General features: G+C 67.2%; 43 protein-coding genes (1 of these 43 running past the window's edge). 20 read left to right on the plus strand and 23 right to left on the minus strand.

What is annotated here, in order from left to right; genetic code table 11:
* Nucleotides 1–136: 136 nt before the first annotated feature.
* Complete coding sequence (locus EGY25_RS01320; RefSeq protein ID WP_135193257.1) at nucleotides 137–1,672, minus strand: acyl-CoA carboxylase subunit beta; 1,536 nt, start codon at nucleotides 1,670–1,672, stop codon at nucleotides 137–139.
* Between EGY25_RS01320 and EGY25_RS16395 the strand changes: the two genes are divergently transcribed.
* The 4 genes from EGY25_RS16395 to EGY25_RS01335 all read left to right on the plus strand — a co-directional run bounded on the left by EGY25_RS16395 (nucleotide 1,671) and on the right by EGY25_RS01335 (nucleotide 4,935).
* Nucleotides 1,671–1,811 (plus strand): hypothetical protein, encoded by a 141-nt coding sequence (locus EGY25_RS16395; RefSeq protein ID WP_156355832.1) that lies wholly within the window; start codon nucleotides 1,671–1,673, stop codon nucleotides 1,809–1,811. The genes EGY25_RS01320 and EGY25_RS16395 overlap by 2 nt on opposite strands.
* Entirely contained in the window at nucleotides 1,804–3,240 is a 1,437-nt protein-coding gene (locus EGY25_RS01325) for a helix-turn-helix domain-containing protein (protein WP_135193258.1), read from the plus strand. The genes EGY25_RS16395 and EGY25_RS01325 overlap by 8 nt, the downstream gene beginning before the upstream one ends.
* A gap of 116 nt (nucleotides 3,241–3,356) precedes the next feature.
* On the plus strand, nucleotides 3,357–3,896 hold the full coding sequence (locus tag EGY25_RS01330) for a PepSY domain-containing protein (RefSeq protein ID WP_135193259.1): 540 nt from the start codon (nucleotides 3,357–3,359) through the stop codon (nucleotides 3,894–3,896).
* A gap of 1 nt (nucleotide 3,897) precedes the next feature.
* Nucleotides 3,898–4,935: an oxidoreductase gene (locus EGY25_RS01335; protein ID WP_135193260.1), complete on the plus strand. Its 1,038-nt coding sequence runs from the start codon at nucleotides 3,898–3,900 to the stop codon at nucleotides 4,933–4,935.
* Here EGY25_RS01335 and pyk read toward each other — a convergent pair.
* The 8 genes from pyk to EGY25_RS01375 form a co-directional block, all read right to left on the minus strand.
* Nucleotides 4,932–6,377 (minus strand): pyruvate kinase, encoded by a 1,446-nt coding sequence (gene pyk, locus EGY25_RS01340; RefSeq protein ID WP_135193261.1) that lies wholly within the window; start codon nucleotides 6,375–6,377, stop codon nucleotides 4,932–4,934. The genes EGY25_RS01335 and pyk overlap by 4 nt on opposite strands.
* A 155-nt stretch (nucleotides 6,378–6,532) precedes the next feature.
* Nucleotides 6,533–6,910, minus strand: a complete 378-nt coding sequence (locus EGY25_RS01345; RefSeq protein WP_135193262.1) for a helix-turn-helix domain-containing protein — start codon at nucleotides 6,908–6,910, stop codon at nucleotides 6,533–6,535.
* Nucleotides 6,911–6,922: 12 nt separating this feature from the next.
* Nucleotides 6,923–7,216 carry a type II toxin-antitoxin system HigB family toxin gene (locus tag EGY25_RS01350; protein ID WP_135193263.1) on the minus strand — a complete coding sequence of 98 codons (294 nt, stop codon included), beginning with the start codon at nucleotides 7,214–7,216 and terminating at the stop codon, nucleotides 6,923–6,925.
* 38 nt (nucleotides 7,217–7,254) lie between these two features.
* On the minus strand, nucleotides 7,255–8,946 hold the full coding sequence (locus tag EGY25_RS01355; RefSeq protein ID WP_135193264.1) for an alkaline phosphatase family protein: 1,692 nt from the start codon (nucleotides 8,944–8,946) through the stop codon (nucleotides 7,255–7,257).
* A 73-nt stretch (nucleotides 8,947–9,019) separates the two neighbouring features.
* The gene (locus EGY25_RS01360; RefSeq protein ID WP_135193265.1) at nucleotides 9,020–9,964 is read right to left on the minus strand and encodes a DUF808 domain-containing protein; all 945 of its coding nucleotides are present in this window, start codon (nucleotides 9,962–9,964) and stop codon (nucleotides 9,020–9,022) included.
* A 3-nt stretch (nucleotides 9,965–9,967) separates the two neighbouring features.
* On the minus strand, nucleotides 9,968–11,176 hold the full coding sequence (locus EGY25_RS01365; protein WP_135193266.1) for an LL-diaminopimelate aminotransferase: 1,209 nt from the start codon (nucleotides 11,174–11,176) through the stop codon (nucleotides 9,968–9,970).
* Nucleotides 11,177–11,339: 163 nt separating this feature from the next.
* On the minus strand, nucleotides 11,340–13,391 hold the full coding sequence (locus EGY25_RS01370) for a TonB-dependent receptor (RefSeq protein WP_135193267.1): 2,052 nt from the start codon (nucleotides 13,389–13,391) through the stop codon (nucleotides 11,340–11,342).
* A gap of 121 nt (nucleotides 13,392–13,512) precedes the next feature.
* Nucleotides 13,513–14,169 carry a response regulator transcription factor gene (locus EGY25_RS01375; RefSeq protein ID WP_135193268.1) on the minus strand — a complete coding sequence of 219 codons (657 nt, stop codon included), beginning with the start codon at nucleotides 14,167–14,169 and terminating at the stop codon, nucleotides 13,513–13,515.
* Between the two features lie 396 nt (nucleotides 14,170–14,565).
* Between EGY25_RS01375 and EGY25_RS01380 the strand changes: the two genes are divergently transcribed.
* The 5 genes from EGY25_RS01380 (at nucleotide 14,566) to EGY25_RS01400 (ending at nucleotide 20,406) form a co-directional block, all read left to right on the plus strand.
* Complete coding sequence (locus EGY25_RS01380) at nucleotides 14,566–15,156, plus strand: hypothetical protein (protein WP_135193269.1); 591 nt, start codon at nucleotides 14,566–14,568, stop codon at nucleotides 15,154–15,156.
* A 79-nt stretch (nucleotides 15,157–15,235) separates the two neighbouring features.
* On the plus strand, nucleotides 15,236–15,985 hold the full coding sequence (locus EGY25_RS01385; protein WP_135193270.1) for a fimbria/pilus periplasmic chaperone: 750 nt from the start codon (nucleotides 15,236–15,238) through the stop codon (nucleotides 15,983–15,985).
* Nucleotides 15,986–15,994: 9 nt separating this feature from the next.
* Nucleotides 15,995–18,616, plus strand: coding sequence for a fimbria/pilus outer membrane usher protein (locus EGY25_RS01390; protein ID WP_135193271.1), 2,622 nt, complete (start codon nucleotides 15,995–15,997; stop codon nucleotides 18,614–18,616).
* Entirely contained in the window at nucleotides 18,579–19,553 is a 975-nt protein-coding gene (locus EGY25_RS01395; RefSeq protein WP_135193272.1) for a hypothetical protein, read from the plus strand. Before EGY25_RS01390 ends, EGY25_RS01395 begins: the two co-directional genes overlap by 38 nt.
* 148 nt (nucleotides 19,554–19,701) lie before the next feature.
* The gene (locus EGY25_RS01400; protein ID WP_135193273.1) at nucleotides 19,702–20,406 is read left to right on the plus strand and encodes a helix-turn-helix transcriptional regulator; all 705 of its coding nucleotides are present in this window, start codon (nucleotides 19,702–19,704) and stop codon (nucleotides 20,404–20,406) included.
* 3 nt (nucleotides 20,407–20,409) lie between these two features.
* Here EGY25_RS01400 and EGY25_RS01405 read toward each other — a convergent pair whose 3' ends face one another.
* From EGY25_RS01405 to EGY25_RS01415, 3 genes are all read right to left on the minus strand, one after another.
* Nucleotides 20,410–21,714: a cation:proton antiporter gene (locus tag EGY25_RS01405; protein WP_135193274.1), complete on the minus strand. Its 1,305-nt coding sequence runs from the start codon at nucleotides 21,712–21,714 to the stop codon at nucleotides 20,410–20,412.
* A 100-nt stretch (nucleotides 21,715–21,814) separates the two neighbouring features.
* Nucleotides 21,815–23,185, minus strand: coding sequence for a glycoside hydrolase 5 family protein (locus EGY25_RS01410; RefSeq protein WP_135193275.1), 1,371 nt, complete (start codon nucleotides 23,183–23,185; stop codon nucleotides 21,815–21,817).
* Between the two features lie 28 nt (nucleotides 23,186–23,213).
* Nucleotides 23,214–25,766 (minus strand): glycoside hydrolase family 3 protein, encoded by a 2,553-nt coding sequence (locus EGY25_RS01415; protein WP_135193276.1) that lies wholly within the window; start codon nucleotides 25,764–25,766, stop codon nucleotides 23,214–23,216.
* Between the two features lie 287 nt (nucleotides 25,767–26,053).
* Here EGY25_RS01415 and EGY25_RS01420 point away from each other — a divergent pair, with 287 nt between their 5' ends.
* Both EGY25_RS01420 and EGY25_RS01425 read left to right on the plus strand, forming a co-directional pair.
* Nucleotides 26,054–28,321: a WD40/YVTN/BNR-like repeat-containing protein gene (locus tag EGY25_RS01420; RefSeq protein WP_135193277.1), complete on the plus strand. Its 2,268-nt coding sequence runs from the start codon at nucleotides 26,054–26,056 to the stop codon at nucleotides 28,319–28,321.
* A complete protein-coding gene (locus tag EGY25_RS01425; protein WP_135193278.1) occupies nucleotides 28,318–29,940 on the plus strand; it encodes an alpha-L-fucosidase in 1,623 nt (540 codons plus the stop codon). The genes EGY25_RS01420 and EGY25_RS01425 overlap by 4 nt, the downstream gene beginning before the upstream one ends.
* Nucleotides 29,941–29,945: 5 nt before the next feature.
* Here EGY25_RS01425 and EGY25_RS01430 read toward each other — a convergent pair whose 3' ends face one another.
* The 4 genes from EGY25_RS01430 to EGY25_RS01445 all read right to left on the minus strand — a co-directional run bounded on the left by EGY25_RS01430 (nucleotide 29,946) and on the right by EGY25_RS01445 (nucleotide 39,780).
* On the minus strand, nucleotides 29,946–31,895 hold the full coding sequence (locus tag EGY25_RS01430) for a sialate O-acetylesterase (protein ID WP_135193279.1): 1,950 nt from the start codon (nucleotides 31,893–31,895) through the stop codon (nucleotides 29,946–29,948).
* Nucleotides 31,896–32,190: 295 nt separating this feature from the next.
* Nucleotides 32,191–35,127: a TIM-barrel domain-containing protein gene (locus tag EGY25_RS01435; RefSeq protein WP_135193280.1), complete on the minus strand. Its 2,937-nt coding sequence runs from the start codon at nucleotides 35,125–35,127 to the stop codon at nucleotides 32,191–32,193.
* Between the two features lie 25 nt (nucleotides 35,128–35,152).
* Nucleotides 35,153–36,802 (minus strand): DUF5597 domain-containing protein, encoded by a 1,650-nt coding sequence (locus EGY25_RS01440; RefSeq protein ID WP_245159287.1) that lies wholly within the window; start codon nucleotides 36,800–36,802, stop codon nucleotides 35,153–35,155.
* 86 nt (nucleotides 36,803–36,888) lie between these two features.
* Nucleotides 36,889–39,780, minus strand: coding sequence for a TonB-dependent receptor (locus EGY25_RS01445; protein WP_135193281.1), 2,892 nt, complete (start codon nucleotides 39,778–39,780; stop codon nucleotides 36,889–36,891).
* A gap of 218 nt (nucleotides 39,781–39,998) precedes the next feature.
* Between EGY25_RS01445 and EGY25_RS01450 the strand changes: the two genes are divergently transcribed.
* Nucleotides 39,999–41,531 carry a tryptophan halogenase family protein gene (locus EGY25_RS01450; RefSeq protein ID WP_135193282.1) on the plus strand — a complete coding sequence of 511 codons (1,533 nt, stop codon included), beginning with the start codon at nucleotides 39,999–40,001 and terminating at the stop codon, nucleotides 41,529–41,531.
* Nucleotides 41,528–43,510 (plus strand): glycoside hydrolase family 97 protein, encoded by a 1,983-nt coding sequence (locus EGY25_RS01455; protein ID WP_135193283.1) that lies wholly within the window; start codon nucleotides 41,528–41,530, stop codon nucleotides 43,508–43,510. Before EGY25_RS01450 ends, EGY25_RS01455 begins: the two co-directional genes overlap by 4 nt.
* Before the next feature lie 51 nt (nucleotides 43,511–43,561).
* On the opposite strand, the gene EGY25_RS01460 is transcribed toward EGY25_RS01455, so the two are convergent.
* From EGY25_RS01460 to EGY25_RS01470, 3 genes are all read right to left on the minus strand, one after another.
* The gene (locus EGY25_RS01460) at nucleotides 43,562–45,364 is read right to left on the minus strand and encodes an IlvD/Edd family dehydratase (RefSeq protein WP_135193284.1); all 1,803 of its coding nucleotides are present in this window, start codon (nucleotides 45,362–45,364) and stop codon (nucleotides 43,562–43,564) included.
* Between the two features lies 1 nt (nucleotide 45,365).
* A complete protein-coding gene (locus EGY25_RS01465; protein ID WP_135193285.1) occupies nucleotides 45,366–46,115 on the minus strand; it encodes an SDR family NAD(P)-dependent oxidoreductase in 750 nt (249 codons plus the stop codon).
* 96 nt (nucleotides 46,116–46,211) lie between these two features.
* Nucleotides 46,212–46,985 (minus strand): IclR family transcriptional regulator, encoded by a 774-nt coding sequence (locus EGY25_RS01470; protein WP_135193286.1) that lies wholly within the window; start codon nucleotides 46,983–46,985, stop codon nucleotides 46,212–46,214.
* A gap of 187 nt (nucleotides 46,986–47,172) precedes the next feature.
* Between EGY25_RS01470 and EGY25_RS01475 the strand changes: the two genes are divergently transcribed.
* Genes EGY25_RS01475 through EGY25_RS01485 form a run of 3 tightly spaced genes read left to right on the plus strand, consistent with a single transcriptional unit; the run spans nucleotide 47,173 to nucleotide 50,274 of the window.
* The gene (locus EGY25_RS01475; protein ID WP_135193287.1) at nucleotides 47,173–48,747 is read left to right on the plus strand and encodes a sodium/sugar symporter; all 1,575 of its coding nucleotides are present in this window, start codon (nucleotides 47,173–47,175) and stop codon (nucleotides 48,745–48,747) included.
* 1 nt (nucleotide 48,748) lies between these two features.
* The gene (locus EGY25_RS01480) at nucleotides 48,749–49,636 is read left to right on the plus strand and encodes a 2-dehydro-3-deoxygalactonokinase (protein WP_135193288.1); all 888 of its coding nucleotides are present in this window, start codon (nucleotides 48,749–48,751) and stop codon (nucleotides 49,634–49,636) included.
* Nucleotides 49,633–50,274 carry a 2-dehydro-3-deoxy-6-phosphogalactonate aldolase gene (locus EGY25_RS01485; protein WP_135193289.1) on the plus strand — a complete coding sequence of 214 codons (642 nt, stop codon included), beginning with the start codon at nucleotides 49,633–49,635 and terminating at the stop codon, nucleotides 50,272–50,274. Before EGY25_RS01480 ends, EGY25_RS01485 begins: the two co-directional genes overlap by 4 nt.
* Here the strand turns inward: EGY25_RS01485 and EGY25_RS01490 are convergent.
* On the minus strand, nucleotides 50,237–51,007 hold the full coding sequence (locus EGY25_RS01490) for a sterol desaturase family protein (RefSeq protein WP_245159288.1): 771 nt from the start codon (nucleotides 51,005–51,007) through the stop codon (nucleotides 50,237–50,239). The genes EGY25_RS01485 and EGY25_RS01490 overlap by 38 nt on opposite strands.
* A gap of 80 nt (nucleotides 51,008–51,087) precedes the next feature.
* Here EGY25_RS01490 and EGY25_RS01495 point away from each other — a divergent pair, with 80 nt between their 5' ends.
* The 4 genes from EGY25_RS01495 to EGY25_RS01510 all read left to right on the plus strand — a co-directional run bounded on the left by EGY25_RS01495 (nucleotide 51,088) and on the right by EGY25_RS01510 (nucleotide 54,583).
* The gene (locus EGY25_RS01495; RefSeq protein WP_135193291.1) at nucleotides 51,088–51,573 is read left to right on the plus strand and encodes a sterol desaturase family protein; all 486 of its coding nucleotides are present in this window, start codon (nucleotides 51,088–51,090) and stop codon (nucleotides 51,571–51,573) included.
* Nucleotides 51,574–51,715: 142 nt separating this feature from the next.
* Entirely contained in the window at nucleotides 51,716–52,612 is an 897-nt protein-coding gene (locus EGY25_RS01500; RefSeq protein WP_167762446.1) for a polyprenyl synthetase family protein, read from the plus strand.
* Complete coding sequence (locus tag EGY25_RS01505) at nucleotides 52,602–53,519, plus strand: ABC transporter ATP-binding protein (protein ID WP_167762447.1); 918 nt, start codon at nucleotides 52,602–52,604, stop codon at nucleotides 53,517–53,519. Before EGY25_RS01500 ends, EGY25_RS01505 begins: the two co-directional genes overlap by 11 nt.
* Nucleotides 53,516–54,583 (plus strand): ABC transporter permease, encoded by a 1,068-nt coding sequence (locus EGY25_RS01510; protein ID WP_167762448.1) that lies wholly within the window; start codon nucleotides 53,516–53,518, stop codon nucleotides 54,581–54,583. Before EGY25_RS01505 ends, EGY25_RS01510 begins: the two co-directional genes overlap by 4 nt.
* Nucleotides 54,584–54,586: 3 nt before the next feature.
* Here EGY25_RS01510 and EGY25_RS01515 read toward each other — a convergent pair whose 3' ends face one another.
* The 3 genes in view from EGY25_RS01515 to crtY are tightly spaced (each overlapping or abutting the next) and all read right to left on the minus strand, a layout consistent with a single transcriptional unit that may run on beyond the window.
* A complete protein-coding gene (locus EGY25_RS01515) occupies nucleotides 54,587–55,519 on the minus strand; it encodes a phytoene/squalene synthase family protein (protein ID WP_135193295.1) in 933 nt (310 codons plus the stop codon).
* The gene (locus EGY25_RS01520) at nucleotides 55,516–56,997 is read right to left on the minus strand and encodes a phytoene desaturase (protein WP_135193296.1); all 1,482 of its coding nucleotides are present in this window, start codon (nucleotides 56,995–56,997) and stop codon (nucleotides 55,516–55,518) included. The genes EGY25_RS01515 and EGY25_RS01520 overlap by 4 nt, the downstream gene beginning before the upstream one ends.
* Nucleotides 56,997–57,671 carry the 3' portion of a lycopene beta-cyclase CrtY gene (crtY, locus tag EGY25_RS01525; protein ID WP_135193297.1) on the minus strand. Its footprint extends 504 nt past the window's final position, so only the last 675 of its 1,179 coding nucleotides appear in the window; the start codon falls outside the window, past its right edge — the gene reads right to left on this strand; its stop codon occupies nucleotides 56,997–56,999. Before crtY ends, EGY25_RS01520 begins: the two co-directional genes overlap by 1 nt.

The raw sequence follows: 57,671 nt of genomic DNA on the forward strand, positions 1-57,671 counted from the left end.
CTCCCGGTGTTCAACGATGCACCCCAGCCGATGACGCGGCGCCGCTGAGGCCGGCGGCCCACGCTCGACACCGGGAGTCTGGATCCTCGCCACAAGGGCGAGGATGACGAAATTTTTTGAAGCGTCACAACCCACATCACAGCGGAATATTATCGTGCTTCTTCCAGGGGTTGTCCTGGACCTTGTTCTTCAGCGTCCGCAGCGCCTTCACCAGCCGCCGCCGCGTCCCGTGCGGCATGATGACGTCGTCGATATAGCCCAGCCCCGCCGCCACGAACGGATTGGCGAACCGGTCCTTATACTCGGCCTCCCGCGCGGCCAGGGCCGCCGGGTCGCCGGCCTCCTTGCGGAAGATGATCTCGACCGCCCCCTTGGCGCCCATGACCGCGATCTCGGCGGTGGGCCAGGCGTAGTTGACGTCGCCGCGCAGGTGTTTCGAACTCATCACATCATAGGCGCCGCCATAGGCCTTGCGCGTGATCAGGGTCAGTTTCGGCACCGTCGCCTCGGCATAGGCGAACAGCAGCTTGGCCCCGTGTTTGATCAGGGCGCCGTATTCCTGCTTGGTCCCCGGCATGAAGCCCGGCACGTCCACCAGGGTCACCAGCGCAATGTCGAAGGCGTCGCAGAAGCGCACGAACCGCGCGGCCTTGCGGCTTGAATCGATGTCCAGAACCCCGGCCAGCACCTGGGGCTGGTTGGCGACGATCCCGACCGTCTGGCCGTCCAGCCGCCCGAAGCCGCAGATGATGTTCTTGGCGAAGTCGGCCCCGATCTCGAAGAAGTCGGCCTCGTCGACCACCTTCAGGATCAGCTCCTTCATGTCATAGGGCTGGTTCGGATTGGCCGGGATCAAGGTGTCCAGCGACGGCTCGTCCCGCTCGGGCTCGTCATAGCTCTCGCGCACCGGCGGCTTTTCGCGGTTCGACAAGGGCAGGAAGCCGATCAGCCGCCGCACCTCCGACAGGGCCTCCAGATCGTTCTCGAACGCCCCGTCCGCCACGCCCGACTTGCCCGCATGCACCCGCGCCCCGCCCAGATCTTCGTGGCTGACGACCTCGTTGGTGACCGTCTTCACCACGTCGGGGCCGGTCACGTACATATAGCTCGTGTCCTTCACCATGAAGATGAAGTCGGTGATGGCCGGCGAATAGACGTCGCCGCCCGCGCACGGCCCCATGATCACGCTGATCTGGGGAATGACGCCGCTGGCCAGGGTGTTCTGCAGGAAGATGTCGGCGTAACCGGCCAGGCTCTCGACCCCCTCCTGGATCCGCGCCCCGCCCGCATCGAACAGGCCGATGATCGGCGCGCCCGTCGTCAGGGCCATCTTCTGCAGCTTGACGATCTTGGCCGCATGGGCGCCCGACAGCGACCCGCCGAAGACGGTGAAATCCTTGGAGAAGACATAGACCAGCCGACCGCCGATGGTGCCGCGCCCCGTCACAACGCCGTCGCCGGGGATGCGCTGGTCCTGCATGCCGAAGTCGTGGCTGCGGTGTTCCACGAACATGTCGGTCTCCTCGAAGGAGCCCTCGTCCAGCAGCACGTCGATGCGTTCGCGCGCCGTCAGCTTGCCCTTGGCGTGCTGTGCGGCGATACGCTTTTCCCCACCGCCCAGTTTGGCGGCGGCGCGACGGCGCTCCAGTTCTTCAAGGATGGCTTGAGTCATGATCGGTTTCGGCCTCTTGTTCGAACGGCAAGGCGTGGCGCCTTCATCGCAAAATGGCAAACGCAACTTTGCAAAAGGTGCGGAACTGCGCGGACTTGCAAAGGCGGCGACGATGAACTGCAAACTTGCGAATGGCTGAGAAGCTTTTCCTGGGCGCCAAGCTGCGCAAGCTGCGCGAGGCGCGCGGCTGGACGCTGGAGGCCTGCGCCGAACGTCTGGGCCTGTCGCCCTCCTATCTGTCGCAGATCGAGACCAATCAGCGCCCGGCCACCGCCCGCGTCCTGATCGCCCTCACCCGCGCCTTCCATATCGACGCCAGCCTGTTCGATCTTGAGGGCGACGCCCGCCTGATCGCCGACCTGCGCGAGGCCACCACCGACATCGCCGGCCCGGTCAGCGGCGGGGCCGAGCCCCCGACGGCGGCCGAGCTGAAACAGGCCATCGCCAACACCCCGCGCCTGGCCCATCAGTTCCTGGCCCTGCACCAGGCCTTCCGCCAGCTGGACGAGCGGGTGAAGGCGCTGGACGACACCCTGGGCCGCGACGAACTGGGCGCCCGCGTCGCCCTGCTGCCCTATGAAGAGGTGCGCGACTTCTTCCACTACCGCGACAACTACGTCGACAGCCTGGACACGGCGGCCGAGGCCCTGGCGGCGGCGGTCCCCCAGGACGGCCCGATCGAACGGGCGCTGGAGACCCTGCTGGCCGACCGGCACGGCGTCCGCACCGTCTATGTCGCCGGCCAGGAGGCGTTGCGCCGCTATGATCCCGCCAGCCGGATCCTGAGCCTGGACGCCTGGCAGCCCGGCGCCACCCGGTCGTTCCAGCTGGCCCACCAGCTGGCCCTGCTGTCTTTCCGCGACCTGATCGAGACCGAACTGGACCAGGCCGCCTTCCGCACCCAGGCGGCGCGCGACGTGGCCCGTGTCGGCCTGGCCAACTACGCCGCCGGCGCGCTGCTGCTGCCTTACCGCGCCTTCCTGGAGGCGGCGCGGGCCGAGAAGCACGACATCGACCGCCTGCGCACCCGGTTCCAGGTCAGTTTCGAACAGGTCTGCCACCGCCTCTCGACCCTGCAACGGCCCGGCTGGCGCGGCGTGCCCTTCTATTTCGCCCGCGTGGACATGGCCGGCAACATCACCAAGCGGCACAGCGCGACCCGCTTCCAGTTCGCCCGCTTCGGCGGCGCCTGCCCCCTGTGGAACGTCCACGAGGCCTTCGCCACGCCCGACCGGATCGGGGTGCAACTGGCCGAGATGCCCGACGGCTCGCGCTACATCTCCGTTGCGCGCTCCGTGTCCAAGCCCAGCGGCTCCTATCTGGCCAACGACCGCCGCTACGCCCTGTCCCTGGGGTGCGAGGTCGAGCACGCCGGGGCGCTGGTCTATGCCGCCGGTCTGGACCTGAACGGCCCCGCCGCCCGGATCGGCGTCAGCTGCCGCATCTGCGAGCGCACCGACTGCACCCAGCGCGCCTTCCCGCCCCTGGACCGCGCCCTGCACGTGCCCGAGAACGAGCGCGGCGTGGTGCCCTATGTGCTGGATGGCCCGCGGTTCGACCGACCATAGACCGGCCTAGCCTCGCGCCGCGACAAGCCGTCGCCACGATCGCGCAAGGCTTGACACCGGTTACCGACCTCCTCTTCCTGATCGGACAAGCGCGCAAGGCGCGGGAGGAACGACCGATGAAGCACGCCCTTTTCGCCATCGCGGCAGCCGCCGTGCTGGGCGCCTGTTCACCCGCGCAGGAAGACAAGGCCGACACCGCACCGACCGCCCTGCCGCCGGGTCCCGAAACGCAGATCTCCGACGTGTCGCCTGCCGATCTGCCGCCTGCGCTTACGGCGCTGATCCAGCAGACCGTGCCGGGCATGACCGTCGCCGAGGTCGAACGAAAGGAACGCGAGGGCCGCGTCTATTATGACGTCGAGGGCGCCCGGCCGGACGGGTCCGAGGTCGAACTGGACATCCAGCAGACCGGCGACCGGTTCGAGGTGGTGGAAATCCAGCGCGACGTCGCCTTCGCCGACATGCCCCAGGCCGTCCAGACCACCGCCCGCGCCGCGACCGGCGCCTTCGCCCCCGAACGAATTATCGAAAGCCGTCAGATGGACGGCAGCGTGATCTACGAACTGTTCGCCGTCGGCCAGCCTGCCGAACCCGCCATGGAAGTCCGCGTCAGAGATGGTAAGGCGGAGGTCCTCACGGAACGCTGGCCGCACTGACATGACCTCACATCCTCCCATCGGCGTCGCCGTCGTCGGCTACGGCCTGGCGGGCCAAACCTTTCACGCGCCGTTGATCCAGGCCACGCTGGGCCTACGCTTGGCGGCTGTGGTCTCATCGCGCCCTGACGCGGTTCACGCCGACCTACCCGATGTCGAGGTCGTGCCCGACCTGAACGCGGCGCTCGCCCGCGACGACATCCGCCTGATCGTCGTCGCCACCCCCGACGCCCTGCACGCCGAACAGTCGATCGCCGCGCTGAAGGCCGGCAAGTCGGTGGTGGTGGACAAGCCCTTTGCGGTGACGCTCGCCGACGCCGAGGCGGTCGCCGCCGTCGCGGCCGCATCGCCCGGCGTGTTCAGCGTCTTCCAGAACCGCCGCTGGGACGCCGACTTCCTGACCCTGCGCCGCCTGATCGCCGAAGGCGAGCTGGGCGAGATCGCCGTGTTCGAAAGCCACTACGACCGCTTCCGCCCGACCGTGACCGACCGCTGGAAGGACAAACGCGACGGGGGCGTCTGGGCCGACCTGGGCCCGCACCTGATCGACCAGGCGGTGCAGCTGTTCGGCGCGCCCCTGGGCGTCTACGCTGACCTCCAGGCCCAGCGTCAGGGCGCCACCGCCATCGACTACGCCCACGTCCTGCTGCGCTACGACCGCCTGCGGGTCATCCTGAACATGAGCCACCTCGCCGCCGAGGCCAGCCTCCGCTACGTCGTCCACGGCACAGGCGGCAGCTTCGTCAAACACGGCCTCGACGCCCAGGAGAACCAGTCCAAGGCGGGCCTGCGTCCCGGCGACGCCGACTGGGGCGTCGATCCCTCGCCCGGCGTCCTGACGCAACAGATCGACGGCGAAACCCGCCGCACCACCCCGACGCCCGAACGCGGCGACTATCCCGCCTTCTACGCCGCCATGCGCGACGCGATCCTGGGCAAGGGCCCGCCGCCGGTGACGGCGGATCAGGCCCTGACGGTCATGCGGATCATCGACGCCGGCCGGCGCAGCGCAGCCGAGCGTCGCGAGATCGCCCTCTAGCTCTTCTTGCGGCCCTTCGACGCCGCCGCCGGCGCATGGGCCAGGCGCAGCAGATTGGCCGCGCCCGGCGCCCCAAACGGCGTGCCGGCCAGGATCAGGATACGCTGACCCGGCTCGGCCAGGCCGTATTTGACCGCGCTATTGACGGCATCGTCGGTGACGGCCTCCAGCGAATCCGGCTGTTCGCCCAGGCGCGGCTCCAGTCCCCACACCAGGGCCAGGCGACGCGCCGTGTTGGGGTTGGGCGTCAAGACCAGGATCGGCTTCAACGGCCGTTCCCGCGCCATCCGCCTCGCCGTGCCGCCCAGAGTCGTGAACACCACCAGACAACCGGTCGAGGGCGCGCTGGCCGCCATGCCCGCCGCCCCGACCAGGGCGTCCACATCATGCTCGTCCATCCCGGCGTGTTCGGCGCCCATCAGACTGGGCCACATCGGATCGCGTTCGACCCGCTCGATGATCCGGCTCATCATGCCGACGGATTCCAGCGGATAGTCGCCCGACGCCGTTTCGGCAGATAACATCAGGGCGTCCGCGCCTTCATAGACGGCGTTGGCCACATCGGTCGCCTCGGCGCGGGTCGGGGCCGGCGCGCTGGTCATCGATTCCAGCATCTGGGTCGCCACGATCACCGGCACGCCGCGATTGCGGGCGGCGCGCACGATCTGCTTTTGCGCCACCGGCACGTCCTCGGGGTCCAGTTCGACGCCCAGGTCGCCTCGCGCCACCATGACCCCGTCGCAATAGTCGAGAATGGCCTCAAGATCGGCAAGGGCCGCCGGCTTCTCGATCTTGGCCAGGCAAGCCGCCTGACCGTTCACGATCCGCTTCAGCTCGGCCATGTCCTCGGGCTTCTGCACGAAGCTGAGCGCCACCCAGTCCACGCCCATCCGCAGGGCGAAGGCCAGGTCCTCGCGGTCCTTGGGGGTCAGGGCCGAGACGGGAATGACCGCTTCCGGCACCGCGACGCCCTTGCGGTCCGACAGTTTGGTGCCGCTCTCGACCGTTACATCGGCCCAGTCGTCAGCCCGTTCATTGACCCGCAGCCGCACCCGGCCGTCATCCAGCAGCAGCAGCATGCCGGTACGCAGGGCCTTGAAGATTTCGGGGTGCGGCATCTGCACCCGGGTCTCGTCGCCCGGCGTCGGGTCCAGATCGAAACGCATGGTGTGGCCCGGCTTGACCGAGATTTCGACATCCTTGAACCGGCCCAGCCGCAGCTTGGGCCCCTGCAGGTCGGCCAGCACGCCCAGCGGGCGCTGCAAGGCCGCCTCGGCGCCACGCACGGCCTTCAGGGCGGCGGCATGATCCTCATGCGACCCGTGGCTGAAGTTCAGGCGGAACACGTCCACCCCGGCCTGGGCCAGGGCCTTGACCATGCCAGGCGCACGGCTTGCGGGCCCCAGGGTCGCGACGATGCGGGCGCGGCGGGCTCTGTTCATGGACGTTTCCTGTTGGCTCTGATCGCCATCCGTTTGGACGGCTTGGGCGCTTTAGCCCCTTCTGCCAACGAAACCTTTTCCACGTAAGGCCGCAGCCCCGCCGGGAAACACGAGTTTACGACCCCGAAACAGGAGTTTATCGCGCCGTCCGCATATCAGGCTGCCTGAGATTGCCCGATCAGCGCCTGAACCGGAATACGCCATTCGCGAGACAACTTGCGGATCTGCGCTACCGACAGGGCGCGTCGGTGATTCAGCACTTCGGACGCGCGAGACCGTGATCCCAGCACTTCCGAAAGATCCGACTGGCTCAGCCCCTGCCGTTCCATCGCGAAACGGATCGCCTCGACCGGGTCGTCGGCAGGCATGGGGAAATGATCTTCCTCGTATTTCGCCAGCAGCAGCCCCAGCAGTTCGAACCGATCACCGGCCTCGGTGCCCGGTTCGGGCTCGTCGTCAAAATAGACTTCATAGGCCGCCTTGGCCGCCTGATAGTCGGCCTCGTCGCGAAGAATATGGATGTGCATGGTCATCTGCTCCTCGGCCTAGACGGTTTCCACGTCGATGCGATCATACTCGACGTGCGTGCCGACGAACTTCACCAGCACCTGTTGGAAAGTGTAGGAAATTCGCACCACCACCCGATACCTGTTACCGCCGACATCGAAGATCACCCGATTGTCGCCGACGAAATCAGCGGAACGAAAATCGTCCCTCACATCCTGCGGAGACCGCCAGTCTGCGGCCTTCACATGGTTGTACCAGCTCGTCAGCGGCCCCTTGGCCGGCGGATGACGGGTCCAGAAGGCCTGGAGTGTCTTCCGGGCGACGACGTTCATATTGCCTTATAGCGAGATCCCGTTTTGGGAACAAGCCATCATTTTGTCGGGCAGGAAGACACCGCGAACCCGTTCAGGTCCATGCAACGTCCCTCGACCACCGGCGTCGGCACCCCGACGACATGAGCCAGGGTCGGGGCGATATCAACCGTGCGGATGGGCAGGAACCGCTCTTCGCCATGGGCGCCGGGCCACCAGAAGATGATCGGCACGCGACGGTCGTATTCCCACGGCGTGCCGTGACCGGCCAGGGTCGCGCCGACACGCCCGCCGGCCGTGGTGTTCTGGGTCCAGGCGAACTGGATGTCGGGCGAGCGCTCGGCCACGGTCGACAGGCGCATACGCTCACGCACCGTCATCATTTCCGGCTGGCGGCTGTCGGGCAAAGGCTCGGTCAGCTGCCGGTCGCGCGTCTCGGCGAAGGCCACGTCCGGCAAGGCCCGCAGCATCTCGACCGCCGCCTCGGCGACCTGGGTCCGCAGAGGATCGGGCAGCGACCTGTGCTCGGCGTCGGCGACCATCCAGCCGCTGCCGCCGGATTGCAACGGATCGGCGTCCAGGTCGAAGCGCGCCTTCAGCGCCGCATTGATGGTCTTGATCGCGTCCATGTCGGCGCGGTGCGCCTGGGGATAGCCGTGTTCATGCAGCCGCTCGACGAAGTCCGAACCGCCGTGGTCCGCCGTCAGCACCACCAGTGCCCCGCCCGGAACCTGGGCCAGCTTGTCTAGGAAGACGCCCATCGCCGCGTCAAGACGATGCATCTGTTCGCACATCTCCGGCCCCTGGGTGCCGTACATATGGCCGATCCGGTCCGTCGCCGACAGGCTGACGCCCAGCATGTCGGTCGTCGCGCCCTGCCCCAGCTTCTGGCTGTCCAGCAGATATTCGGCAGCCTTCAGCGTCTGCTCGTCCAGCAGCGGCGAGGTGTCGAACTTCAGCCCCGCCGGCGGCAGCACCGAATGGAAGGTCTGTCCGCGAATGGTCCAGTCTCCGGCCAGTGCGCGACAGTCTTCGTTCTGATAGTCCCAAGCCACAGGCGTCGCCGCCGCCCAGGCCTTGAACTGGGTATTGAAGGCCGCGACGGGCGCCAGCCTGTCCTGCGCCGTCTGACCCGGCTCGACATAGGTCGTCAGGCCGAAGCCGTCGGTGAACCAGAAGGCCTGGCCCTGATGGCCGGCTAAGTTGATGGCGCCGCGATCCTTGCCCGACACCGCCATGACCTTGCTGTCGGGACTGACGGCCTTCAACCAATCGCCCAGGGTCGTGACCCGCAGCTGATCCGGCCCGACCGGCCCGTTGTCGGTGTCGTCGCGACCGTGCGCCAGATGGTTCTGCGGCGCGGCCAGGCAATAGACCTCCTTGCCGGTCTTGGCGTCGATCCAGTCGTTGGCCGGGATGCCCGTCTCGACAGGATGCATGCCCGTCAGAATGGTCGAGTGGCCGGGGCAGGTCTCGGTCAGGCCATGGGTCTGGTAGCCGTTGATCGACACCAGACCCTGGTCCGCCAGGCGGCGCAGGCCGCCGCTGTAACGGCTGCGATACTGATTGAAGAGGTTGGCGCTGAACTGATCCACCACGATGGTCACGATCAGTTTCGGCGGCGTCAGGGCGGCGACGGCGGCCTGCGGGAGGACCTGCTGAACCGGGGGCTTGGCGACGGAGGCGCAGCCAGCGCCCGCCATCGACAGGGCGGCTAGGAAGGCGGCGGCGGCATGACGCGACAAGGACATGAACAACTCCAACAACAGGCGATCCGCCTCTAGCCGCCGCGGATTGCATCCGCGTGACAGCGCGCCTCCGCTCCTAGTGCGATTCCCGCGAGCGCAACCGCGCGACCTGATGCAGGACCAGAACGACCACACCGCCGACGATCAGGCCGATCACGGCCGAGGCCACAGCGGTCGTCAGCCAGCTCATCACGCCCGCCAGCGGCCCGAACACCGAGCCGACGCCATGCGCCAGATGCTCCAGCGGCACGGCCGGCCAATGCAGACCCAGCGTATGGGTCCCATGGACCAGAATGCCCCCGCCGACCCACAACATGGCGGCGGTGCCGATGACAGACAGGGCGCTCATCACCACCGGCATGCCCTTGACCAGGCCGCGACCCAGGGCGCGCACGCCGCCATTATCCCGTTTCGCCAGGCTCAGGCCGATATCGTCCATCTTCACGATCAAGCCGACCGCGCCATAGACGACGATGGTCATGGCGATCCCGACCACGGCCAGCACGGCCGCCTGGGTCAGGATCGGCTGGGCCGCGACATCCGCCAGGGCGATGGCCATGATCTCGCCCGACAGGATCAGGTCGGTCCGCACCGCCCCCGCCACCGTCGTCTTCTCCAACGCCGCCGCATCACCCATCACCGGCGCCGCGTCCTCATGCCCGCCGTGGCCAAGGGCCTCCAACAGCTTCTCGGCCCCCTCGAAACACAGATATGTCCCGCCGCACATCAATATCGGCGTGATGGCCCAGGGCGCGAAGGCGCTCAGCACCAGGGCCGCCGGCAGGATGAAGATCAGCTTGTTGCGGAACGACCCCAGGGCGATCTTGCCGATGATCGGCAGCTCGCGGCTCGGCGACAGGCCCATGACGTAGCGTGGCGTCACCGCCGCATCGTCCACCACGACCCCGGCCGCCTTGGTCGAGGCCTTGCCCGCCGCCGCGCCCACGTCATCCAGCGAGGCGGCGGCCAGCTTTGCGATGCCCGCGACATCGTCGAGCAGCGCGATCAATCCGGACGGCATGGCTTAGTCTTCCCGGCTGGGCGGCACGTTGACGCCCTGCGATTTAAGGTAGGATTTGATGTTGCGGGCGGCCTGGCGGATGCGCTGCTCGTTCTCGACCATGGCGATGCGGACGAACCCCTCGCCGTTCTCGCCATAACCGACGCCCGCCGCGACCGCGACCTTGGCGTGGGTCAGCAGCTGCTTGGAGAACTCAAGGCTGCCCAGATGCGCCAAGGCCGGCGGCAACGGCGCCCAGGCGAACATGGAGGCGGCGGGTTTGGGGATGTCCCAGCCTGCGCGGCCGAAGCTTTCGACCAGCACGTCGCGGCGGCGGTGATAGAGTTTGCGGTTCTGCTCTACGATGTCCTGCGGTCCGTTCAGCGCCGCGCAGGCCGCCGCCTGGATGGGCGTGAAGGCGCCGTAGTCGAGATAGGATTTCACCCGCGTCATGGCCGCGATCAGCGTCTTGTTGCCGACCGCGAACCCCATCCGCCAGCCGGCCATGCTGTAGGTCTTCGACAGCGAGGTGAACTCGATGGCCACGTCCTTGGCCCCCGGCACCTGCAGGATCGAGACGGTCGGCTTGCCGTCGTAATAGAGCTCCGAATAGGCCAGGTCGCTGATGATCCACAGGTCGTTCGACTTGGCGAAGTCCACGACGCGTTCGTAGAAGGCCAGGTCCACCGTCTCCGCCGTCGGGTTCGACGGATAGTTCATCACCAGGATCTTGGGCCGGGGCACGGTGAAGGCCATGGCCCGCTCCAGCGCCTCGAAATACTTCTCGTCCGGCGTGGTCGGCACGCTGCGGATCGCAGCCCCGGCGATGATGAAGCCGAACGTGTGGATCGGATAGGATGGATTGGGCGCCAGGATCACGTCGCCCGGCTCGGTGATGGCGGTGGCCAGGCTGGCCAGACCCTCCTTGGAGCCCATGGTGACGATCACCTCGGTCTCGGGGTCCAGATCGACGCCGAAGCGGCGACCGTAATAGTTGGCCTGGGCGCGGCGCAGACCGGGAATGCCCCGCGACGCCGAATAGCCGTGGGCGTCGGGCTTGCGCGCCACCTCGATCAGCTTGTCGATCACATGCTGGGGCGGCGGCAGGTCGGGGTTGCCCATCCCCAGGTCGATCACGTCCTCGCCCGCCGCACGGGCCGCCGCGCGCATCGCATTGGTCTCGGCGATGACATAGGGCGGCAACCGCTTCATGCGGTAGAATTCTTCGGACATGACAGGCTCGTCGTTGTGGTCTTCGGCCGGGGGTCGGCCGTCTCTAGCGATTAGCGCGCCTGCGGCCCCACGCAACAGCGTTGAAGGTCATTTTCACCCGCTGGACGGACGAAATCTGCGCCTCGCGCAAAAACGCGGTCGGAAAAGGCGTTTCCGGTTGCGATCAATAGCTCAGGCGCAAACCAACGCTGACCGTACGCGGCGGGCCGTAACCGGCGATGCCCGTCCCCGTTTCCGACACTTCGACATCCGCGTCGAACAGATTGTCCGCCGCCAGCCACAGGGTCGTGGCCGGATTCAGCGTCCACTCTCCCCGGGCGTCCAGCGTGACGGCGGCGTCCAGAACGCGGCTGTTCAGGTCGTCGTCGAACCGGCTGGATTCGTAACGCGCCGCCAGCGCCAAGGTCAGGCGATCCGTCGCGCGCCAGTCCAGCCCGGCGGTCGCGCTCCACTCCGGCGCCTGGGCGGGACGCAGGCCCGTCAGTTGCGCGGCGGCCGATCCGCCGTCGATCTCGGCGTCGGTCCAGGACACGGCCGCGTTCAGCGAAACCGCCGACGACAGGTCCACGGCGCCGTTCAGCTCCACGCCCCAGGCGTCGATGGTCCCCGCGTTCTGGCGCTGGCGCAGCACCCCGCCCGCCGGCACGAAACCGGCGCGCGGGAAGGTGGCAGGCCCGGCCCCGATCGTCACATTGACGATGGCGTCCTCGATCTGGTTCCAGAACACCGTGGCGCCCCAGCGCACCCCGTCGCGGTCGAACGCCAGCCCGGTCTCGATCCCCTTCAGCGTCTCGGGCGTCAGGGCGGCGTTGGCCTCGGTGATGTCGTTGCCGACGCGGAACGGCCGGTGCAGTTCGTTCAGCGTCGCCGGCCTGAACCCGGAATAGGCCGCCGCCCGCGCCGCATAACCGCCGCCCAGATCACGCCGTACGGCCAAGCGCGCACTGACCACCTCGCCCGACCGATCCGGATCGTTCTCGTCCAGCAGAACAGCCCCGGTCGCCAGGGTGTTCTCCTGGCGGAAACCGCCGGTATTCTCCCACCGATCCGCCCGCAGGCCGCCCGCCACCAGCCATTCGGCCGCCGTCCAGGACGCATCGACATAGGCGCCGGCTACCGCCGTCTCGCCGCCCGCGCGACGGCCTCTGGCGAAGCCCGCGCCCGTGGGATTGCTGAACAGTTCGTTGGTCTCGCCGTCGTTGAAGCGCGCATCGGCGCCCAATTCCCACTCAAGGCGACCGCCCGCGAACTCCGCCATCCGACGACGCAGGGCGGCGTTCAGCCCCCATCCGGTCGCAGGGGTCTTGTACTGGTCATTGGCCGGCGTCGTCGTCGCCCGGTCGGCCGACACCGAGGCTGAACTGTTGGCCAGGTTGCTATCGATGCGCCAGGCTTGCAGCCGCCAGCCATAGCCATTCGCCGTCGGCGCCTGGGCGGCCGTGGCGCTGAGGCTGTGGCCGCTGGCGTTGGCGCGGGTTCCGGCCAGGCCAGATCCGCGATCCTCCTCCCAGGTCGCCGCCCGCACCGACAGGTTGGCCTGACCTAAGGCCGTATCGACCCGCAAAGCCGCGCTGCGGCTGTCGAGATCCAAGGGCGTGTCTGCCGCCCCCGCCGCCGATCCTCGCACGGGCACATAGCCGTCGCTGACCTCGCGCAGTCCGCTCAGCGTCACCGCCAGCGGCCCGAGGCGCGTGGAGGCCGACCCCGCCGCGCGCAACCCGCCGCGTTCGGCCGCCGAGACATCCAGCACCCCGCCCACACCGTCGTTGGCTGGGCCTCGCTCTCGCAGGGTGATAGTGCCGGTCAGGGCGCCCGCCCCATACGGTCCCGACCCCGCGCCCCGGATCACATCCAGGCTCTCCAGCGATTCCGGCGTGGCCTGGGACCAGATGACCCAGCCCCCGAACGGATCGTTCAGCGGCACGCCGTCCAGCAGCACCAGCGTCCGCCCCGCCCCCGACGGCGCGATAGCCCTCAACGATATGCCTTGCGTCGTCGGATTGGCGGCCGCGCTGGTCGTGCGTCGAAACAGCGAAACCGCCGGCACCGACCGCAACGCCTCGTCCAGCCGCATGGATCGCGACAGTACCTCCTGATCGATCCGCACCACCGAAAATGCAGCATCGGCCGCCGCAGGCGGCAGGCGGGCGGCGGTCACGACGATCTCGGGCAAGGCGACGGGCGCGACGACGGGGGGATGAGCGTCCTGAATCATGCGCCGTCACTAGGGCGTCGCCGAGTGGCCGCAAAGCTTGGCCGATGAAAAGAGCTCGTAAAAGTGCGGCCCGCCAACCCGACCCAGGCTCGCGCGTCGAAATCCGCCTCCCTCTCGACGCCTAAAGGCCCGCGAAATCCACGGCCTTGGCGAACAGTTCGCCGCGACTGGTGACATCCAGCTTGCGATAGGCGTGCTTAATATGGGTCCGTAGCGTCTCGATGGAGATGTCCTGCTTCTGCGCGATACGCCCTGTTTCCATCCCCGCCAGCATCATCGTCACGATGTGCTTTTCGCTGGGCGTGAGATGATGGATCTGGAGCATCGCCTCATAGGAGACGCGATCCGCCATTCTGTGCGCCGCGAACCCGATGCTGTCGTCGTCGCCCGCAATTAGCTGCTGACACCGCAAAAGCCATTGCCGGTCAGCATCCATGGCGGTTACGGCGTAGATCGCCGCGTCTGGCGCGGCGTCCTGCAGAAGACGCGCGAGCGCCGCCGCCGTTACTCCGCTGTCGGATACAAGGTGATCGTCCACCACCCTGAAGACGCCAGCGTCTCGCAGCATGCGAAAGGCGGCGTCGTTGGCCCAGCCGATGCGTCCTGAGCGCGACAACAGCATCCTTGCGCGGGGATCGATGTTTACCCAGGCCGCGATGGCGCGAGACCAGGGCGGAATGACCTCTTCATCGTCGTAAAAATTGAGGTCGCCCTGGCGGGCGTCGAAATCACCGACGTCGCTTCCCACGGCGAGAAAACCCGTTACGCCCACGATCATCGCAGCCCTCCCTCATGACTGGGCCTCTATGCTCGAACCGTGAACAGCCATTCCGGCGGTCGAGCATTCAACGGGCACAGTTCACCCCCATTGTCGTATCCAACCCCACGGGCAATTGACATACCCGAGTTAGGGGAGAGATCGACGCTTGCGAATACGACGCAATCCGGTTCGGTTTGAAATCCTATCATCATCTACTTTCGCAGAGATCATAGACACCAGCGGCGTGTGCATTCCTTCTCGCAATAACGATACGAAAATTAACTAGACAATAATCGATAGTTTCTTTGACGATGCAGCCCCGCCTCCAGCGGTGAATAGATGAAGACGCCACGACATTGTGGCCCCTTCCGATCCCTTTGGTTGGGCACATCATTGAAAAGCTGGAGGAATATTATGCGGACCTATCTTATTGCGGCGGCGACTGCTGCCGCGGCCTTGCTGGCGATGCCGGCCGTGTCGAGCGCCCAGACCAATGTCACCGTCTCGACCAGCGTGACCAACTTCTGCGGCATCGGCCTGGCCAATGTTGCAGGCGGGAACGTCGCGGTCGCCAACGGCGCACGTCAAAAGGTCACCACATTGCGGATGTCGTGCAATGCGGCGACCGGCGCCAAGCTGACCTCAAGCGCCACCAACGGCGACTTCAAGTCTTCTGCCGGCAAGCTGATCAACTACGACTGGGATCTGTCCGTGCCGGAAATCCCCAGCCTGGGCTTCGCCGCCAATGACACCTATCCTGGCGAGCCGGCGATGGTCACCAACTCGGGCGGTTACAGCCAAAAGCTGGCTGACGGCGTCTACGGCGATCTGTTCCTGAACCTCTGCTACAACGTCCCCGGCGGCAGCGGCTTGGGCGGAACGCAGGGCGATCCGACCAACCCCGGCTCCTCGGGTTGCGCCGCCTCTCCCTCGGGTCCAGGCGCCGCATCGGCTCCAGCCGGCACCTATACGGAAATCTTCAACTTCTCGCTCGATCCCGCCTGATTGCAGCGAAAAAGGGGGCCGACTTCGGTCGACCCCCTGCTTCTTCTTGAAGGATTCCTACAGAACACGGGGGCAACCAATGACACGTCGTGCATTCGCTACGCTGATGGCCGCAACGGCCCTGACCACAGTCGTGATGACGGGAACGGCGACGCCGACCAAGGCCATGGACGTATCGCCCATGGTGTCCAAGATCACGCCGTCCGGCGGCGGATCCAGCTATCGGATGACCGTCAGGAACGACAGCGCGACTCCGGCCACGGTCGAGATCGAAACCTATCGCATGCAAGTGGACGAAACCGGCGCCCGTTCCCTGGTCGAGGAAGACAAGGACATCGCGGTCTTTCCCGTCCAGTCCGTCATCCCGCCCAATCGCGAACAAGTAATTCAAGTCCGCTACACCGGCGACGCCGCCGAGGAAGGACGGATGTATCTGGTCAGGGCGGCTCAGCTGCCGATCAACATGCAGACGACGCCCAGCGAAGGCGGCGCCGGGGCCGATGTCCAGGTCGCCTTCACCATCAACACCTACGTCTTCGTGGCCCCGCCTAGAGCGCGGGCTGAAATCGAGGTTACGGCCGTGTCGCGCGCGCCGAACGGGGACGTCATCCTGACCGCCCGTAACTCGGGCACGGGCTTCGCCTATATCCGGGAGTCCAGGATCATCCTGAAGACGGCGGACGGACAGTCGCACGAAGTGCCGGCCGCTGACGTCGATGTCGGCCAGGTCAGCGTGATCGCCGGCGGCGCCATGCGTCAGGTGAAGATACCGGCGGCCCTCGCCGCCTCGGCATCCGGCGACCTCACCGCTTCCATCGTGCTGCTGTGAGGGCGGGCGATGGCCCGCAAGTCCTCTAAGGGCGGGCGGTCCGGCGCGCGAACCGCATTCCGCCGCATCAGCGCCGTCGCCTGCATGGGCGGCGGACTGGCCACCGTGGCGCACGCCGGGCCGATCCAGTTGACCGACGAAGTCATGCGCACGGCGCCCCATGACTATTCCGTCGTCGTCGCGATCGATCGAGACGACAGCTCCGGCGGGGCTGCGGACGCTCCGCCTTCAGCCCCAGCAACGCCCCTATCCGCAGCATCCCCCGCCCAAGATCAGTCTCCTGCGGTCAGGCCGTCCTCGGTCTTCACGCCGATCCAGGGGCCGCTGACCCTGGACGGCAAATATCTGGGCGACATCAGCGGCGCGGTCGACAATCAGGGCCAGGGGCTGGTGGACGCGAGAGCCCTGCTCGACCTGTTGCGGCCGCAGGTCGGGTCTGATCTCCTCACGACCCTGTCAGGCCGGATCGCGACCCAGACGAAGGTCAATATGGCGGACCTGTCCAGCGACGGCTTCTCCCTGACCTTCGATCCCCTCTCCCTGACATTCATCGCGACATCCACGCCCGAAAGCCGGGCACGGCGCGATGTCGGCTTCTCCCAGAACCCGGTGATCGACCCGGCCGCCTTCGATCAGCCGGCGAACTTCTCGGCCGGCGCGAACATCGCCCTGGCCCAGCTCTATTCCCATACCGAAAGTCGGTTTTCGCCGCTTCAGGGCGGGATCGACATGTTCGCCAACTTCGGCGGCTTCGACGGCGTCACCCTGACCACCGGCATCGATTATGACGGCAGCAACAACCAGGGCCGCTGGCAGAGACGCGAAATCCGCCTGACCAAGGACATCTTCAAATCCGCCGTGCGTCTGACGGCCGGCGAGTTCGCGCCCCCAATAGACAGTTTTCAAGGCTCGCAGCGGTTCCTGGGGCTGTCGGCCGCACGGGCCTATTCCACGATCCGCCCGTTCCAGAACGTGCGCCCCGCAGGCCGCCGCCAGTTCATCCTCGACCGTCCGGCCCTGGTCGTCGTCGAGGTCAACGGCGTGGTGGTGGAGCGGATCCGCCTGGACGCCGGGCCCTATTCGATCGGCGATTTTCCTTTCGCGCAGGGAGCCAATACGGTTCGCCTGCTGGTCGAGGACGACAACGGTCAGCGCGAGATCGCCGTGTTCGACCTGTTCGGCGGCGCCGGCCTTCTGGATCGGGGCGTGGTGGACTTCGGCGTGTCGGCGGGGGTGCTGGAAGAAGGCGGAAATCTTCAGTACGGCTCTACGCTGGCCGCCAGCGGCTTTGTCCGCAAAGGCCTGTCCGACGTTCTGACGGTCGGCGCCAACGCCCAGATCGCCGACCGCAAGGGCCAGGCCGGCGCGATGGCGACATGGGGATCAAAACTCGGCCTGGTCCAGCTGAGCGGCGCCGCCAGCCATAACGGCGACACCGACACCAACGGCTATGTCGCCTCGGTCGACTACCTTCTCGAAAGCGCGCTGGGCAAGAACGCCGATGCGCGCCTGGTGGCGTCGGCCCAGGCGACCAGCCGCTATTTTCAGAGCGCCTTCGACCCGTCAGCCTTCAACAACGAGAAATGGCGCGCCGCCGCGCGGCTGCTGGTGCGTTTTCGCGACTATTCGATCAGCGGCGGCGCCGCCTTCGTGAAGGGTCGCGACCGCAAGGACCGCACCGATTACAGCCTGGGCCTGGGTCGCACCTTTCGCCGATTCGCGGTCAATCTGACCTGGCAGCGCGGGTCGACGGACGAGGGTCGCGAAGAGGATCGCTTCGGCCTGACGCTGACATCGCGCTTCGGCGGACGCTGGAGCAGCACCGCCCGCTACGACAGCGACAAGGATTTCCGCGAGGTGGGCGTATCGCGCGCCTCGTCCGGTCGTCTCAACGACCTGAGCGGCGACGTGCGGCTGTCGCAGGATCGCACCAACCAGGCGGTTACGGCCGACCTGCGCTACATCAACAATCGGTTCGACGCCGAGCTTGTGTCCAACCGGCTCGTGTCGTCGGAACCGGGCGGCGCGACCCGCCAGGAATCGCTGTGGCGGCTGTCGACGATGATCGGCTATGCCGACGGTGCGTTCGGCGTGGGGCGGTCCGCCCGCGAAGGCTTCGTCATCGCCACGCCCCACCCGACTCTGTCGCGCTCACGCATCAACCTGACGGACTCCAGCGGCTATACGGTCGCGCACAGCGGATGGCTGGGTCCGGCGCTGGTCGATCTGGATCGCGGTTACGGCGTAAATCGTTACGAGATCGAGGCCGATCCCCTTCCCCAGGGCTATGATCTGGGCAGCGGCGTCATCAACATCTTCCCCGGCTTCGGCAACGGCTATCGCTTCGTGGTGGGCAGCGAGGCGTCACGCACCGCGCGCGGCGTCCTGGTGTCCGCCAGTGGGCCGGTCGCCCTGGCCGGCGGCGTCATCCAGGCGGTCGGCGCCCCGGCCGATGCGGAGGGCAAGCCCTTCTTCACCAACCGCTCGGGGCGGTTCGTCGCCGACGGCCTGGCCCCCGGTCGCTATCACCTGCTGATCCAGGGCGCAGTGGTGGGCGAATTCACCATTCCCGAGAAAGTGGAAGGAACAGTCGATGTCGGCGAAATCCGAACGTCTCAGCCGCCGCCGTAGCCGCAGGGCGGCAGCCAATCGCCAGGCACCGCGCCTGACTTGGTCCGATACGGCGACCTTGGCCATCGCTCTGGCCCTGGCGGCGCTCCTAACCCTGATGGCCTCGAACGCGAGAGCTTGCGACCTGGCCCTGAGCCAGAGCCCCAGCACGGTGGTCATCAACTACAATCCCTTCGCCATCGGCCCGTCCAGCGGCGCCATCGACCTGGGCCTGAAGAACCAGGGCGACGAGGCTTGCGAGTTGCGGCTGTCCTTCGTGGACGACGGCGGCGCGGCTGTCTCCAGCCTGGCCCTGGGCGGCGTGGGCGTGCAGTTTCGTCCGCGAGAAGCCTCCGGGCTTCAGACCTCAGACGTCGAGCCTGGGGTCTTCCACTACACCCTCGCCGGCAAGGCGACGGGTCAGGCCCAGTTGGACGCCGCCATCGTCGTGGACGCCGTGCCCGACGCCGGAACCTACGCCAGCGACCTCAAACTGCTTGTCGAGGACGCCGATGGGACCGCCCTGCTCGCCCCCATTCCGGTGCGCATGCAGCTGGTCTCGACGCCCAGGGCGCAACTGAACCTGGCCGGCGCCGCAGGGGCCTTCGGCTCGGGCTCCAGCGTAGAAGTGGTGGATTTCGGCGACGCCGCCACCGGTCTGACCCGGCGCATCTTCGTCCAGGTCCGCGCCAATGCGCCGTCCGTCATCTCGATCAAGTCCCAGCATGGTGGCGTGATGCGGCGCCAGGGCGATGTGGAGACCGAGTCCAGCGTCCCCTACGCCGTCGAACTGGACGGCGCGGTCGTGGATTTGACGGCGCCGTGGACCAAGGACGTCGATCCCCCCCGCACCCTCGCCGGCATGTCGCTGCCGATGCTGTTCACCCTGGGCGAGGTCAAGGGTCAGATGGCCGGTCGTTATCAGGACGTGCTCGCCATCGACATCTCGCCGCACTGACCGCGGGCATACCCCATCATGGTTAGCCCATGACGGCGATTACGGCCTAAAGATCAAACTGATAACACGTTAACGCGATGGGCCGAACGGCTTGGAGGAGCCGGCCCTTATAGATCTCCGACTTGAGACCGACAGCCATATTCTAGTCTTGACGGTCTTCGAACATTGGGTGGCGCGAATGTATGAGCAGAAGATGGCGGCGGCGACGCCGCAGCGGAACAACCTTGCCACGACGGCTGTCTTGGAGGAAAAATTCACGCAGCGCCTGACGCCGTTCAGGCCGACTAGAAGTCCGGCATCCCTGACCCATGCGGACTGCACCGCCTGGTTCGAACATGACGCCATCGCCCGGTTCGTTCTGGACGCTCAAGGCTGCGTGCTTCGCGCCAACGTCAGGGCCCGGGGCATGATCGCAGCGGGCGTGTTGGGCTCAGGCGGCGCCTTCATCTGTCCGACCCACCGCAATCGGGCCGAGTTCGACGCTCTGGTGACGCGCCTGATGGAAGGTCGGCAGCCTCAGGGCCGGTTGCTGCTTCGCGCGGGCGACGACGCCTGGTGCTTGCTGGATCTGGCGATGACGCCAGATGCGGCGGGCCGTATCTTCGCGACGGCGCGCCCCGCCCACTGTATGGGCGTCGAGGGCATGGAGCCGTTGCGCGCCATCTTCGGCCTGACCCGCGCCGAGCTCTCGGTCCTTGCCCACCTGACCCAGGGCGAGGCGCCCAAGGACATCGGCCGCAAGATGGACATGTCGATCCACACCGTCCGCGCCCACCTGCGGGCCATCTGCATGCGCATGGGCGTCAAGGGCATCACCGGCGCCCTGAGACTGAGTTTTCAGCTGACGAATTGAACCTCAAGGCCGGCCCGGCTGAAGACGCGCAGGCGGCGCCGCGTCCGCTTCGTTGATCTGACCCAGTTCGCCGCGTTCGCGGGCCTTTTTGCCATAGACCCATTCGAACAGGGGCGAGGCCATCAGGGTGGTGATGATGGCCATCAGGACCAGGATCGAGAACAGGGCCGGGCCGATGATGCCGCGCTGCAGGCCGATGTTGATGATGATCAGCTCCATCAGCCCGCGGGCGTTCATCAGGGCGCCGATGCCCATGGCCGTGGCGTTGTCCTGGCCCGTCAGGCGCGCGGCGGCCCAGCAGGCCCCGCCCTTGGCCAGGATGGAGCCCAAGAGGATGACGGCGGTCACGGCCAGCAGGCCCAGGCTGTTGACCATGGTCAGCTGGGTGTTCAGGCCCGAGAAGGTGAAGAACATCGGCAGCAGCACCAGCACCGCGAACGGCTCAAGCTGACGCTTGATCTCCTGGCTCAGCAGGCCGCGCGGCATGGCGACGCCCAGGATGAAACCGCCGAAGACGGCGTGGATGCCGACCGCGTCCATGGCCCAGGCGCTGAGCATGAACAGGATCAGCACGATCCCCAGAACCGTCGGGCTCAACCGCCCTTCACGCTCGACGATGCGGCCCAGCGGCGCCAGCAGTTTCGGCCCGACTGTCAGCATGAACAAGGCGAACGCGCCGCCCCCGGCGATGGCCTTCACAGCCACCATCGGCCCCGCGCCGAAGCTGGCCAGGACGATGGCCAGAACGCACCAGGCGCCGGCGTCGTCGATGGCCCCGGCCGCTAGCGACAGAGAACCCAGCCGGGTGCCGCTCAGGCCCCGCTCATGGATGATGCGCGCCAGCATGGGGAAGGCGGTGATCGAGATGGCCGCACCCATGAACAGCATGGCCTGCCAGGTCTGGATGCCCTGACCGAACAGGCCTTGGCTGACCAGCCAGGGCGCGATGGCCACGGCGACCAGGAAGGGCGCCGCCATCCCCGCCAGAGACACGGCCGCCGCACTAGCGGCGTTCGTCTTGAAGTGATCACGCCGGAAGCCCAGCCCGACCAGGAACATATACAGGCCAACGCCCAGCTGGGCGCCGACGAACAGGATCGACTTCGACTCCTTGGGGAATAGGGCCGCCTGAAGATCAGGCGCCAGAAGGCCGAGCAGCGACGGCCCCAGGATCACGCCGGCGATCATCTCGCCCACCACCTGCGGCTGGCCCAGGTAGCGTTTCGCCAGCCAGCCGACGATGCGGCAGACGGCGATGATCACGGCCATCTGCAGGAAGAAGGCCACGCTCAATTCTGCGTTCGTCATTCGTCTTTCCCCCCGAGTATCCGCCGCCTGTTGTCTGCGGTCGGAACAGATTGATCATGGGCCTGTTGGCTTGTCCCCACAAACGGTCGACCCAAGTCGTCTAGCGGCTCGTGACCTCTGTCAGCGCCGCCGCATGGCGCCTCACCAGCGCGCGCGTGGATAGATCGGTATCGAACACGCCGTACCAGCCCTGAGGTTCGTGCGGCGGGTCGCCCATCCAGGCGCTGTCACCGTCGTGGAAGCGGAAATCGGGATTGCGCGTGCGTCCCTCGCCGTTCCAGGCCCAGAAGTTCGAGCCGGCCAGAGGCCCGCCCGCCTCCGCGTCGGCCAGGACCGCCGCATGGACATCCTGATAGAAACCGTCGCGCAGGGTCGTCGGAACCGACGGATCGTACAGGTCGCCGTCGCGCGGATAGCCGAACTCCTCGATCACCAAGGGCTTGTCGAGTTGGCGCGCGAAGCCGACATGCTGATTCACGTAGTCGATGGCCATGGCGCGGGCGCGAGCGTCGGTTCCGGCCATGTCCTTACGGTCCAGCCAGCCCCAGTTGCCCGGCCAGATGTGGGCGGTCAGATAGTCGATGTCAGGCGAGCGGCAACTTTCCATCACCACCTCGGCGCGCTCCGACGAGCCCTTGAGCCCCTCGCCGCCGGTCGAGACGAGCTGTTTGGGCGCCAGCGACTTGATCAACCGCGCCGTGCCGTTGATCCAGGCGTAGAAGGCGGGAAGATTGTTCAGGGCGACCTGTTCCCCACCGCCCGCGCGCGGCTCATTGGCCAGTTGCCAGCCCATGATGGTGGGATCTTCGGCATAGGCCACGCCGCTGATCGTGTTGGTGCGGCCGACTACGGCACGGACATAGTCGTGATACAGGCCGACGGCCTTTTCGCTGCGATAGAAGTCGGCGTTGAAATCTGCGAAGTCCGGCCACGGATGGGCCGGGTCGTTCATGTTGATATAGCGGCCGCCGTTGACCCACGACAGGTAGGTCATCATCCCGCCCGACCATTCCCAGAAGTTGGTCAGGTAAAGAACCGCCTTCATGTCGCGCCGCCCCATCTCGACCAGAGTCCGGTCCAGACCGACCAGCAGGGTCTCGTTGTAGGTGGCGGTCTGGTCGCGGAAGGCGGGGCGGACCGAGTTGTTCAGGGGCGAAAGCTCAGCCGAAGCGCCCACGCGCAGATTGGTCACGCCGTCGGCCGCCAGAGCGTCCAGCTCACGCGTCAGACGCCGCTGATCGCCATAGTCGGCATCCGCGCCCAGCCAGGCCAGATACCATGCGTTGGCCCCGACGAAGCGATAGGGCTTGCCATCCAGCTTCAATCCCATGCCGTCACGGGTGACGAAGCCGCTGTTGGGCGAAGCCGCGCTGCTGGCCGACGCCACGCCGGACGTCAGGGCCAGTGCGGCGGTCGAGGCCAAAACCGCGCGGCGGCTCAGCGTGAAACGGTCGGTCGAGGTCCTGGTCATCGCTGCGTCTCGCTTTTTCAGTCCGTCATCAGGCCGCAGGGCAGACGGTGTCGCCTTCGTCCGACCCGAGGCGTATGTCCTCGACCGTGACGCCCAGCGCGCCGGCCGAGCGCAGGCCCCAGGGCTGATCGACGGCGGCGAGGTTGGCGCCGGCGTCGCGCAGGCAGGACAGCGGCACCTTCAGCATGCTCCACTGACCCAGAGGGGCGGCGTTGAAGATCGCCGTCACATCCACCTGTCCTTCGCCTAGCGTCAGCATGACTTTGGCGCCGGGTTTTGCGTCGATGCGGTAGCGGAAGGCCAGGGCCATCTCTCCGTTCGCCTGACGGATCAGATCGACGGGCCGGGCCACGATCAGGGCGTGCCCGCCGGCCGCACCGAAGGTCAGGGTTCGGGCTGATTCCTGGCCCGCGCCGTCGGTGGACCGGACCGTGACGCCGGCGCGGGGGCTGGAGCCGCTGCTCTCGGAGCCCAGGCGGAACTCGCCGCCTGCGTCACGCAGCATCAGCGACCAGGGGGCGACGAAACGGCCGTCCACGAAATAGCGATCGATGCTGCCGACTTCGCCAACGACGCCGCTTTCTTCCGACAGGGCGCCGACGCGGGCGCTGTGAGCGTAGGTCAGGCCATAGCCATAGGCGAACTGCGGGTCATAGCCGGGCTGGCCGACGTTCAGCGGCTCGCCCTTGGCGTCCTTGGGCCAGCTGAACGACAGCTTGCCGGTGAAGTCGTGGCGCGGCTTGCCGGCCGCATCGCCGACCAGCACGTCGGCGATCCCGCCGCCCTCCGTGCCCGGCAGCCAGCCGGCGACGAAGGCGTCGGACTGGTTGATCTCGGGATTGGTCCACATCGGGCGGCCCGACAGGAAGACCGACACGGTCGGAATGCCCGCCGCCTTCAGCCGCTTCAGCGTCTCCAGCGGTTCGGTCGGCAGGAAGTCCAGCGTGTCCACGTCGCCCTGGAACTCGGCATAGGGCGTCTCGCCGAAGACGACGATGGCGACATCGGGCTTTTGGGTGAACGACCCGTCGGCGCTGAGCGTCGCCGAACCGCCGCCGGCCGCGACGGCTTCTTGAATGCCGCCCCAGATCGACTGGCCGTTGGGGAAGTCGGCGTTCGAGTTGCCCGTGCCCTGCCACGTCAGGGTCCAGCCGCCGGAGGCCTGGCCGATGTCGTCGGCGTGACCGGCGACCAGCACGCGCGCTCCGGCGCGGATCGGCAGGACCGAACCCTCGTTCTTCAGCAGCACCAGCGACTTGCGCACCGCCTCGCGGGCCAGGGCGCGGTGGGCGGGCGAGCCCAGCTCGTTCAGGCGGCCCTCGACCGGGCGGCTGTCGTTGAACAGGCCGGTCTTGACCTTGACCCGCAGGATGCGCCGCACGGCCTCGTCCAGACGCGCCATCGGAATCTCGCCCGACCGGGCCTGAGCCAGGGTGCTTTCGTACAGCGGCTTCCAGCTGTCAGGGGCCATGAACATGTCGATGCCGGCGTTGAAGGCCAGGGCGCAGCTCTCGTTGGAACAGCCCGGCAGCTGGCCGTGGGCGTTCCAGTCCGACACCACGAAGCCGTCGAAGCCCAGCGGGCCGCGCAGCACGTCGGTCAGAATGGTCTCGTTGCCCGAATGTTTGACGCCGTTCCAGCTGGAGAAGCTGGCCATGATCGACAGCACTCCGGCGTCGATCGCCTGGGGATAGCCCGACAGATGGGTGCGGATCAGGTTCTGCTCGGACCCGGCGTAGTCGCCCTGGTCCTTGCCGCCCGTAGTGCCGCCGTCGGCTAGGAAGTGTTTCGCCGAGCCGGCGATATGGCCCGCCGCCAGCGGATGGTCGGCCGACAGCGTCCCCTGCAGGCCCAGGGTCATCGGCCCGGCATAGCTCTGGGCCACCTCCGGGTTCTCGGCATAGCCCTCATAGGCGCGGCCCCAGCGGTCGTCACGGGGCACGGCCAGGGTTGGGCCGAAGGTCCAGTCCGCGCCGGTCACCGCGACTTCCAGCGCCGTCGCCTCGCCGATGCGGCGGATCAGGTCGGGATCGCGCGCGGCGCCCAGGCCGATGTTGTGCGGGAAGATGGTGGCGCCGACGATGTTGTTGTGACCGTGGACGGCGTCGATGCCGTAGATCATCGGCACCTTGGCGCCCGGCCGCTGGGCGATGGCGCGGCGATAGGCCTGGGCCAGTTCGACCCATTTCTGCGCCGAGGCGCGCTCGTCGCCGCCGGGCGAGGAGTTGCCGCCCGCCAGGATGGAGCCGAGCGGATAGGTCAGCAGGTCTTCGGGCTTGATGGAGGCGATGTCGGCCTGGATCGTCTGCCCCACCTTCTCCTCCAACGTCATCCGGCTCATCAGTTCGGTGACGAAGGCTTCGGTCGCCGCATCGGTCATGGCGGCCGGCGATGCGGCACGCGGCCACAGAGCCGGATGGGCGCGCGTGGCGTCAGTGACAATGGAAGCCTGAGCCGTCACGGCCTGGACGGGCGCCGGGCGGAGTGAACCCGTCGCGGCGCATGCGCTGGTCGCGAGGGCGATGCCCAGCGCAAGGGCGGAAACGGCGCCGCGGCGCGAGGTCGGGATACGCAGGGTCATGTCGGGTCCGTCAGGCTGTCGGCGAAAACGATGCGGCGAAAAACCCGGCGCGACCCTGCAGGTCGCACCGGAAGTTCGCTCAGGGTCTGCAAAAATCCAGGCGTCGCTTGACGCGCCGACAGCGGCGAAATCCGTTTGAACCCGAGGTTCGCTCCCGACACGTCGTTGACCGACGCCTGATTTTTACAGACGCAACTTGATGCACCTATGACAATGATGTCAACTGTTCACGTTAGCGCTAACATCGAGAGACGACTCAACGTCTCCGACCAGGGAGAGACGGCGACATGACGACAGGTGTGACACGACGCACGGCCGGCCTGTTGGCCCTGTCCGTCAGCGGGCTGGCGGCGACAGCCAGGGCGCAGGCGCGAGACGCCGCCCCCTACAGCTGGCGCAATGTCGTGGTCGGCGCGGGCGGCTTCATTCCCGGCATCGTCTTCAGTCGCGTCGAACGCGGTCTGGCCTATGCGCGCTCGGACATGGGGGGTGCCTATCGGTTCGACGCCGCCGTAGGACGGTGGAAGCCGCTGATGGATTCCGGCCCCCGGTCGGGCGATTTCGGCATCGAGAGCATCGCCGCCGATCCCATCGATGCCGATATCGTCCATGCGGCGGTGGGGGTCCACAGGGCCGATCCCGGAGCCATGCTGCGATCCTCCGACCGGGGCGCGACCTGGATCAGGACCGAGGTCCCCTTCCGCATGGGCGGAAACGAAGACGGGCGAGGTCTGGGCGAACGGCTGGCGATCGACCCGAACGACAACCGCATCCTCTATTTCGGATCGCGCCACGACGGTCTGCAACGCTCGACCGACGGCGGCGAAAGCTGGCGCAAGGTCGAGACCTTTCCGCTGAAGGGGCTGGGCATGCCCACCGACCGCAGCACCCACGGCGGCCTCAGCTTCGTGGTCTTCGATCCCCGTAGCGGCCAGCGCGGACAGGCGTCTCGGACGCTGTTCGTCGGCGTCGCCGATCCGCACGAACACGCGCTGTATCGCTCGGACGACGCGGGGCAAACCTGGCGGCCGGTCGAGGGCGGGCCGCGCGCCGAACTGTCGGCGGCCAAGGCGGAGTTGGACGACCGGGGCGTCCTCTATGTCACCTGCACCCTGGGCATCGGCCCCAATGGGGTGACGGACGGCGCGGTCTGGCGGCTGGATGCGAACACCGGCGCCTGGAGCGATATCACCCCGCCGCGACCCCTGGGTGGCTTCATGGGGGTGGCGCTGGACCGGAAACGGCACGGCGTAATCATGGTCTCGACCCTGAACCGCTGGCAGCCGGGCGACACCCTCTGGCGCAGCACTGACGACGGGCGAAGCTGGACCAGCCTGCGGGAAAAGGCGCGACATGACGTCAGCGCCACTCCCTATCTGAACTGGGGCAATGACAAGCCGGACTTCGGCTGGTGGATCGCGGCCCTGGCGCTGGATCCGTTCGACAGCGACCGGCTGGTCTATGCGACGGGGGCCACCGTCTATGAGACGCGCAACCTGTCCGCCGCCGACGACAGCAAGCCGACCGACTGGACGCCCTGGGTCGCGGGAATCGAGCAGACGGCCGTGATCACCCTGGTCAGTCCGCCGAAGGGACCGCAGTTGCTGACCGGTTTCGGCGACATCTCCGGCTTTGCGCACGAGGATCTGAGCCGCTCGCCGCAGCGCCAGTTCACCACCCCGGTCTTCGCCAACACAAACCAGATCGACTATGCAGGCGCCGCCCCCGACATCGTCGTGCGCAGCGGCACGCCGCACGAAGGCGTCGCCTCGCAAGGTCACGACGGCTCGACCTTGGCCTGGTCCGACGATGCGGGGCTGAGCTGGAAGCCGCTGGGCCGTCCCCGGCCAGCCTCGGGCCAGACGCCGGTCGTCGCCGACAATCCGCGCATGGACCTGTATCGCGACGCGCCGATCACGGTGTCGGCCGATGGATCGATCTTCGTGCTGGCGACGCCGCAGGTCGTCTGGTCGCGGGATCGCGGCGCGACATGGCGGGCGTGCGCTGGCCTGCCGCCGTTGCTGAGGCCGGTCGCGGATCGCAAGGATCCGACGCTGTTCTACGCCTTGGATTTCCGCACCGGCGCCTGGTACGTCAGCGTGGACGGGGCAGAGAGTTTCGCCGTCGTGCCGTCACGCGGCTTGCCGGCGACCGTCGCCGAAAACCGCCCGACCTGGCGCGAGGTCGCCTTCCCGCTGAAGGCCGCGCCCGACCACGAAGGCGATCTGTGGTTCGTGTCGCGCAGCGGCCTCTATAACAGCCGCGACGGCGGTCAGAGGTTCGACCGGATCGACGGGGGCCTGAGCGTCGAGATGCTGGACTTCGGCAAGCCGCCCACCGGTTCGACCTACCCTGCCCTGTTCGCCATCGGCACGCGGGGGGACGTGCGCGGCGTCTTCCGGTCAGACGACCGGGGCAGATCCTGGATCCGGGTCAACGACGACCAGCATGAGTATGGGCGCCGCTTCCGCGCCATCGCGGGCGATCCCCGGGTCTTCGGCCGCGTCTATGTGGCCACGGACGGGCGCGGCGTCGTCTATGGAGAACCGGCATGACCCTGTCGCGACGCGGACTTCTGGGCGCCGGGGCCTCCGTCTCCATGCTGAGCGCGTGCGCCACGACGCCGGGCGCGACGACGGCGGCTGGGCCTTTCAAGCCGACCTGGGACAGCCTGGCCGCAGGCTACAAGACGCCCGACTGGTTCCGGGACGCCAAGTTCGGCATCTGGTCGCACTGGGGGCCGCAGTGCGTGCCGGAGTTCGGCGACTGGTACGGCCGCCAGATGTATATCCAGGGCAACCCCTTCTACGACCACCATGTCGCGACATACGGCCATCCCAGCCGGTTCGGCTTCATGGAGTTCATCGACCAGTGGAAGGGCGACCAGTGGGATCCCGAGGGGCTGCTGGACCTCTATCAGGCGGCGGGCGCCCGCTACATCATGTCGATGGCGAACCACCACGACAATCTGGACCTGTTCGACAGCGCCCATCACGAATGGAACGTGATGCGGGTCGGGCCCAGGCGCGACATCGTCGGGACCTGGGAGAAGGCCGTGCGGGCGCGGGGCCTGCGGTTCGCCGTGTCGAACCACGCGGCCCACGCCTGGCACTGGTGGCAGACGGCCTATGGCTATGACGCCGAGGGGCCGTTGAAGGGCGTGCGTTATGACGCGGCGCGCCTGACGAAGGCCGACGGCGCCGGCAAGTGGTGGGATGGGCTGGACCCGCAAGAGCTTTACACCGGCCCGACCTTCGCCCCACCGGAGGGGATCAGCTCCATCGCCGAGATGAACGCCTGGCATGATGCGCGTGACGGCCAGTGGATCGAGACGCCGCCCCCCAACAACCCGGCCTTCGTGCGGTCCTGGGTGGCGCGGCAGCGCGACCTGATCACCAAATACAAGCCGGACATGGTCTATTTCGACAACTACGGCCTGCCGCTGGGGCGGTATGGGCTGGAGGCGACGGCGGAATATTACAACGCCTCACTGGAGTGGCGCGGCGAGCTGCCGGTCGTGAACGGCAAGCGGCTGGACGACCGCCAGCGCAAGGGCATCGTCGAGACGGTCGAGCGCGGCTTCTCCGACAGCCTGAAGCCCGAGCCGTGGCAGACCGACACCTGCATCGGCGACTGGCACTACAACCGCGCCCGCTTCACCGGCCACTCCTACGTCCCGGCCCACAGCGTGGTGCAGCGGCTGGTGGATGTCGTCTCCAAGAACGGCAATCTGATGCTGAACATCCCCCAGCGGGGCGACGGATCGATCGACAGCGACGAGCGCCAGATCCTGACGGACATCGCCGCCTGGATGAAGATCAATGGTGAGGCCATCTTCGACACCCGGCCCTGGCGCATCTATGGCGAGGGGCCGACGGCGGTCGTGGGTGGGATGCATGGCGAGGGCGCGGCGCGGCCGTGGACCGGTCAGGACATCCGCTTCACCACCAAGGGCCAGACGCTCTACGCCTTCGCGCTGGACTGGCCAGAGGACGGGCGGATGGTGGTGCGCGCGCTGAACCCGCAGGCGGGCCGCGTCGAGGCGGTCGAACTGCTGGGCGGCGGCGCCCTGCCCTTCCGCCAGACGGTCGAGGGCCTGGTGATCGACCTGCCGGCCGAGCGGCCGGTGACGGTCGCGCCGGCCGTGCGGTTGAGGGGCGCGGGCTTGGTCTGAGCCCCCTAGCGGATCTCGGCCTCGAACGGGACCGCCGGGAGGCCGGCGGGGCCGTAAAGATTGCAGACCGGGCTGTCGGCCCAGCAGAAGCGGACCGTGAGATCGGTCGCCGTCGCCGAGGCCAGCACCACCTCGTCCCCCGCAAGGACCGCATCGACGAAGCGGCAGGCGTTGTCAGATCCGCACAACTCGAACCCGACCGGGCGGTTCGAGCCATGGGCCACGAGCTGGGCAGAGGCGGCGTAGCGGATGTGGACGCCGTCGGCGGCGCGGGTCACGGCGACCGGCTGGGGCGAGACGGGCTGGGCTTGGCCGTCGAGGCGACGGGCCTCCAGCGCTAGGCGACGGCCGACCTCCAGCTTGTTGGTCGGGTGAATGTCGTAGCGGTCGCCGATGTCGATGGCGACGGCGAGCCCTGCCAGGGGGTCGGCGTTGACCACCGTCCGTTGGCTCTCGCGCAGGGCGGCCCAAGAGGAGTTGGTCGGCTGGCTGGCGGCGGGACCGAAGTTCGCGAGTTGCACCACCAGCATCCGCATCTCGGGGTTTTCGAACTGCGCGCGCCAGTCGGCGAACAGGGCCGGCAGCAGGCGGCGATAGCCGACATAGTCGCCGATGTTCGACTCGCCCTGATACCAGGCCATGCCCTTCAGGCTGTAGGCGCCCAGGGGCGCGATCATGCCGTTGTAGAGGGTGGTCGTTCCGCTGCCGCCGATCCAGGGGGTGCGCGGCGGATTGGGCAGGTCGCCCAGGGGCGCGGCGACGCGGTGACGCCAGCCCGAGGACAGGGCCACGGCCGTGCCGTCCGCCAGCATCAGGCGCTTGTTCGCCGCCGGTCCCCAGGCGCCGCCGCCGCCGTTGGTGTCCAGCACCCCGACCGCGATCAGGTTTCGGCCGGCCTTCAGCGTGCCGGCGGGGACGGCGTAGGTGCGCGGCGTATCCCAGCCCTGCTGGCCGCCGACATATTGGCCGTTGACCCAGGTCACGTCGGCGTCGTCCACCGGCCCCAGCTCAAGGGTCGCAGCCTGGCGGGCCTGGGCGGCGGTCAGCTCGACCTCTTTTCTCAGCCAGACGATGCCGTCGAAGGTGGCGAGGCCCGGCACTGTGGATTCCCAAAACCCCTCGGCGGGGATCGGCGCCCAGTCGGCGTCATTGGTGCGGGGCAGATGCCAGCCCTGTTTCGTGCCGGGGTCGTTGGCGCGCCACCAGTCTTGCGTGACCTGACGCCAGATGGCGTCGCCTTGGGAGGGATCGCGGGCGTAGGCGTCCAGGGCGTTCAGCGCTTCCTGATGGCCGCCCAGCTTTTCCATGGCGTCGCGGCTGAGCCAGTCCTCGATGATCGACCCGCCCCAGGAGGCGGCGATCAAGCCGACAGGCACGTCTTCGGTGCGGCGCAGATCCCGGCCCATGAAATAACAGGCGGCCGAGAAGTCGCGCACGCTTTGCGGGCTGGTCGTGCGCCACTGACCGACCGCATGCGGGGTCGATGACGGCGCCGGCAGGCTGGAGCGGCCGACCAGGAACAGGCGGATCTTGGCGTCGTTGGCGGCGCCGATCTCGCTCTCGGCATTCGTCGCCTGGCGAACGGCGAACTCCATGTTGGATTGGCCCGAGCACAGCCAGACGTCGCCGACCATGACGTCCGACAGGGTTTGGGTCGCCCCGCCCGACTGGGCCGTCAGGACATAGGGGCCGCCGGCGGTCAGGGTCGGCAGGGTCGCGCGCCAGGCGCCGTCGGGGCCGGCGGCGGCCTGGACCTGGGTCTGGCCGAGGTTGACCGAGACGGCGGCGCCGGGCGCCGCCCTGCCCCACACAGTGATCGGACGACCGCGTTGCAGGACGGCGTGATCCTGGAACATGGCGTCGAACAGGGGGGCGGTAGCCGGCGCCTGCGCCAGGGCTGGAGCGGCGGTGGCGAGGACGCCCATGGCGACGGCGGCGAGCAAGAACGAGCGCATCTGCGCCTCCTGATGTTCCGCCTCAGGCGGAGGGTCCGAAACTGCACTGCACTCCAAAAAAGAGTGCAAAGTGCAAGAAGGTGCAATTTCGCCGCAGACTTGGACTGTCCAACGAAAAAACAGTCCAACGAGTCCAACTTCGCAAGGTCGGGGGCTGGCGATGTCAAAGACCGAGCCGCGATTATAAGGCCGCTCGGCGCCCTGTATGGAAGAAGACCCGATCTTTTTAAGAAAGCGTTTTACGACAAGGGGTTGAGCATCGACATCATGTCAGATGTCGATGCTCGCGCAGTCCCTAGCGGCGAATCTCCACCGCCTGTCCATCGTACTGGATCGTCCTGGCCGGCGCGGCGTCGAAGTCGCCGACATCGGCGCCCGGTCCGCTGACGAAGCGCACATTGATGGTGCGGGTCGCCGGCATGGTCGGATACGAACCCGTCCGCGCGCCGATGGTCAGGACGCCGGTCGCGTCGTTCCAGGTCATGGGGATGTTGGAAAACTCGCCGCGCTCGTAGGCGTAGGTCGTGCCCTGATCCTCATAGAGGGAGAAGGTCCCGTTCGCCCCGGTGTAGATCACCAGGGTCAGCGGGCCGTCCAGCTTCTCGGCCGTGTACTGGATCGCCGGACCGGTGGGCAGGATGGAGCCGGCGCGCACGAAGACCGGGATCTTGTCGACTGCCGCCTGAACCGTGACCGAGCGGCCGCCCGCGTATTTCTGGCCCGTCAGCATGTCGTACCAGTCGGCCCCTTGCGGGAAATAGACCGAGCGGCTGCGCGCCTTGTATTCCGTCACCGGCGCGACCAGCAGGGCATGGCCGAGCAGATACTGGTCGTTGATGTCGCGCGCCTTCAGGTCGGACGGAAAGTCCATGACCAGGCCGCGCATGATGGTGCCGTCGCGTTGATAGACATCGCCGGCCAGGCTGTAGATGTAGGGCATCAGCCGGTAGCGGGTGCGCATCTGCTCGGCATAGGCGTCGTACATCGGCGTGCCGGGCTGGGCCAGGTTATAGACCTCGCGCAGCGGGAACTCGCCGTGCGAGCGGAAGACCGGCGAGAAGGCGCCGAACTGGAACCAGCGCAGGTTCAACTCGTCCCACTCGGCCTTGTCCTCGGGCTTCATGCCGGCGGGATTGGAATAGCGGCTCTCGACCGAGAAGCCGCCGATATCGTGGGTCCAGTTGGCCAGGCCCGACAGGCCGGTGTTCACGCCCGCCGAAATCTGGTCCTTCAGATTGTCCCAGCGCGCCACCACGTCGCCGGACCACAGGGTCGAGCCGGTGCGTTGCAGGCCGCCCCAGGCAGAGCGGGTCAGGATATAGGTCCGCTCGTCGCCCTTCTCGCGCCGGAAGTTCTTGTAGACGTTCTCGGCGTTGATCAGCGGATAGGAGTTGAAGACATAGGCGCCCGGACCGATGGCCGTCGGCCCCATGCGCAGGGTCCGTTCGGGGATGTCCAGGTTGGAGTGCATGTCCGGCTCGACCGAATCCAGCCACCAGCCGTCGAAGCCCATGCCCTTGAAGCTGTCGGACATCTGCTTCCAGTACAGGTCGCGGGCGGCGGGCAGATAGGGGTCGTAGAAGCTGTTGGCGTAGCCGGGTCCGACCCAGTCGCGCGCACCGACGTCGACGTTGCGGGTGTACATGCCGCCGATGGCGTCCAGCTGCTTGTAGTGGTCGGTCGTCGGATAGAATTTCGGCCAGACCGAGATGATGATGTTGGCGTTCATGTCGTGAACGTCCTTGACCATCTGGGTCGGGTTGGGGAAGCGCGCGGGGTCGAACTGGTGCGAGCCCCAGGCGTTCTCGGGCCAGTAGAACCAGTCCTGAACCACATTGTCGATCGGCAGGCCCAGCTCGCGATAGCGGCGCACCGTGTCCACCACCTCGGCCTGGTTGTTGTAGCGCTGGCGGCTCTGCCAGAAGCCGTAGGCCCAGCGGGGCAGCATCACCGACTTGCCGGTTAGGCCGCGATAGTTGGAGATGACGCCGTCGAGGTTATCGCCCCCGATATAGTAGTAGTCGATGGCCGTGCCGACTTCGGACGCCAGGCTGAGCGCGCCCTGATCGGCGGCGGGCAGCGGGTCCTGGTGGCGCAGCGAGATATAGCCGTCCTCGGGGATCCATTCGATCTTGATCGGCACGCGGGCGTTTGCGGCCATCTGGACCTGGAAGTCGTGGTCGAACGGGTTCCAGTTCTGGCGCCAGTTATCCTCGACCATCTGGCCGTCGATCCAGACCTTCACATAGCCGGACGAATAGAGGCGGAACTTGTGCAGGCCGGCGGTCGCGGTCTCCAGCGTGCCTTCCCAGACGACCTTGACGCCGGCCTGACCGGGCTTGCCCATGTCGCCGGTCTGGACCGGCTGGCCCGGTTGCGACTTGAAGCCCTCGGGCCAGCGCGACCATTCGCGGATGAACTCGTAGTTCACCTCGGTCTCCTGGCGCTGAACCTTGAGCTGGTCGTTCTGATAGTAGCTGGCGGTCAGGCCGCCGAACCGTCCCGTGGCGTCGCGCACGATGAACTGGTCGGCGATCATGCCGTAGGGGCGCGGGTCGCCGAATCGGGTGATCGAGTTGTTGTCCCACAGGACGCCGTAGTTGCGGCTGGACACGACCAGCGGAATGCCGACGTCGATATTGTGCTGGGCCAGCTGAACGTCGTGGCCCTTGTAGTTCATCACGCCCTGCTGGTGCTGGCCCAGGCCGTAGAAGGCCTCGTCCGCCGGGCTTTCCCAGACCTGGCGCGTGGCTAGGAAGCGGTGGTCGCCCTTCTGGTCCTCGACGGTGACGGGGCTGAGTTCGCGGCTGCCGGGGCGCTCCTTCAGCACCTCCTGGCCGTTCTCGTCGAGGAAGCGGACCGCCCCGGTCTCGCGCGAGACCTCGGCCGTGGCCTCGGCGGTCTTCAGCAGCACAACATCGCCGCGCGTCTCGACCTGGAACGGGGTGGTGGTCGAGGGCTGGGCCGTGACCATCAGGCTGGCGGGCAGATCGAGGTCCGCGTTCTCGGTCGCGGTGACGCGGATGGTCTCGGGGCCATAGACCTCAAGCCGGACGCGGCGGGCGGCGCCCTCGGCCGGGGTGACGACGATGCCGCTGGCGGTGCGTTCGAACGCCGCCTGCTGGATGGCGCCGGCGGAGGCGCCGTTCATCAGCCCCTGACCCGCGCAGGCGGCCAGGGGCGCGGTCATCAGGGCGACCAGGAACAGGCGGCGGGCGAGGGTCGGGATCATGGCGGGCGCTCGCATTTTCAAGGGATCAGTAGGTGGCCGTGACGACGCGCAGCAGCTGCGGTCTGTCGGTGGAGAAGTTCAGGCCGTAGTCGACCTGATCGCCGTTCCAGATGCGTTCGAACACCCATTTGCCGGCGTCGTCGAAATGGCCTTCCTCGACGCGCAGGACCATGCGGCGTTTGCCGTCGGTCGAAGGCTTGGCGGCGAAGTCGATGCGGATGCGGTGGCCGGCCAGGATGAACTGACCCGGCTCGATCTCGGCGATGGCGATGGCGCCGTTGGGCTGGGCCGAGGCGGCGGGCACGTCATTGGGATCGATGGGCTGGTTGGTCGTGCCGAACTGCCAGCGCTGATAGCCGGAGGTGGCGGTCCAGTCGCCCAGGTCGATCACCTCGGGCTTGCGGTCGTCCGGCTCGGCGGCGCCCCAGACCCTGCCTTCGAAGGCCAGACGCGCCCAGGTCCGCTGCCACGGGCCGATCAGGCGATAGAGATCGCGGAAGGGCTCCAGCGTCTTCTCGGTGATCTCCTTGGCGCCCAGCGGATAGTTGGAATAGCCGGTGTAATCGATGCCGAAGGGCGAGAAGCCGATGCCTCCGCGCCCCAGGGTCTCCATCAGATAACGGGCATACTGGGTGTCGCTGCCGGTCTCGGCGACGAACAGGGCGTTGTCGGGGCGGGTGTAGCGATCCAGATGGGCTTCGTATTCGCCCGACTTGCGCGTGTAGATGTCAGGGGACAGGAAATCGATGGAAGGGGCCGCGGCCTGCCAGACCTCGATCACGTTCCAGGTGGGGCCGCCAGAGGCGTATGTCGCCGGGTCCTGATCGTTCGTCGGGTCGCGCAGGGCGGCGTTGACGTACATGGGCAACGGGTATTCGGCCTTGCCGGCGGCGGCGACGGTGTTGACGTAACTGCCGATGGACCAGGCGTGGAAGAACTCGTCCGCATCCTTGCCGAAGACGGCGGACCAGGTTCCGGGCGCCTTGCCGGTGCGATCCAGCAGGGCCTGGGGCACAGGGCCGTCGAAGGCGGCGCGGGCGGCGGGAGAATAGTCGCGCACGGGGCCGTAGGTGCCGACCTCGTTCTCGGGCTGGACCATGATGACGGTGCGTTCGCGCTCGTCCACCTGGCGGATGTGGCGCATCAGGGCGGCGAAGGCGCGGGCGTCGGAGGCCATCGTCTCGGCGCCATAGGGCGACAGGGCGTAGCTTTCCTTGCCGCTTTTCTCGATCAGGTGCGGGAAGCGTTCGGGGTTCAGCTTGACCCAGGCGGGGGCATAGGCGGGGGCCGTGTTCTTCCAGGTGGCGAACCACAGGAAGACGACGCGCATGTCGTTGGCGCGGGCCTGTTCGATGGCGTGATCGACGAAGGAGAAGTCGAAACGCCCCTCCTCCGGTTCGATCTGTTCCCAGCCGAGGGGGATCTGGACCGTATTGGCGCCCATGTAGCGTAGCGCCGGCCAAGCCTGAGCCAGAGGCGCGGGATAGTTGGACGAGTTGTTGACCTGTCCGCCTAGGATGGTGAAGGGCGCGCCGTCCACCATCAGGGCATGACGGCCGTCGCGCGTCACGAACTGGGGGATGGGCTCGGCGGCGAAGGCGGCGCCGGCGGCGGCGAGCGTTGCGGCGATGGCCAGGCCGGCCGTGCAGGCCTTGAGCATGCGGTTGCGGGTCATGGGCATCCCTTGCGTTGTCCCGAAACGAAATCGGGCGTCGCCGCTGACGGCGACGCCCGGTCTAGGTTAGGTCAGTCGTCTCGGCTTCAGTAGCGGAAGCGGAGTCGTACGCTGAAGCGACGGTCATCGACCTGATAATCGCGATAGCGGTTTTCGGTGATCTGATACGTCTGGAACTCCTGGTTCAGGATGTTCTGCGCATCGAAGGTGATCGCCAGAGCCGGACTGAAGTCGTAGCTGATCGACCCGTCGAGCACTCCGTAAGCCTTGCCGAAGATCGGCAGCTGGCCCGTGCCGACGCCTTGCGTGGTCTGCAGATAGTCGTCGCGCCAGTTGTAGGCGAGACGGGCGTTGAAGCCGTATTTTTCGTACAGGGCGACCAGGTTGTAGCTGTTCTTGGACAGGCCCGCGATCGGCACCGAGATCGCCGTGCCGCCCGTCTGGGCGTTGGCCGCGACGGTCGCCGCGTTCGAGTCGATGAAGGTATAGTTGGCCTGTATGCCCAGTCCGTCGAACGGCGACGGCAGGAAGTCGAAGAAGCGCTGACCGCCGACCTCGAACCCTTCCAGCGTGCCTTCATCGACGTTGTTCAGCCGCGAGATGTTGAAGGGCACCTGCGGGAAGGCCACGGATCCGTCGGCGAACAACAGGTCGTAGTTCTCGATACCGGACTCGTTGAAGAACAGGTCCTTGATGTCCTTCTTGAAGGCCGTGATGTAGACGAAGCCGGTCGGCGCGAAATACCATTCCGCGGCGATGTCCAGCGCATCCACGGTCTGCGGATCCAGGAACGGGTTGCCTGTAGCGGTGCCCTGTCCGACGCCTTGCGGAATGACTTCACCCGCATTGGTCCCGTAGTTGGGGCTGATGTTGAAGCTGGCGTTCAGCTGGCCGAAGTCCGGGCGCGCCAGGTTGCGCGATGCGGCGAAGCGCAGCTGCAACTGATCCGTCAGGAACATCCGCAGATTCAGGCTGGGCAGGATGTTGGTGTATTTGTTGCCGCCGACGATCGGCGTGACGATCGACAGGGCGGTCGGGGCCGAGCCAGGGACGCCCGGGGTGTATGACGGATCACGGTAGTTGATCGTCTGGAAGCCGTCGGAAGCCGACTCCGTCTTGACGATGCGGACGCCGAGGTTGCCGTCCCAGTTCTTGCCGAACAGGCTGGAGGCGAAGCGCACCACGCCGTAGGTCGCGTAGGTGGTTTCCGACACGTTGGAGACCTGGGCTGCCGGATCGTCGAACGACCGGAAGCCGATGTTCTGGTTGAACGGCGCGCTGTTCAGGAAGTCGAACACCGACTGCGGGTTTCCGACCTGGCGCAGACCGAACATCCAGACGTCGCCGAAGACGTTCTGGCCTTCGCCGTTCAGGAAGCTGTTGCGGAACGGGAACTGTTCGGCGACCTGCGGGAAGTCGGCCAGGCGGAAACAGCCGGACGGGCTGGACCAGTTGGCGCAGGTCGTGCCGATGGCGGTCCAGGTGCCGTAGGTGGTCGAGCGGTTGACGGCGGTGCGATCCGTCACGCGAACGCCGGCGCGGAAGTCCTTGAAGAAGCCACCCTCCTCGAAGTCCCAACGCATATCGGCGCGACCGGCCCAGCTCTCGGCGTCGTTCAGTTCGGCATAGGGCAGGACGGCGGTCAGGCCGTAGTTGTTGATGTCGCTGTAGTAACCGTCGGAGGCGGAAAACTCAGGGATCGAAGGACGGGTGTCGAAGTTGAAAACATAGTTGCCGGGAAACAGGGGATTACCCGCGCCGTCGAGTGGTCCCGAAGTGTTGGTCAGGACGCTGGCCGTCAGGTTCATCGTCTGCTGATCAACCTTGGAGTTGATGTACTGCAGGTCAGCGCTGATCTGGAGCCGATCCGTCGGGCGCCACTTGCCGCCGATGGAGATGTCGGTCGTGTCCGTCTGGCGCGTCGTAGCGAAGGTGACGCCGTCGACGCCTGGATTGACGAAAGAACCCGAGGTGGCGATGCCGTCCTCGACCGTGAAGGCCGCGCCCGGCGCCAGGTCCAGCGGCACGCCGTTTCCGCCATAGGCGAAGAAGGACAGGCCGTTGTCGTGGAAGGTGTAGTCGGTGCGCAGGGCCTGCAGGTAGAATTCGGTCCGATCATTCGGACGCCATTGCAGGGCCAGGGCCGCGCTGAAACGCTCGCGGTCGCCGAAGCCGACCTTGAAGCCGCCGCCGTTTGGCACGGCGACCTGCTGACCAGTGAAGCCGGGCACGTCGGTGCGGACCAGATAGGGTTCGACCACATCCAGGTCCTGGCGGAACGAGGTCTCGCCATAGGACATGTTCAACAGGGCGCCGAACTCGCCGGCGGCGGTCTGCCAGCGGTCGCTGGCCAGGAAGGAGGCGTTGTAGCCGTCGTCGTTGGCGAGATCGTAATGGGTGTAGGCCGCGCTGGCCGACAGCACATGGCCCGGCGCGTCGAACGGCAGACGGGTCTTCAGATTGATGGTGCCGCCCAGACCGCCTTCGATCATCTCGGCCGACGGGTTCTTGTAGACATCGACGCCGCCCAGCAGGTCGGAGCCGACTTCTTCCCAGCTGAGACCGCGACCGCCGCTGGCGCTGAAGATATCGCGCCCGTTCAGTTCGGAACGGACGTTGGTCAGGCCGCGAATCGCGATGCCCGAGCCTTCGCCATAGTTGCGGGTGATCTGAATGCCCGAAACGCGTTGCAGCGCCTCGGCGACGTTGACGTCCGGCAGGCGGCCGATGTCGACGGCGGTGATGGAGTCGACGAACTGCTCGGAGTTCTTCTTGATCGACTGGGCCGAAGCCAGGCTGGCGCGCAGTCCGGTGACGACGACTTCGCCGACTTCGGTGGACGGGTCATCATCTGTGGTCGTCGCGGGCGGCGGCGCGACCTGCGCCACGGCGAGGGACGGCGCAGCCAGAGACGACAATGTTAGAATCGACGCACCGCACAGCAGTGCGAAGCGGTTGGCGCGTGTGATGCGAGACATGCGTCTCTTTTCCCTTCCCTGTGATGCACGACGCGCTCTGAAGGCGCATTGACGAGCATCTCTCCCAAGACAACCGGGCCTGCGTTCCGCTTGACCCGATTTCAAGGATGCAACAAGTTTCACAGAAAGAAAACAGTTTTCGATAGCGCTACCATTTTTAGGACGACACTGATGCGGCGGCGTATCGCATCAGGCGTTCAGGACAGGGAAGAACCACCATGCGGCAAGACCAGAAGATCGGACGGATCGTCATTGTCGGCGGCGGCACCGCAGGCTGGATGGCGGCCGCCGTCATCTCAAAGAACCTCGCACCGGACTATGCGCAGATCGATCTGATCGAATCGGCCGAGATCGGCACGGTCGGGGTCGGAGAGGCCACGATCCCGCCGATCCTGACGTTGAACCGCCTGCTGGGCATCGACGAGAACGAATTCGTTCGCCGCACCCAGGCCACCTACAAGCTGGGCATCCAGTTCCGAAACTGGGGTCTGCTGGGCCACGAGTATGTCCATCCGTTCGGCACCTATGGCGCCGACCTGGAGGGGCTGCCGTTCCACCAGCACTGGCTGAGACTGCGCGATCAGGCGGGCGTGGGGCTGATCGACGCCTATTCCCTGCCGATCATGGCGATGAAGGCCGGGCGGTTCGTGCGCACCGCCGAAGACCCCCGTCACGTCCATTCACGCATGGCCTACGCCTATCATTTCGACGCCAGCCTGTATGGCGGCTTCCTGCGCGAGCTGGCGACGGCGCGTGGCGTCAACCGGATCGAGGCCAAGATCGTCGATGTCGCGTTGAACGCCGAGACCGGTTTCGTAGAGGCCGTGGTGCTGGACGACGGCCGGCGGGTCAAGGGCGACCTGTTCATCGATTGCTCGGGGTTCCGGGGTCTGCTGATCGAACAGGCGCTGAAGACCGGATACGAGGACTGGTCGCACTGGCTGCCGATGGACAGGGCGCTGGCCGTGCCGTGCGAGGCGGTGGGGGCGCCGACCCTGTTTACCCGCTCCACGGCGCACGACGCCGGATGGCAGTGGCGGATTCAGCTGCAGCACCGGACCGGAAACGGCCACGTCTATGCCAGCGCCTTCACCACCGAGGAGGCGGCGCGCGACACCCTGTTGGCCAATCTGGACGGCAAGCCGCTGGGCGATCCACGACCGCTGCGGTTCGTGACCGGGCGCCGCAAGAAGGCGTGGAACAAGAATGTCGTATCGCTGGGCCTGGCGTCCGGGTTCCTGGAGCCCCTGGAATCCACCAGCATCCACCTGGTGCAGAGCGGTGTGACGACCCTGATGTCGCTGTTCCCGGACAAGCGGTTCGATCAGGCGGACATCGACAAATACAACGCCCTGATGCGCGAGGAATACGAGCACGCCCGCGACTTCATCATCCTGCACTACCACGCCGGCGAGCGGGACGATTCGGAGTTCTGGCGACATGTGCGGGCGACCGACATCCCAGACAGCCTGAAGGAGCGGATCGACCTGTTCCGCTCACGCGGGCGGGTGATGGGGCGCAATGAGGACCTGTTCGCCCACACCAGCTGGGTCGCCGTCATGCTGGGGCAAGGGATCATGCCGCAGGGCCACGACCCGATGGCCGACCAGACGCCAGCGCCCCAGATGACTGCCCGCCTGGCCCAAATTCGCAACGTCATCCAGAGCGGCGTCGCGGCCATGCCGACGCACCAGCAATTCATCGACAAGCACTGCCGCGCGGACAGCCTCGCAGCGAAGGAGCCTGCATGACCCCCTCCCTCGCCCGGCTGCTGTGCGGCGCGGCCCTGGCCGTTCTGGCGACGACCGCCTCTTCGTTCGCGCAGGCCGATCCGGCGCAACTGAACTCGCCCGATGGCCGACTGAGCATCCGGGTCGAGACCGTTGGCGGCAAACCGGCCCTGTCGGTCTTGCGCGATGGTCGCGCGGTGATCGCACCGTCGGATATTGGCCTGACGCTGGAAAACCGGGTGACGGTGGGGGCGAACGAGACGTTCGTCGCCGCGCCGGTGCGCGAGGGCGTGGACGACTACGCCTTGCTGGGACGCGCGTCGCATGTCCGCTCGGACTGGCGCGAGATGACGCTGAGCGCACCGGCCGGCGACGGCAGGCCGGCGATGCAGGTCGTGCTGCGCGCCTATGACGACGGCGTCGCCTTCCGCTATCGCGTGCCGGCCGGGTCGGACGCGCCGATGGGGGTGGTGTCCGAGAACACCCAGTTCGCCTTCCCCGCCGATTACGACTGCTGGGGCGTGAACCTGGGCCGGTTCAACTCAAGCCACGAGGGCGAGTTCGATCCCATCTCCGCGTCGCACATTCGCGAATACAACGCCTATGACGCGCCCTTGGTGTGCGAGACCGTCGCGGGCGGCCCGACCTTCGCCATCGCCGAGGCGGACCTGAAGAACTATCCGGGCCTTTATCTGGCCGGACGTGGCGACGGCGGCCTGGGGGTCCAGGCCAAACTGGCCCCGCGTCTCGACGCTCCGACCAGCGCCCCCGCCGTCGTGGCGACGGCGCGGATCGGACAGGATCTGGAGACCCCGTGGCGGGTGGTCATGGTCGGCGACCATGCGGGCGATCTGATCGAATCCACAATGATCACCGACCTGAGCGAACCGGCCGCCTTCGACGCGTCCTGGGTCAAGCCGGGCAAGTCGGCCTGGGACTGGTGGAACGGCGGCAAGATCGCGGCCGTGCCGGACAGCGGCATGAACACCGCCACCTTCAAGGCCTTCATCGACTTCGCGGCGGCCAACGGCCTGCAATACGTGACCATCGACGAAGGCTGGTATCGCGGTTCGGGTGGCGGCGGCGTGGTGCGTCCCGGCGTGGACGTGACCCAGACCGTGCCCGAGATCGATATCCCTGGCCTGGTCGCCTATGGCCGGTCCAAAGGCGTCGGTCTGTTTCTGTGGCTGAACTGGAAGGCGCTGGACGCCCAGTTCGACGCCGCCCTGGACCAATACCAGGCCTGGGGGATCGCCGGGATCAAGGTCGATTTCATGGACCGCGACGACCAACAGATGGTCGACTGGTATCACCGGCTGCTGGAGCGGGCGGCGCAGCATCGGCTGATGGTCAATCTGCACGGCGCCTTCCACCCGACGGGTCTGACGCGGACCTATCCGAACTTCGTCACCCAGGAGGGGGTGCTGGGGGCCGAGAACAACAAATGGTCCAGCCGGATCACGGCCGAACACAACGTCACCCTGGCCTATACGCGCATGCTGCTGGGGCCGATGGACTATACGCCCGGCGGTTTCGACAACCAGACGCCGGAGACCTTCCGCTACCGGTTCCTGCTGCCGACGGTGATGACGACGCGGGCGCATGGGCTGGCGATGTTCGTCGTCTATGAAAGCCCGCTGCAAACGGTCGCCGATACGCCCAACGCCTATGCCGGCCAGCAGGAGACGGCCTTCATCGCTCAGGTTCCGACGACATGGGACGAGACGCGGTTCATCGCCGGCGAGATCGGACAGTCGATCGTGCTGGCCCGTCGCAAGGGTCGCGACTGGTATGTTGGGGCCATGACCGACGCCGAGGGCCGAACGGTCAGCCTGCCGCTGGACTTCCTGGGACGTGGACGGTTCACGGCGACCATCTACGCCGACGGCGACGCGCCGAACCGGACGGCGATCTCGACCCAGGCGGTCGAGGCGGGGACGACCCTGAGCCTGGCGTTGAAGCCTAGCGGCGGGGCGGCGATCCGGATCACGCCGCGCTGACGTTAAAAAAAGGGGCGGCTCACGCCGCCCTTCCCTGTCGTTCGTCAGGCCTTAGTGGTTGTCGCGCGGCAGGCCGAACTGGTCGATGATGCGGTGGTATTTGATGGCCGGTTCCAGCACGGCGCCGGTTTCCAGCTGGCCGACCACCGCGCGCTGCATCTCCTGCCACGGGGTCTGGGAGGCGGGGTATTTGTAGCCGCCCGCCGCCTCGAACGCCTTGCGACGCTCGGCCAGTTCCTCGTCGGAGATCAGAATGTCGGCGCGGCCGGTGTTCAGGTCGATGCGCACCCGGTCGCCGGTCTTCAGCAGGGCGATGTTGCCGCCCGCCGCCGCTTCCGGCGAGGCGTTCAGGATCGAGGGCGAGCCGGAGGTGCCGGACTGACGCCCGTCGCCGATACAGGCCAGGGCGCTGACGCCCTTCTTGATCAGGTAGGACGGCGGCCGCATGTTCACGACCTCTGCCGCACCCGGATAGCCGATGGGGCCTGCGCCGCGCATAAACAGCAGGGTCTGTTCGGTGATGCCGAGGCTCTCGTCGTCGATGCGGTGGTGATAGTCCTCAGGCCCGTCGAACACGACGGCAGGGCCTTCGAAGGCGTTCAGGTCGTCCGGGTTGGACAGATAGCGCTCGCGGAACTCGGGGCTGATCACGCTCAGCTTCATGATGGCCGAGTTGAACAGGTTGCCGGTGAAGACGACGAAGCCGGCGTCGGTCTTCATCGGGGCGTCGAAGCTCTTGATGACGTCGGGCAGGACGATCTCGGCGCCCTTGCAGTTCTCGCCGATGGACTTGCCGGTGACGGTCAGGGCGTCCTCGTTGATCAGTCCCTGTTTCATCAGCTCGGCCATGACGGCGGGCACGCCGCCGGCATGGAAGTAATCTTCGCCCAGATAGTCTCCGGCGGGCTGGAGGTTGACCAGCAGCGGCACGTGCAGCCCTTGCGTCTGCCAGTCCTGCAAAGGCACATCGACGTGGGCGTGGCGGGCCAGCGCCGTCAGGTGGATCGGGGCGTTGGTCGAGCCGCCGATGGCCGAGTTGACGACGATGGCGTTGTGGAAGGCTTCCTTGGTCAGGATGTCCGACGGTTTCAGGTCTTCGCGCACCATCTCGACGATCCGCAGGCCGGTCTGATAGGCGACCTGGGCACGCTCGCGATACGGGGCCGGAATGGCGGCCGAGCCGGGCAGCGACATGCCCAGGGCTTCGGCCAGCGAATTCATCGTCGTCGCCGTGCCCATGGTGTTGCAATAGCCGACCGAAGGCGCGGAAGAGGCCACCAGTTCGATGAAGCCGTCATAGTCGATCTCGCCCGCCGCCATCATCTGGCGCGCCTTCCAGATGATCGTGCCCGAGCCGGTACGCTCGCCCTTGTGCCAGCCGTTCAGCATGGGGCCGACCGACAGGGCGATGGCGGGGATGTCCACGGTCGCCGCCGCCATCAGACAGGCGGGCGTGGTCTTGTCGCAGCCGATGGTCAGCACGACGCCGTCCAGCGGATAGCCGTAAAGGCTTTCGACCAGACCCAGATAGGCCAGATTGCGGTCCAGGCCCGCCGTCGGCCGCTTGCCGGTTTCCTGGATCGGATGAACCGGGAACTCCATGGCGATGCCGCCCGCCTCGCGGATGCCTTCGCGCACGCGCTCGGCAAGGACAAGATGGTGGCGGTTGCACGGCGACAGGTCCGAGCCGGTCTGGGCGATGCCGATGATCGGCTTGTCCGACTGCAGCTCTTTGCGCGTCAGGCCGTAGTTCAGGTAGCGCTCCAGATAGAGCGCCGTCATGTCCGGGTTTTCCGGGTTGTCGAACCAGGCGCGGCTGCGGAGCGTCTTCTTGGGCTTCGAGGTATCGGTCATTTCAGGTCCAGCCGCCGTCGACGACATAGTGTTGATTGGTGATGGCCCCGGCTTCGTCCGAGCACATGAAGACGACCACCTTGGCGATGTCGTCGGGCACGAGCCGGCGCTTCAGGCACTGGTTTTCATTGATGTATTCGTCGGTTTCCGGCGTGACCCACAGCGCCAGCTGGCGCTCGGTCATGATCCAGCCGGGAGCGACCGCGTTCACGCGGATGCCGAAGGGGCCGAAGTCGCGGGCCAGCGAACGGGTCAGGCCGATCACCGCCGATTTGGACGCCGTATAGGCGGCCATGCCGCCCTGGCCGATGACCCAGGAGGTCGAACCCAGGTTGACGATGGCGCCCTTGCCCGTCGCCTGCATGTCCGGCAGCACGGCCTGGGCGGCGAAGAACTGGTGCTTCAGGTTCACGGCCATGCGGCCGTCCCAGTAGTCTTCGGTCACCTCCAGCGTCGCGTGACGCTCGTCATGGGCGGCGTTGTTGACCAGGACTTCGATAGGACCGAAGGCGTCGCGCACCGTGGCGATCGCCGCCTTCAGGGCCGGAATGTCGGTCAGGTCGCAGGCGACGAACCGCGCCCCCTCGCCCAGTTCGGCCTGTAATTTCGTTCCGCGCGCGGTGTCGATGTCGAGAAAACCGACCTTGGCGCCTTGAGCATGAAAGGCTCGGACGATGCTCTCGCCTATGCCGCCCGCGCCGCCTGTGACGACGACCGTCCTACCCTTGAGGTCCGAATAGATGGCGGCCATGGACAAGCGCTTTCCCGACGACAAACGACCGTCTGCGCGGCCTCACGTCTTTTCACAAATGAAAACTATTGCCGTCAACAAAAATATCTTCGTCGCTCAGGCTTGGGAGACAGCGCCCATCTGATCCGAGATGACCGCGGCGGTTCGCACCAGCAGCGTCGTCGCCTCGTCCTTTGTGCAGGCCATCGGCGCCTGTTCGATGAAAGGGGTGATCAGGGTGGCGATGACGCCGTCCGACCCCATGATCGGGGCCACCAAGTCCGTGACGCCCTTTACGAAATCGCTGGCCCGCTCGACGTAATCGCCCTGGGTCATCGCCAGAGCGCGTTGAGCAAACGCCTCCACCTCCGACCGGTCGAACTGCGCGGCCAGCGTCTCGTGCAGATGCGCCCGCGCCCGCTCGTTGGCCCGCGAATAGAACATCAGGCCCGAGGTGGCGTGCAGAATGCTGCGCCGATAGCCGATCCGCACCGAATAGCCGAGGTCGCCAGGGCTTTCGATCCGGGCGATGACCACGATCTGGTCGCCCGACGGCACGACCAGGTGGCAGGACTGCATGGTGCTGGACGCCAGATCCCGCATCGCCGGCATGGCGACGTCCACCAGCGACTTGATCGGCGCCTGGGTCATGCCCAAGGTGAACAGGCGGTTGGTCAGGCGATAACCGTCCGACGACTGTTCGATATAGCCGCGAAACTCCAGCACCTGGATCATGCGGAACAGTTCGCTGACAGACCGACCCAGGGTGACCGACATCTGCGACGGCGTCATAGCCTCGCCCTGGGACGACAGCAGCTCCAGCACGTCCAGGCCCTTTTCGAGGGCGGGGGCGCGATATTTGCGGTCGTCGGTCGGATCTTGGTCGGTCATGGGAATCCTGTGGCGAGGTCCATAGGCTAACGGCGGCGCTCGCCTCGGTGAAGCCTGCGACGCAAGTGAGATTACATTATCGCGGGTGAAATCGCTACGCACATATAAAAAGCCGTTGCGACAGACTGACGCCTAACCTAGGCTTCTGCCCGAGCCCGAACCAAAGGGCCATGTGGGGGAATGCACCATGTCGCTTGCGGGCATCGATCTGGCGATCCTGGCGATCTACGCCGTCTTCATCTTCGGCCTGGCCCAGTGGGTCTCGCGCACCAAGAAGGGCGAGCAGAAGACCTCCACCGACTATTTCATGGCGTCCAAGAGTCTGCCCTGGTGGGCCATCGGCGCCTCGTTGATCGCGGCCAACATCTCGGCCGAACAGATCATCGGCATGAGCGGGTCTGGCTATGTGATCGGCCTGGGCATCGCGTCGTACGAATGGATGGCGGCGCTGACCCTGCTGATCGTGGGCAAGTTCTTCCTGCCGATCTTCCTGCGCAACGAGATCGTCACCATGCCGCAGTTCCTGCAGCAGCGGTACGGGCCGACGATCCGCAACGTGATGGCCGTGTTCTGGCTGCTGCTCTACGTCTTCGTCAACGTGACCTCGATCCTGTGGCTGGGCGCCATCGCCGTCCACACCGTGACCGGCTTCAATCAGGATTACGCCATCGTCGCCATCGGCGTCTTCGCCCTGGCCTATCAGCTGTGGGGCGGTCTGAAGGCCGTGGCCCTGACCGACATCGTGCAGGTGGCCCTGCTGGTCTGCGGCGGCCTGATCATCGGTTTCATCGCCCTGTCGACCATCGGCGGCGCTGGCGGCGCAATCGCCGGCTTCCAGACCCTGCTGACCGAGTTCCCGGACAAGTTCGACATGATCCTGTCCAAGGACAGCCCACACTATCAGGAGCTGCCGGGCATCGCCGTTCTGCTGGGTGGGCTGTGGGTCATGAACATCAGCTATTGGGGCTTCAACCAGTACATCATCCAGCGCGCCCTGGCCGCCAAGTCGCTGCCGGAAGCGCAGAAGGGCATCGCCTTCGCCGCCTATCTGAAGCTGTTGATGCCGGTGATCGTGGTCCTGCCGGGCATGGCCGCCCTGATCCTGGCTCCGAACCTGTCGGCGCCGGACCAGGCCTATCCGACGATGATGAACCTGCTGCCGGTGGGTCTGAAGGGTCTGGTGTTCGCCGCCTTGATCGCCGCCATCATCGCGTCCCTGGCGTCCAAGGTGAACTCGATCTCGACCATCTTCACCCTGGACCTCTACGCCAAGATCAGGAAGGACACGCCCGAGCATCAGCTGGTCACGGTCGGCCGCATCGCCGCCGTGGTCGCCGTGATCATCGGCATCCTGACCGCACGCCCACTGTTGGGCGGGTTCGATCAGGCCTTCCAGTTCATCCAGGAGTTCACCGGCTTCTTCACCCCCGGCATCGTGGTCATCTTCATGCTGGGCCTGTTCTGGAAACGCGCGTCCGAAGCCGGAGCCCTGACCGCCGCCATCGGCTCGGTGGTGCTGTCGGCCGTCTTCTGGTGGCTGCAGGAGACCGGTCAGTTCATCTTCCCCTTCATGAACCGGGTCGCGGTCGTCTTCGTCGTCTCGCTGATCGCCGCCGTGGTCGTGTCCCTGCTGGTCCCCGCCAAGCCCGACGCCATGAAGATCAAGCTGGACAAGATCAGCTACAAGACCTCGCTGGGCTTCAACCTGGCCGGGGTCGGCGTGATCGCCTTCCTGATCCTGGTCTATTCGATCTGGTGGTGAGGTGAGCGACACGCGTCTGATCGGCGTCGATTGGGGCACCAGCAATCTGCGCGTCATGCGGATCGCCGAGGGCGGCGCGGTGCTCGACAGCCGCTCCGACCCGCGCGGCGCGGGCGGTCTGGCGCCGGACCATTTTCACAGCGTGCTTCAGGAGGTCGCCGGCGACTGGCTGACGCAAGGCCTGCCAGTCCTGGTCAGCGGCATGGCCGGAGCGCGCGGTCGGTGGCGCGAGATGGCCTATCTGCCCTGCCCGGCCGGCGTCGCGGACTTGGCGAGCGCCGTGGCCAGCCCTGACGACGCGCCCCACGTCTCCATCGTGCCTGGCGTCGCTGTGTTCGAGGACGGCTTCCTGCAGGACGTGGTGCGTGGCGAGGAAACTCAGGTCTTTGGCCTAGACGTGCAGGACGACGCGGTGGTCGTCGGCCCCGGCACCCACAGCAAATGGATCCGCACCGCGGGCGGCCGGATCACGGGCTTTCGCACCTTCATGACCGGCGAGCTGTTCGCCGCCATCCGCAAGGGCACGATCCTGGGCGCCGACATGGGTGATCCCGGCGTGGACGACGAGGCGTTCGCGGCCGGGGTGCAGCGGGCCTTGCGCGATCCCCCCGTCACCGCCGCCCTGTTCTCGGTGCGGGTCGAGGGCCTGGCCGGACGCCTTTCGCCCGCGTCGTCGGCCGACTATCTGTCGGGCCTGTTGATCGGGGCCGAGGTCGCGGCCCAAGTCGATGCGAACCACCGCCCCGTCATCCTGATCGGCGCCGAAGCGCTGTGTCGCCGCTATGCCGCCGCCTTGGCGCTGGGCGGTTTCCACGACGTTCGCATCGCGGACGGCGCCGCCGCCACGGCCAAGGGTCTGTGGCGCATTCACGAGGCTGTATCCCGATGATCCCAGTTTCCATCGAAAGCCTGGACGCCCTGCCCCTGATCGCCATCCTGCGCGGGCTGACGCCGGACGAAGCCGTGGATGTGGGCGAGGCCATCGTCGCCGCCGGTTTCCGCTGTCTGGAAGTGCCGCTGAACTCGCCCGAGCCGCTGGAGAGCATCCGCCGCCTGCGCCAGGCGCTGGACGGCCGCGCCCTAGTCGGGGCGGGCACGGTGCTGAACGTCGCGGCGGCCCGCGAGGTCGCCGAGGCCGGCGGCCAGCTGATTATCTCGCCCAACACCGACACCGACGTGATCCGCGAGACCAAGACCCTGGGCCTGCTGTCCCTGCCCGGCTTCTTCACCCCGTCCGAAGCCTTTGCCGCCCTGGACGCCGGCGCCGATGCGTTGAAACTGTTCCCCGCCGAAATCGCCGGTCCGAGGGGATTGAAGGCCGTCCGCGCCGTCCTGCCCGCCGCTGTGCGCGTCTATCCGGTCGGCGGCGTCGATCCCGACAGCATGGCCGACTGGCTGGGCGCCGGCGCCTCGGGCTTCGGCATCGGCTCGGCCGTCTTCAAGCCGGGCCAGTCGGCCGATGAGGTCGGCCGTCAAGCGGCCCAGTTCGTTACGGCCTGGAACGCGGCGCAGACGACGCAGGCGTAATCGCTTCTTCGCCGCCCTTGCGCTGGCTCGACACCTCGGTCGAGGCCCAGCGGTCCCACATCTGGAAATAGAGGCCGTAGTTGCCGTTGAAACGCTTGTGATGGGCGTCGTGGTGGGTGGCGGTGATGAACCAGCTTAGGGGCGCGCGGCTCAGCCAGGACGCGGGCCAGACCTCGCGGCCGGCGTGGTTCAACACGGCCGTGGCGGTCATCAGGGTCAACAGGGCCAGAGCGACGCCCCAGTGGATCGGCACGAACAGGGCCAGGGCCGGCAGGAACCAGGCGGTGGCGACGGCCTCGGCCGGGTCGAAGGCGAAGGAGGCGAAGGCGCTGGGGTCGCGCGACCGATGGTGTTCGGCATGGGCCCAGGCAAAGATGCGCGGGTGATGCAGCCCCCGATGGACCCAATAGTAGAAGGCGTCGTGGGCCAGCATATAGACGACGAAGCTGACCGGCAGCCACCACAGCGGCCAGGCGTGCACATCGCCATAGATCGCCGTCCCGCCCCGTTTCCACGCCTCCAGCACCAGGGCGGCCGGCAGGGCGTAGATCGGGCAGGAAATCAGGGAGGCGATGATTTCGGCCCGGATGCGTTTTACGGCCGGCGCCTTGTGGTTCAACTGACGCCCCCGCCCCGGCCCGGCCCACAGCAACCAGTGGGTCGTGACGCCGACCAGCAGATAACGCACGCCAATGATCAGGCTGAGCGCGAGGGTCGTGACGAGCAGGTCCATCAACATGGGCGCACAGACGGCCAAACATATGTCCGGGTCAAGTCGTGGCGGGCGCCGTTCAAACCGCCTATGATGCGATCATGTCCTTGCCGGTGATGATCCTGCTGTTCCTTGTGACCGTCTTCGGGATGGAGGTCTTCGCCTGGGCCATGCATCGCTACGTCATGCATGGCCTGCTGTGGGACTGGCACCGCAGCCACCACGAACCGCACGATGATGTCCTGGAAAAGAACGATCTGTTCGCCGTGGTGTTCGCGGCGCCGGCGATCATTCTGATCGCGCTGGGCCTGCACGTCTGGGCCTGGGCCCTGCCGATCGGTCTGGGCGTGACGGCCTATGGGATGATCTATTTCTACTTCCACGACGGACTGGTGCATCGGCGATTCCCAACCGGCGTCGAAGGCCGGTCAGGCTTCTGGACGCGACGCATCCAGGCCCACCGGCTGCACCATGCCGTGCGCACGAAAGACGGCTGCGTCTCGTTCGGCTTTCTGTGGGTACGGTCGGCGCGGGCGCTGAAGGCCGAACTTACCCAGAAGCGCGGCTCTTCCAGCAGCGGCGCCTGAGCCGGCCGGTTTTCTTGAGTATCGCCTGACCGGGAAACACGGCGACGGCGGCTTGCATCCGACGCGGTCGTGATGCCGTATGCGATCACAACGGTTCGGATCGTCGTCGCAACGCGACGGTCGGCGACACCAGGAGACCTGTATGGCGATCGTCGGCGCGAGGCCCCAGCCGCCTGTGGCATGCGAACCTTGCGCGCCCGACGACCTGCGTCTGCGGGTGCAGTCACGCCTGACCGAACTGGCGCCGTCGCCGGACAGCCTGCTGTCGCTGGCGGCGCGCGAGGCCTTGCTGGGACAGGGCAAACGGGTCCGGCCGGTGCTGGCCATGCTGGCGGCGGCCCATGTGGGCGGGCGTCCCGACGATGCGCTGGATTACGGCTGCGCGCTGGAGATGGTCCATGCGGCGTCGCTGGTGCTGGACGACCTGCCCTGTATGGACGACGCGGTCCTGCGGCGGGGGCAGCCGACGCTGCATCGCCGCCACGGCGAGGATGCGGCCGTGCTGGCGGCCGTGGCCCTGCTCAACCAGTCCACCCGACTGATTCTGCAAAGCCGACTGCCGGCCGAGACGCGGGTGGCCACCCTGGACCTCTTGACGCAGGCCGTGGGATTCGACGGTCTGGCCGAGGGGCAGATGCGCGACCTGCGCGACGACGCGCAGGAGCGGGACGCCGTGGCCCTGCGTCAGATCAACGACCTGAAGACCGGCGCCCTGTTCGTGGCGACGGTGCGCGGCGGCGGCCTGCTGGGCGGGGGCGACGCCGACGACCTGGCCCGGCTGTCGGCCTTCGGCGAGTCGGTCGGTTTCGCCTTCCAGCTCTATGACGATCTGCTGGACGCCTGTTCGACCACCAGCGCCGTCGGCAAGGACGTGGGCCAGGACCAGGACACGACCACCTTCGTCGATCTGTGGGGCGAAGGGCGGGTCCGCGCGGCGGTGCGCCAGTCCCTGTCCAGGGCGGCCGAGGCGGTCGGCCACGACAGCCCCCTGACCCTCTATGTCCGCGATCTCTTCCAGCAGGCCGATCTTGGGATCTAGCGTCGCGCCGGCGCTGGTCCTGGACCGAGTAGAGGCTGGCTATGACGGCCGGCCGGTGCTGCGGGATTTCAGCCTGACCCTGAATGCGGGCGAGGTCTATGCCCTGCTGGGCGCGAACGGCGCGGGCAAGTCCACCGTGGCGCGCGTCGCCTGCGGACTGCTGCCCGTGCGCCGGGGCCGTGTGGCGGTGGGCGATGGAACCCAGACACGCGCCCGCATCGGTTTGGCGCCCCAGGACAGCGCCCTGTTTCCCGCCTTGTCGCCGCGCGAGAATGTCGAGGTGACGGCGCGGCTTTGCGGCGTCGCGCGCGACGACCGCCGCGCGGCGGTGGACCGCGCCCTCGATCTGACTGGCTGCGGCCCGCGCGCGGATCAGCCGGTGCGCACCCTGTCCGGCGGCTGGCGACGGCGCGCGAACCTGAGCGCCGCCCTGGTGGGACAGCCCCGACTGCTGATCGCGGACGAACCGACGGAAGGGGTGGACGCCGGCACGCGCGGCGTCCTGTCCGCCGCCCTGCGCGAGACGGTCAAGGCGGGCGCCGGCTGCCTGTTGATCAGCCACGACGCGGTCTTCGTGTCCGATACGGCCGACCGGATCGGCGTGCTGGCCCGGGGTCGACTATTGGCGGAAGGGCCGCCGAACGCCCTGTTGCACCAAGCCTTCGGCGCGGCGCGACTGCTCAGCATTCGTCTGACACGACCGGCCTCGGAGGCCGCCGCACAATGGTTCGCTCAGGCCGGATTGACCCAGGCTGACGACAGGCTGGAATGGCGTCGCCTCTGCGACGATGCGCTCGCCGTCGCCCAGATGCTGGCCGCCGTGGTCGATGGCGAGGGGGGCGAGGTGGCGGTTCGCCGGCCGGGGCTGGACGATCTGGTCGCGCATCTGTCGGGGGCGTCGTCATGATGGCCGTAGCGGGCGCCTGGGCCAGGGGGTTCTGGCGCGACCGGGCCGGGGTGGTGCTGACGCTGCTGTTGCCGCCCCTGGTCTATCTGCTGTTCGCGGCCATCTTCGGCGCGGGGGCGCGGGGCGAGATCGACACGGCCGTGGTCATGCACGATGCGGCGCGCACCCCGGCGACGGCGGCGATGCAAGACGCCCTGGCGCGCGACATGGGCGCCCGGCTGCGCACGGTCGAGGATGCGGGCGAGCTGGAGCGCGCCGTCATCGACGGTCGCGCGGACGCCGGCATCCTGATCCGTCCCTCGGCCGGACGCCCGCCCCAGGTCGTGGTGGTGTCCGCCGCCGGTCGTGACGTGGCGGCAGCCGCGATTCAGGCGCGGCTGGAGCCGATGGCGGCGGCGTTGGCGGGCCAGGTCGCGCCACCCACCGCGCGCGTCGCAACGGTGCAGGTCGGTCCGCGCGGCGATGTCCAGGCCGCCTATTACGCCGGGGCGGTCAGCGTCATGTTCGTCTTCTTCGCCGCCATGCATGGCGCCATGGGCGGACTGGACGAGCGGCGTTCGGGGCTTCAGGCGCGGCTGGCCCTGGCGAGGGGCGGCCTGGCGCCGATCCTGGCCGGACGTGCGGGGTGGCTGACGGTCGTGGGGGTGATGCAGTCGGCCGCCGTCTTCGTTGCGGCCTGGGCGAAACTGCCCGACCTCGCACCATGGCAGGCGGCGGCGGGGGCCGTGACGGCGGTTCTGGTCGGGTTTTCGGCGGCGGGCCTGGCCCTGGCGCTGACGGCGGCCTGTCGATCGCGCGAACAGGCCCAACCCCTGACAACCTTCGTCGTTCTGCTGCTGGCCGCGCTGGGCGGCTCGATGGCGCCCCGCTTCCTGATGCCCGAGGCCTTCCGCGCCCTGGGCTGGATCACGCCTCACGCCTGGGCCATCGAGGTCTATCAGGCCGTGGTTTGGCGAGCCGAGTTCGCGCCGGGCGTCGTCGCCGGCTGGGCGGTTCTGGCGGCCCTAGGCGCGGCGGGGCTGGGAGTATCGCTCGTTCTGGAACGGCGTCGCGCCGCTCGCTGATCTTCAGACGTGGGTCCACAGGGCCGGACGCGGCGGCGGTTCGCGCCAGGCGTCCAGCGTCTTGCACCACAGGGCGATCAGACCGCCGCGGCCCAACAGCATCAGCTTGCCCGCCTTGTCGACCGAGGTCCGACCGTCCCAGGCCGCCGGCCCGGCGCGCGAGACATGGCGACCGATCGACCGATAGACGCCGCGCGCCGTGGCGATGGCCCAGGCCGAACGCGGGTTGAGATCGCGCAAGCCCCACCGGGACGAGGCGTAGAAGGGTTCGGCCGCCGCGACCAGGCGCTGGGCCGTGCGGGCGACGGCGGCGCGGTGCTGGGGCTGATCGACCTGATCGCGCGGCACCCCGGCCTCGTCCAGCCAGGCGCCCGGCAGATAGACCCGCCCGCCCTTCGCATCCTCGACCACGTCGCGCGCGATGTTCGTCAGCTGGAAGGCCAGCCCCAGGTCCTGGGCGCGGCGCAGGGTGGGTGCGTCCTCGACCCCCATGATCCGGGCCATCATCACACCGACCACGCCGGCCACGTGATAGGCATAGTCCAGCGTGTCCTCCAGCGTGTCGTAACGCCGTCCGACCACATCCATCTCGAACCCGTGCAACAGGTCCATCGCCTCCTCGGCCGGGATGGAATGACGATCCGCCACGCGCTGGAAGGCGGTGAAGACCGGGTCGGTCTGCGGCTCTCCGGCCAGGGCCGCCGCCGTGCGGGCGCGCAATTCGACCAGCTTTTCACTGGCCAGGACAGGGTCGATACCGACCGCGCCGTGGCCCAAAACCTGGCCGTCGATCTCGTCGTCGCAGTGTCTGCACCAGGAATAGAGCATCCAGGCGTCGTCGCGGATCGCCGCCGGGAACAGGCGCGCGGCGGCGGCGAAGCTCTTGGAGCCCTGCTCCATCGCCTGGCGGCTGTGGTCCAGGACGGCGTCGGTCATGCCGGCTGCCTCGCGTCTTCGATCATCAGGGCGGCCGTGGCCTTGGCCGAGCCGACCACGCCGGGCACGCCCGCGCCCGGATGGGTGCCGGCGCCGACGAAATACAGGTTCGGGATCTGGTCGTCGCGATTGTGCACCCGGAACCAGGCGCTCTGGGTCAGAATCGGCTCCAGCGAGAAGGCCGAGCCCTGGTGCGCGTTCAGCTGGTCGCGGAAATCGACGGGCGTGAAGATGCGGCAGGTGTCGAGGTCCGCCGTCAGGCCGGGGATGTAGCGCTCCTCCAGATAGGCCAGGATCCGATCGCGATAGCGCGGCCCCTCGACCTCCCAGTCGATGTCGGCGGAGGCCAGATGCGGCACGGGGGCCAGCACATAGAAGGCGTCGCAACCCTCGGGCGCCAGGGACGGATCGGTCCGCGTCGGCGCGTGCAGATACAGCGAGAAGTCGTCGGGCAGGTCCGGCCCCTTGAAGATTTCGGCGATCAGCTCGCGATAGCGCGGCCCGAACAGCACCGTGTGGTGGCGGATCTCCGGGTGGACGCGCTTCAGGCCGAAATAGATGACGAACAGCGACATGGAATGGCGGCGCGACGCCAGCTTGGCGCCCTCCTTCTGACCGCGCGGCTCCTGGCCCAGCAGGCGCTGATAGGTGTGGACCACGTCGGCGTTGGAGGCGACCATGTCGAAGGCCAGGGTCTCGCCGCCCACGACCACGCCGGTCGCACGGCCGTTCGCCATCGTGATCCGTTCGACCGGACTGTTCAGCCTGACTTCGCCGCCCAGGTCCTCAAGCAGGCGGACCATGGCCTGGATCAGGGCGCCGGTGCCGCCACGCGGGAACCACACGCCCCAGCGCCGCTCCAGCGCATGGATCAGCGCATAGATCGACGAGGTCGCGAACGGATTGCCGCCGACCAGCAGGGAGTGGAAGCTGAAGGCCTGGCGCAGGTGCTCGTCCTGAATGAAGCTGGCCACCTTGTCATAGACCGACCGCCAGGCCTGAAGCCGCATCAGTTCGGGCGCCGCCTTGATCATGCTGGCGAAGTCGAGGAACGGCACGGCCCCCAGCTTCAGATAGCCTTCCTTCAGCAGGTCCTCGGAATAGGCCAGGAACTTGCGATAGCCCTCCTTGTCCGCCGGATTGCGCGCCACGATCTGGCGATCCAGCTCGTCCTGGTCGTTGACGTAATCGAACACGTCCCCGTCTTCCCAGCACAGCCGATAGAAGGGCGCGACCGGCAGCAGTTCGACATAGTCCGACAGCTTGCGCCCGCTGGCTTCGAACAGCTCCTCCAGCGCCGACGGATCGGTGATGACGGTCGGACCGGCGTCGAAGGTGTAGCCCTTGTCCTTGAAGACATAGGCCCGGCCGCCCGCCAGGTCGCGCGCCTCGAACACCGTGGTCTGGATGCCCGCCGACTGCAGCCGTATGGCCAGCGACAGCCCCCCGAACCCTGATCCGATCACTGCAGCCCGCATCACGCACGTCCTTTTTCGACCAGACAGGTCAATGCGGCGCCCAGGGGCACCGGGGGTTTTCCGCTCAGGATCCGCGCCTTGTCGGCGAGGGTGGATCCGGCGGCGTAGAAGCGTTCGATCAACGGCTGGGGCAGACGATAGAACCGCTCCAGCACCCTGTATCGCTCTTCGGGGCGCGCCGCGCGAAACAACATCCGATTCAGCAACCGATAAAAACCTCGCCCGGCCCATACGTCGCCCGCATGGCGGCGGATGTCGGCGGCCAGGCTCGCGCCTTCGAAATCTTTCGCCAAGCAGTCCGCCATATGATCGGCCAGGCGCACGGCGTCCGGCAGGGAATAGCCGGTCGTCGGATGAAACAGTCCGGCACGCAGGCCGCTCAACGCCGTCGGCCCCATGCGGGTCAGGTGCGCGGCGATGTCGCCGTCCAGGGCCACGGGCAGGACGCCGTCCTCCTCCCTCAGCACCGTCTCGATGACCCATCCCTGCTGTGCGGCATAGTCGCGCACGCCCTGCCGGAACACGTCGCGATCCAGCTCGGCGCCGTCGGTATAGCGGGTGTCCTCGATCAACAGGGTCCGGTCGTCGAACGGCAAGGTGTAGAGGAAGCGATACCCTCCCGCCTGATCGACGCGGGCGTCCATGACGATGGGCGCGGTCAGGCCGTGCGGCGC

This window comes from Brevundimonas intermedia (assembly GCF_004614235.1).
In the GTDB taxonomy this organism is placed as follows: Bacteria; Pseudomonadota; Alphaproteobacteria; order Caulobacterales; family Caulobacteraceae; genus Brevundimonas; species Brevundimonas intermedia_A.

Excerpts from the sequence above, each read along its gene's own strand:
- EGY25_RS01440 (WP_245159287.1), bottom strand. The coding sequence starts at position 36,802 with ATGACCCGCAACCGCATGCTCAAGGCCTGCACGGCCGGCCTGGCCATC.
- EGY25_RS01325 (WP_135193258.1), top strand. The coding sequence starts at position 1,804 with ATGGCTGAGAAGCTTTTCCTGGGCGCCAAGCTGCGCAAGCTGCGCGAG.
- EGY25_RS01405 (WP_135193274.1), bottom strand. The coding sequence starts at position 21,714 with ATGACGAACGCAGAATTGAGCGTGGCCTTCTTCCTGCAGATGGCCGTG.
- EGY25_RS01345 (WP_135193262.1), bottom strand. The coding sequence starts at position 6,910 with ATGACCATGCACATCCATATTCTTCGCGACGAGGCCGACTATCAGGCG.
- EGY25_RS01445 (WP_135193281.1), bottom strand. The coding sequence starts at position 39,780 with ATGTCTCGCATCACACGCGCCAACCGCTTCGCACTGCTGTGCGGTGCG.
- EGY25_RS01390 (WP_135193271.1), top strand. The coding sequence starts at position 15,995 with ATGGCCCGCAAGTCCTCTAAGGGCGGGCGGTCCGGCGCGCGAACCGCA.
- EGY25_RS01430 (WP_135193279.1), bottom strand. The coding sequence starts at position 31,895 with ATGCGCTCGTTCTTGCTCGCCGCCGTCGCCATGGGCGTCCTCGCCACC.
- EGY25_RS01460 (WP_135193284.1), bottom strand. The coding sequence starts at position 45,364 with ATGACCGATACCTCGAAGCCCAAGAAGACGCTCCGCAGCCGCGCCTGG.
- EGY25_RS01485 (WP_135193289.1), top strand. The coding sequence starts at position 49,633 with ATGATCCCAGTTTCCATCGAAAGCCTGGACGCCCTGCCCCTGATCGCC.
- EGY25_RS01335 (WP_135193260.1), top strand. The coding sequence starts at position 3,898 with ATGACCTCACATCCTCCCATCGGCGTCGCCGTCGTCGGCTACGGCCTG.
- EGY25_RS01520 (WP_135193296.1), bottom strand. The coding sequence starts at position 56,997 with ATGCGGGCTGCAGTGATCGGATCAGGGTTCGGGGGGCTGTCGCTGGCC.
- EGY25_RS01415 (WP_135193276.1), bottom strand. The coding sequence starts at position 25,766 with ATGACCCTGCGTATCCCGACCTCGCGCCGCGGCGCCGTTTCCGCCCTT.
- EGY25_RS01360 (WP_135193265.1), bottom strand. The coding sequence starts at position 9,964 with ATGCCGTCCGGATTGATCGCGCTGCTCGACGATGTCGCGGGCATCGCA.
- EGY25_RS01365 (WP_135193266.1), bottom strand. The coding sequence starts at position 11,176 with ATGTCCGAAGAATTCTACCGCATGAAGCGGTTGCCGCCCTATGTCATC.
- EGY25_RS01490 (WP_245159288.1), bottom strand. The coding sequence starts at position 51,007 with ATGGACCTGCTCGTCACGACCCTCGCGCTCAGCCTGATCATTGGCGTG.
- EGY25_RS01495 (WP_135193291.1), top strand. The coding sequence starts at position 51,088 with ATGTCCTTGCCGGTGATGATCCTGCTGTTCCTTGTGACCGTCTTCGGG.
- EGY25_RS01470 (WP_135193286.1), bottom strand. The coding sequence starts at position 46,985 with ATGACCGACCAAGATCCGACCGACGACCGCAAATATCGCGCCCCCGCC.
- EGY25_RS01355 (WP_135193264.1), bottom strand. The coding sequence starts at position 8,946 with ATGTCCTTGTCGCGTCATGCCGCCGCCGCCTTCCTAGCCGCCCTGTCG.
- EGY25_RS01465 (WP_135193285.1), bottom strand. The coding sequence starts at position 46,115 with ATGGCCGCCATCTATTCGGACCTCAAGGGTAGGACGGTCGTCGTCACA.
- EGY25_RS01500 (WP_167762446.1), top strand. The coding sequence starts at position 51,716 with ATGGCGATCGTCGGCGCGAGGCCCCAGCCGCCTGTGGCATGCGAACCT.
- EGY25_RS01475 (WP_135193287.1), top strand. The coding sequence starts at position 47,173 with ATGTCGCTTGCGGGCATCGATCTGGCGATCCTGGCGATCTACGCCGTC.
- EGY25_RS01320 (WP_135193257.1), bottom strand. The coding sequence starts at position 1,672 with ATGACTCAAGCCATCCTTGAAGAACTGGAGCGCCGTCGCGCCGCCGCC.
- EGY25_RS01370 (WP_135193267.1), bottom strand. The coding sequence starts at position 13,391 with ATGATTCAGGACGCTCATCCCCCCGTCGTCGCGCCCGTCGCCTTGCCC.
- EGY25_RS16395 (WP_156355832.1), top strand. The coding sequence starts at position 1,671 with ATGATCGGTTTCGGCCTCTTGTTCGAACGGCAAGGCGTGGCGCCTTCA.
- EGY25_RS01455 (WP_135193283.1), top strand. The coding sequence starts at position 41,528 with ATGACCCCCTCCCTCGCCCGGCTGCTGTGCGGCGCGGCCCTGGCCGTT.
- EGY25_RS01435 (WP_135193280.1), bottom strand. The coding sequence starts at position 35,127 with ATGATCCCGACCCTCGCCCGCCGCCTGTTCCTGGTCGCCCTGATGACC.
- EGY25_RS01450 (WP_135193282.1), top strand. The coding sequence starts at position 39,999 with ATGCGGCAAGACCAGAAGATCGGACGGATCGTCATTGTCGGCGGCGGC.
- EGY25_RS01410 (WP_135193275.1), bottom strand. The coding sequence starts at position 23,185 with ATGACCAGGACCTCGACCGACCGTTTCACGCTGAGCCGCCGCGCGGTT.
- EGY25_RS01395 (WP_135193272.1), top strand. The coding sequence starts at position 18,579 with ATGTCGGCGAAATCCGAACGTCTCAGCCGCCGCCGTAGCCGCAGGGCG.
- EGY25_RS01330 (WP_135193259.1), top strand. The coding sequence starts at position 3,357 with ATGAAGCACGCCCTTTTCGCCATCGCGGCAGCCGCCGTGCTGGGCGCC.
- EGY25_RS01420 (WP_135193277.1), top strand. The coding sequence starts at position 26,054 with ATGACGACAGGTGTGACACGACGCACGGCCGGCCTGTTGGCCCTGTCC.
- EGY25_RS01425 (WP_135193278.1), top strand. The coding sequence starts at position 28,318 with ATGACCCTGTCGCGACGCGGACTTCTGGGCGCCGGGGCCTCCGTCTCC.
- EGY25_RS01375 (WP_135193268.1), bottom strand. The coding sequence starts at position 14,169 with ATGATCGTGGGCGTAACGGGTTTTCTCGCCGTGGGAAGCGACGTCGGT.
- pyk (WP_135193261.1), bottom strand. The coding sequence starts at position 6,377 with ATGAACAGAGCCCGCCGCGCCCGCATCGTCGCGACCCTGGGGCCCGCA.
- EGY25_RS01350 (WP_135193263.1), bottom strand. The coding sequence starts at position 7,216 with ATGAACGTCGTCGCCCGGAAGACACTCCAGGCCTTCTGGACCCGTCAT.
- EGY25_RS01515 (WP_135193295.1), bottom strand. The coding sequence starts at position 55,519 with ATGACCGACGCCGTCCTGGACCACAGCCGCCAGGCGATGGAGCAGGGC.
- EGY25_RS01385 (WP_135193270.1), top strand. The coding sequence starts at position 15,236 with ATGACACGTCGTGCATTCGCTACGCTGATGGCCGCAACGGCCCTGACC.
- EGY25_RS01380 (WP_135193269.1), top strand. The coding sequence starts at position 14,566 with ATGCGGACCTATCTTATTGCGGCGGCGACTGCTGCCGCGGCCTTGCTG.
- EGY25_RS01510 (WP_167762448.1), top strand. The coding sequence starts at position 53,516 with ATGATGGCCGTAGCGGGCGCCTGGGCCAGGGGGTTCTGGCGCGACCGG.